The following is a 57,671-nucleotide window of genomic DNA, read 5'->3' on the forward strand; positions in this document are numbered from 1 at the left end:
GTGATGCGGGCTTGTTCTTCCGGCGTTGGGGTGCGACCATCCAATGCCCCCATTTCCTCTTTTACAATTTTTTGCATCCACAGTTTAAACTGGAGCATGGCAGCGGCTTCCCCCACTGCGCCCCCAATCGCACCAGCTGTACAATCACCACTCGCTGTCGCACCAACAATACAGCCAAGCCCTGCATGAGCGACGATCTGCATCACCGTGTCTATTTTACCCTCTGCTTTAGCGGTACCAATTTCTTCCGCTAATGTTTTGCCAAGGGTTCCTGACAAGGCAGTGCGTAGATTGTTAAAAAAGTTTTTGTCAAGTGAACCGCCTTCAAGAGCCGTTTGAACGCCCGTGCCAATGGCGGCTTTGATCAGGTTCTTTTCTGCTTCACGCGTAATGCGATCAACCAAAGGGGCGGTTTTGGATAAGGATTGTCCAACACCAGCCATCTCTGTGAATTGGCTGGTTAAACCTGCTGTCAACATTGAGGAGACAATGCCCAAAACATTCTTCGATGAGCCTAGCTCATGAAGTGCATCGGCAATGTTGCCGCGATTATTGACAAGAGCCACAGCACTTTTATTGATCAGCGCCTGTACACCTGCTTGTATCGCTGCATTCATGGCTGTGCTGGAACCAACACCCAATGTGCCAGCAATGGCACTGGCTGCACTGGAAGCTGTTCCGGCGGTAACAGCTGTCACAATCAAGGTGACTAAAGCTGCCCCTACTTCTGTGAGACCCTGCTTTTTATAATCCCAGTCTTTAAATTCAGCCTTAACAGCTTGCCAATCAACTTGCTTGGCTAATTCTGGATCATCACGCAATTGCTTGATCCATGACAATTCTGGTGAACGGGCTAACTGCTCAAGGGATTGGTCAAAATCACCGGTTTGTTCATATTCAACAACAAAGCCATCGCCCGCATCAAGCTTCATGCCCCCACCAGCTTCCATGGTCACATGCTCGATGGTCTCCTGCAGATAGCCTTTATCGCTCTCACTCCACCACACAAGGTTTTCATTACGCTGATAGGTGTCTTTAAAATCCTGATCCTTGTTGGTCAGAAACTTGATCTTCCCCTTATCTGATGCAAGATGTATCTTATCACCACTTTTTGCCCCTATGGCTTTAAGTATGAGATCCCCATCCTTGGCATGCATGGAAAGGTTGCCACCCGCTTCTATTGTGGTTTTGGTTGTGGTAACTTCGGTTGATTGTTGACGAAACTTATTCTTTTGCTTCGATTTGTCGCCTTCTTTCCCCCTAAGGTCTAAGTCAAAACTGCTAAAGTCTTGTTCTGAAACCACAGTGAGAGCACCACCACTGGTGAAATCCCCATCGCCCTTGGTTTTAAGCTTTCCTGCAAGATTAAGCTCACCGCCTGTAACAATGGTCAGATTTTCATCGCTGGTGACTTCTGCCAAATGGTGAAGAGAACTTTGAGCATTATAATGCCCTTTTTCCAAGCCTTGCTTATGATCACTCTCTAGTACCAATGAACCAATGGTCGCAGAACCATCGACAATCACTGTCGTCGAGCCACCACTGCTCCATTGCCCACCATTCATGCTTAAATCGCCAAGGGAGTGAATATTCAAATCCTGAACAGAAATGATTTGAGCCTGCTGTCCGCTCCGATCAACAAAACCATATGGATTCGTGTCACGGATTTTGGCCGTTCCATCGGCTATAGTTTCTGCATTAATGGTAATGGCATTCCCCAAAATAATCCCTGACGAATTGATAAAAAGCCCTTGACTGCTCAGATCAACAGCACCGCTGCCCAGTAAAAATCCACCATCATTCAACAAAGTTTGTGTTGTTGAAACGTTGAGTGCATCCTCACTCAAAATGGTGCCGCTATTGGCAAAACGGTCTGCCTCCAAGGTAATACCCTTGCCTTTTAAGTGTGCACTAGAAAGGTTTGCTTGCTGCGTTTTTGCCCCATAAACATCTTGTACGAGGGAAGAATTTGGAGCCAAATAAACATGGGGCACTAAAACTTCTTGCCCGTTTACAACATGTGTCTCAAGCCAGATCATATCTTTTTTGATCTCGGCAATTTGCTTTTGTGTTAATGGTTTTCCTAGCTCTAACCCTAAGGGATCTTGCTGTACGATGGCATTGTCATAAAGCCTTTGCATTTGTGCGTTGGGATCATCCACGTCTATAAGACTGCGATCCCCTGTGAGTTCAAAGATTTGCTCACTTATCAGACGATATTCATAATAGGAATCTCCTAATCTTTTAAACACTTGCTCAGGTTTATAATTGCCAACCCTTTTGAGGAAATAATCTGAGCCCAAAAATTTGCTGGGATTGATAAAATCTGGACGCGTTTCAACTAAAAACGGTACATCAGGTGTTTGGGTCTGAGCAAGCTCTGTCTGAACAGCGCTAAGCCCATCTTGCTTTGGTACTTGTATGGATTCTGGTTCTGGTGTTTGAATACTCGGTGCAAAAAGCGCTTTGTGCCCCGTCAAACCATTGATAATACTGTCTAGTCTATCATCACTGATCAGTGGTTTGGAACCGTCAAAATCAGGGTTTTTAACACCAGTCAAGCCTTTATCGCCAGAGCTTAAGCCAACTTGTTCTACCCCCTCACGCACCGCATGATTATCAATATAGCCCGTCAGCTTGGCATCAAGCGTTCCCCCCGCTTCAATCGTGCCATAAACTGCATCATAGGTGCGTGTGGGGGTTTTAACAAAAGTAGGACCATCCCATTCGTCTGCACCGTGTGCTATACACCCTGGATTGGACCAAAAATTACAGTCTTTATGTCTATAGCGTGTTTTAGTCACAATCTTGGTTGTTTCGATTAAATCGCGCCCCTCATTGAGCAGTGTATCGCCCCGCATTTCAATGTTGCCATTGGCAGAAATCAAGCTATAACTATTGCGGATATCGCCGGCATGAACTGTTAGATGACGCCCAGCTAAAATCTGTCCAGCATTATTCTTAAAATGTGCCTGCTGAAGGATGATCGTAGTATCAACATCTTCCTTTATCTGTTGGTGCTTAACATTGGTGCCTTCCCATTGTCCTGGAATGAACCGGTGAGAAACCACTTTATCGCTCACTTCAATCCCACCTTCACGCATGTTGGTGAGAGCTGAAACATCAAAACGCATATCGCCTGAGACAGCTTCTAAAAGACCCGAGCTATTGATCACATGACCAGCCCGCTCTCCACTTAAACCGTGGATGATGAGATTCTCTTCAGCAATGACATCGCCAAACTGATTGATAAAATCCCCATCTAAGGAGAGTGTTGTGGATTTCTTGGCATAAATCAGCCCGCTATTGCTCATATCCCCGCTCACATTGAGGGCAACCGCATCACCACCAGAACCAAGAATGCCTGCATTGTTCAACGTATCTGTCGTCAAAACAAAAGCGCCACTACTTTTGAGAACTCCATCTTCAGCATTTAAAACCAGAGCCGCTTGCCCCAACCTTGGATCATGATTTTCTGCGACAAGTGTAAAAAAACCTTGAGATAAAAATTGACCTGAATTTACTAATGAACCAAGCTTTGCATCAACAACACCGCCCACCATGATGCCTTGATTGCTTAAAAGACCATGACTGTTGAGAGTAAGCGCTCCACATTGTGCTTCCACAAACCCTGCATGGGTGAGTATGCCTGCACTCAATGCCACATCATAGGCGCCAACCTCACTTGTCTCGCCCATTGTCAATGTGCCATCGCTAGAAAGCTCTATTCGCTTTTTGGAAACAATGCGCCCTGTTTGATTAAGATTTTTTTGCGTGTGCAAACCAATGGCACCATTGCTTTCTATCGTGCCACTATTGCTTAAATCACCACGACTTGTCAGTTGAAGAGCACCACGCTCAACTTCCACGCGTCCTGCTTGGAGCACACTGTCTGCAACAACGGTAACTGCCCCTTGCGTAGAGATGAGACCATCAACATTCTCAAAACGCCCCACATCAATGCGCAAACCATCCCGCGCTAAAAGGTGCGCTATGCCATCACTGTGTGTTGCATCCTGTTGCTGCTGAACTGTCGTTGCAGCGCCTTTATTGACAAAAGATGTTGCAACAATCTTCATCTCACCGGCAAAAGCACTGAGAAGACCAGCCACATTGTTTATATGACCAGCACGTGTCTCTTTCAGCCCATGAATGGTGAGGGCCTCTTCAGCAATAACTCTGCCTTTTGTATTGGTCAAATCACCATCACTGGATACAGCCATGGATTTTTTTGCGTAAATCAGCCCACTATTGCTCAGATCTCCGCTCACATTGAGAGCAACCATATCACCACTAGAGCCAAGCGTACCGGCATTGTGCACTTGCCCTGCGGACAAAACAAAGCTGCCTTCACTTTGGATAAGTGCACCAGAAGCATTTTCAAGAAAAGCTTGTTGACTATCGCTCCCCTCTTGTGTGTTGATCGCCAGATGTAAATCATTGTTGGCAATCAACATCCCTTGATTTATCAAAGCACCAGCATCGGTTTTGATGCTGTCACCACGCATCATGCCATGATTGAGGATCTGATTACGTACCTGAAGGGTTAGTCCGCCACCTTGAGCTTCCACAGTCCCCGCTTGACTTAAACGATCAGCGCTCAAGAGCACATCATGCCCAAACACTGTGCTTTTCTCACCCGTTGTAAGCATGCCACCGACTATCAACGCAGCCTTCTGCAAACTAACAATATCACCCTTGTGGGTAAGTACTCCATACGCTTGAAGTGTTACATCTCCATTGGAGGAGACACTACCTTCTTGGATCAAATCACCTCTCTGGGCAGAAAGATCAACTTTTTGCCCAGCCACTAAGTGCGCACGTGATGTGAGCGCTGCTGCTTCCGCCAAAAGAAAACCGCCTGCACTATAATGACCAGCTCCTATGTTGAGCACATCAGTGGATTTCAGAACAATATTCCCCTTGGCACCAATATGGTTATTTAAAGCCGTGATTTGATTGGTTTTTATGGTCAAATCGCCAAGGGAAGAGATCCCAACTTGATCATTATCTTGCAAGCGATCCAGCTCAATAGTCGCGGCATTTATTTGTAAAAGCGCACCAGACGCAATTCGCCCACTGCCTGCCTCAAGCTTGCTCGCCTTTAAATGCAAAGAACCTGATGCTGACTGTTGGCCATCATTGCCAATGCCATTTGCCAATAGAGCATCAGAGCCAAGCTTAATCACATCGGCGTTCACATCAACATCACCGCTCGCTGCAACCCGTGCATGTTCTGCTAATTCAACCGTGTGACGCGCTTTAAGTTCAACAGAATCTTCTGAAAACAATAAGTCTTTTACATGCACGCTCTCGTGATGAGAATGCGCATGCACTGCACCTTTAGCACGGGCTTTAGCAAGCACCAACTTGCCATCACTCGTCAGTCTCATGGCGCCTGCATTGGCAACCATATCCCCCCGCATCTTAACGCCAGCCCCTTTATCGTTGGCAAGCACGCGGATCTGACCCGCATACATCCCACCAAATTCGCTGGAATCTATTGCCAATTCCGGCTCTTTGCCATCAGAACCCAGCGAAGTTGTTTCGCGTTTATCATAGTCAAAATGATTATGCCCCGCGATAACTGCTAAATCCCCTTTGACCTGTATGGGACCAGCAACACTGATCTTACGCGAAACAAGATCAAAAATATCCACTGTGCGCCCATCAATCCCTTTAGCACCAATGGTGATATCCCCACCCTCAACGTGTAAACCGCTCAAAGCCCCATTGGCACCAATAATCGGCTGTCCCGTCGATAAAGTCACCCGGGGTGTATTGATAAAGCCACAACCGTTACAGGTAATTCCATTGGGATTAGCGATAATAATATCGGCCGCATGCCCATGTACTTCGCTCACACCTTCAAGACGCGAACGATTGGCACTTACCACTTCGTTGAGAATAACCTTTGCCGCACCACTCCCCCGTAAATTGCCATTGCCAAGCACCAAACCGCCAAGCTGTGAACGCGAAACCTCCTCTGTCGAATTGTTTAAAATAACGCCATGGGCATCAACATTAAAACTGTCATATTTATTATGAGAAAGACCCTGCCCATTGGGGCGCGCTATATCAACAAGTGGTATGCCATTGCTAGCTGCTCCTATCGTAGGGCGGAAAGTAGAGCCAACCCCAGCTGCCGCTTTAATCCCTTGTGTCTCTTGAACTGGTGATCTTTGTCCACCAATTGCTTGGGCTTGCACTAACAAAGGTTGAAAAGCTAAACTAAAGCTTAAAACGAGAGAAAGCCCCTTATGGGCTCCTTGCTTTAAAATTCCAAGAATTCTCCACCCTATCTCACGTACAAATCCCACTTTATGCTTCTGCCCCTTCAATCCCCGCATCTTAACCTCCTCAAAAAAAACTCTATCTCTTTGTAAAAACACCCCAATGGGTATAAAAAGCGAGACAATCCTTTTCTGCCTCTTTGTTTTTAAAATCTCAATAACGCCCGCACTTGAAATAACCCTGTCGCATTGCCCTTTTCTATCGGCGTTGATTGGGTCAAAATATTCGAATAAGACGCATCAATATCCAAAATCTCTCCGTTTGCATGGAAACCCAATGTTGCCCCAACGAGGCTACCGCCAAAATTGTTTCTAAGGGGAGCATTGGCGACCATCCCTAGATCAAGCGCCATATAAGGTGCAATCTGCCCCATAAATTTACGCCCCATTTTCGAAGAAAAACCTGGCAACAATAGCGATAATTCATTGCGCCAAAACACCCCATTATTGCCGTAATAAACCGCCTCTCGCACACCGCGCACGGAAGAATTCCCGCCAAGCGATAGTTGTTCTGAACTAAACAATGTATCAGGGGACAATTGCCCCGAAAGCAACGTGTTATAGCGAAAATTAGACTGGTTTAGCGAAAAGGCACGCCCATACCCTAAAGAAAAAGACAACTTTGAAAATTGCCCTTTGGGGGCATTTTTTATCGAAGTTTCTTGCTTTTTATCATCATAAGCGCCCAAAATCGCTAATCCCTTATGAAACCCTATATGAGCGCTTAACTCTCCTCCCATCCATTTGCGTGAATGATCAAGCTCTAATGTCGCAATAGCTAGTTGACGGCTGGAAACATCAACCTTGCTGCCCATAATAAAATTATCAGAATATTTCTATGTCAATCGTCCTGTAATCCATGTCTTTCCCTCTTGATCGCGATCAATAACCCGTGAAATCCATGGCGTAAGCGATAAAGACTTACCGGCAGTATTAATATCAGAAAATATTCCCTTAATACTCGAATGATATTGACTCCAACTGCCATCAAGACCTACCGTCCAATAGCCATAGGGAATGGAAAATGACCCTGTTATCGTATCACTATTGGGACGCTTGCCTGAAAAATGATACGGACCTCCATTCATGGAGCGCTGATAACTAAACGACCATTGATCATTGATCCCTAATAAATCATCAACAGAAAGGCTAACGCGCGTTTGATAAAGCCCTGTTGCTTGAGCACCAAGATTATCACTGGAAAGTGTAAGGAGCCACGACTTCTGCTTATCAATATGAATATCAAGAATAGAACCACCTGCAACCTCCCCAGCACCAAGGTTGATCGTCGCATGACGAGAGAAAAGCCGATTAATTTGATCAAGTCCTTGTTCTATCGAGCGGAGACTAGCAGGGTGCCCCACTAAATTTGGAAAAGCCGTAATGATTTCCCCTTGATATTTCCTTGCAACTTTATGCCCCTCCAGAGTGATATTCTCTATTTGTCCTTCAACAACAACAATTTTAAGACGACCACCCCTTAAATCCTGTTCAGGTAAATAAGCCCGCACCGCAATATAGCCGCGCTTCATATAAAGCTTGGTTACCGCTTTGAACACATTGTTAATCTCGGAAATACCAAGACACCGCCCCTCCCAAGAGGAAATGGTGTTATGAAGGTCGGCATAAGAAATCAACTGAACACCAACAAATTCAATGCTTTTAATCAACAAACAGTTTTTTTGTGTTGAAGCACTTTGAAATAATGGAGATTCATTATCATCCTGTAATGAAATCTCATGCCTTTCGTTCCTGCGATGTAATTGTTGAAAACGCTGGTCTTGCGTTTGTTGACGTTGAATCCTCTCGGATTGATCAATCGCTTGATCACGAATGCTTTCTGCAAAACTCCCCCATGAAAAAAAGCACAAAAATGCTGCAAAAATAAAAGGAGGAAAAAACCTACGCATTCATTGTGCCCTCAAAGTGAGAAACAAAATGAACCACATCATCAGCGTCACAGAAAAAAACGCCAACCGCGTAATATTTTTTTAACTTTTTGATGAGAGTAATACTTATAACATCTAAAAGAAAAGCGTAGACTACCCTGTATAAACCCGCTTTATTGGTTGTGCAAACCATATCACTCTCCCCCGCCTCTGAAAAGCGTATAATTGCACGGTTAAATGACAATCATACATTCTATACGTTCTTAATTTTAAGGAGTTGCGTATAGTATAATTTTGAGGTGCAGGTAAAGACTGTTATTCACAAAATACATCTAATTTATTGCAACTGTTACATATGAGAGACAACAAGAGCCACTCCATTATTATCGCCTGAGAAGAAGCCAAAAAGCCCCCCCTCTAAAACTATAACAACAAACGATATCTTTTATTACCTTCATGGTTTATTATATTCAAAAGATTACCGGCTCGCTCATGCTCATAATTTATGCAAAGAACTCCCTCGTATCCCTTGTGTAAAAACTGCTGAGGATTTTTGGAAATTTGTGACGGCAGGGCGTGAATTGGGTCATTTGCATGTAAATTATGAAAATGTAGAGCCTTATCCAATAACCTTTAAAAAAGGCAATCCAAAATTAACTGATATCTCTAATCCAGAAGAATTTTACTACGTTACAGAAATGAAATTCGCAAAAATTAAAAATAGTAAGGAAAAGGATAAAACAACGGTTATTTATAACAGCAATATCACGATGACAGATATCCCTCTTGAAGCTTATGAGTATATCGTCAACGGCAAACCCGCTCTTGAATGGGTTATGGGGCGTCAATGTGTTAAGCCTGATAAAAAAAGTGGTATTGTGAATGATGCCAATCGCTATGCTGTTGAGACCATTGGCAACCCTGCCTACCCTCTAGAATTGTTTCAAAGGGTTATTACCGTAAGTTTAGAGACAATGAAAATTGTTAAGAGCCTACCAAAATTAGAAATTAGAGAAACTGAATAAGCTTATTAAGCATGCTCACATAATGGGTATGCTAATCTTATAGGGGTATAGAATATAGCTATACCTCTTTTGTAAGTTTATTAGATATAATCTTAAAAGGAATGTTTATATGCGTTCTTCTAAAAAAAGAACATTTGCACTTTTAAACACTCTATTTGGATTGCCTTTAAAAGATCATACCGTAATCTCAAATGATAGCTTTATCCTTTTCAAAAGCTCTGTTTAAAAAGAGTTACATATATTCATTTTGCTTATAGATTTTGAAGGTTTCTCAAACTCTCAAAATACCTTCAAAATATATTATTAGTTGTATCTATATCTTTATAATATCACTATAGGTTGTTATTTTAAAACCTGATAAAAATTAACCACTTGAAATATAATAACTTTTATTTTTTTGATTTAAAAAAATATATAAGGGGGCATAAAAAGAACCTTCAAAATCTTCAAAACCTTCAAAACTCATAACCAGTACTATCTTGATAGCATTTTTTATGATTATAAACTGTCTTTTAAAAAGCTTTAAAAGATCACATGCTTTCATAGGACATGTTTTAATCACTCACTAAAATAATCATTTTGTCAGTTCAATTTACTGACAGATAACTGACACATATATATTATGAGTTGAATTTATGGTTGTATTATCGATATAGGTTGTATCATTAGAATGCTAACATATTGAAATATATTGTTTTTAATTTTCTCTCATTTAAAAAAAATAATATAGGGTCTAGAGTTAACTGACAAAACTGACAACGCTGACAAAAGTCTATTAAAAGGGATTTTGCTCATCTCTATAGTTATCAGTTTCTCTTTAGATGTTTTCATAACAAGCTATAAATCACAATTATCATTTCTCTTATAAAAATGAAAAATGATGCGGTGGCTATAAAGCGGATAGCAGCTATAAAGCACGCGTGAAAAAAGCAGGGTTTCATAATCATAATGCATTTTCATAATTACGTTGCAAATGAATGCATTGGTTATAAAGACAGTTCCTATAAAAGGCTGTTAAGTTGCAAATGTGTTATAAAAGAAATTAACAGAAATCTTTAAAACCATTTAGTAAAAAATATGATAGGTTATAAAGTTAAAAATACGCATGATGAGAGCGCTTCTAAATATTATAAATGTATAGATTCAAAAAAGAACGCAATCGTTTAAGAATGCCCATAATATAGCTTTAAAAGCATATAATACAAAAGAATTATTTTATAAGCATATGATAAATATTTATACACAATGCATTTAAAAAAATCATAAAAAATATCAAAAAATATAAAATATTATTTGACAATAAATACGTATTTTGTTATATAAATAATCAAGTGATTAAAAACACTAAATCGTAAGCGGTTAAACCACGTAAGGTTTTTCCCATTCTTAAAAATACTGGCTGTCTTTTATGTTATAATTAGCATATAATGACTCTGTCGGGTGTGCTTATACCATACAATACCCTTCGCGAGGGAAAAGTATAAGCAACGGACTTACGACCGTGTTTTTAGCGCCCGATGCCCTTATAGGGTGTCAATTAAAAACTCTAATTTCGTAAGGTTTTAAATATGACAAATGTCTCAAAAAACACCTCTGTTATTTCTTCCATTTCAAATGAAACCGCTTCTGTTAATAAACAAGAGCCTGCAAAAAAATACGAATTTATTGATGATTGTGAATATATAGATGGTCATTTCTTAAAGCGAATTAGAGCTTTAAGAGATTTTGATGATGTCAAAAAAGGCGACCTCGGGGGGTATATTGAAAGTGAAGATAATCTCTCTCATGATGGCAATTGCTGGGTTTATGATAAAGCACGCGTCTTTCAAAATGCTAGGGTTTTTGAGAATGCTAAAGTAAAAAGCTTTTTTGTCGATGTTTATGGCAATGCTAAAATTTATGGCAATGCTATTTTTGAAGGCATGGCAATAAATGATTATTGTGAGGTTTATGGCAATGCTCATATTGAAAATGCCGTTATAATTGAAGGCAATGTTAAGATTTATGATAACGCCCGTGTAAGTGGGCATGCGCATATTTCTGATATGTCTGTTGTTTGTGATGATGCTCATGTCGGTGGCAATGCAAAAATAAGTGATGGTGCTTATATATGTGATCATTCTTATGTTATGGATGATGCCGTGGTTTGTGGTTCTTATGTATCAGGTTCTTCTTGTGTTCATAGCGCTGCCTCTTTAACTTCTGATGATCAAATTCATGATGAGGCAATTCCAAGATTTGGTAGTAAAGATGATTATTATCGTCATGAATATTATGATGATTATAGCTATGATGATGACAGCGCATATGAAAGTGACGCTGCTTAAATAAAGCACGGGCGCGGCGGGGGCGCCTGCTTTCTAACCAAATTCTTTCATTTTAAAAATTGAATCTTCTTTATAAAGGAATTGTGCTATGCAAAAAAAGTTTGCACTCACAAATGAGACACGTGTATTAAATAATCAAACTCTTTATCGCATTAAAGCATTAAGAGACTTTGCTGATGTTAAGGCTGGGGATTTAGGTGGCTTTATTGCAAATGAAAGTAACCTTTCTCATGATGGCAATTGCTGGGTATATGATAAAGCTCTTGTTTTAAATACTGCCTATATTTATGAAAATGCAAAAGTTTCTAATAACGCTATTATCATGGGCTTTGTTTATGGCAATGCGCATGTTTGTGACCGCGCCCGCGTTTATGCAAATGCTCATGTTTATGACAATGCGCATCTTTCTTATAACGCTTGGGTTTATCAATATGCAAGGGTTTATGGGAATGCAAAATTGTCAGGAAGTGCTCGTATTCATAACAATGCCGTGGTTTATGATCATGCTGTTGTGAGTGGCGCTGCAAAAATATATGGCAAGGTTTATGGTAATGCTAGCGTGGGGTCTCATACTGATGTTTATGGCTCTGTTTATGGGAATGCGAAAATCTCTGATTATATCGTGATTAGAGGCAAGGTCTATGGCAATGCAAGGATAAAAAGACATAGCGGTTTATGTTGGGTTCCCATAAATTGTGAGGTTTATGAAAGCGATCACGTTGTCAAGATTATTGAAAACAAAGCAGCATAAATAAAAGCAGCGGCGCGGCGGGGGCGCCCCCTCTTTAAAACATTTCATTTAAAAATTTAAATCTCTTTATAAAGGAATTGTGCTATGCAAAAAAAGTTTGCACTCACAAATGAGACACGTGTATTAAATAATCAAACTCTTTATCGTATTAAAGCATTAAGAGACTTTGCTGATGTTAAAGCCGGCTCTTTAGGTGGCTTTATTGAAAAGGAAGATAACCTCTCTCATGATGGTAATTGCTGGGTTTATGATGAGGCTCTTGTGTTTAAAAATGGTCACGTTTATGAAAATGCAAGAGTTTTTGGCAATGCTATCACTTGTGGTCGTGTGTATGGTCATGCGCGGGTTTATGATAATGCTATCGTTGCTGGTCATGTCTATGATAGTGCTCATGTCTATGGCAATGCTGTTATTTCTGATAATTCCCATGTCTATGGCAATGCTCATGTTTATGGCAAGGCTATTATTTATGATAAAGCCTCTGTTTATGATAATGCTAGGGTTTATGACAATGCTCGTATAGCAAATAACGTGCATGTTTGTGAAAATGCTCATATCCATGGCATTGCTGTTATTCGTAAAAATGTCGGGGGGTCTACTGAGATTAAAACCTATATTGAACGGCTTTCCCCTTATGGAGAATTAGAGATTGTCTATGTCTCTCCAAAAATAAAGCAGCATAATTGAATGCTCGGGCGTTGCGGGGGCGCCCTTCTTTTAAATTTTCCATTCCAAATTTTAGCAAACGTTTATCACATTAGATTGTGAGGGTATCCTTATGTCTAAAAAATATGAATTAACCAATCAAACAAAACAAATTAAAGATAGATTAACAAAACAAATTACAAACCTTTATCGCATTCGGGCTTTAAAAGATTTTGATGATGTCAAGGCTGGTGATCTAGGTGGCTATATCGAAAATGAAAGCAATTTATCACACTATGGCAATTGCTGGGTTTATGATGAGGCTCTTGTTTATGGCTATGCTCATGTGAGTGGTTGCGCCCGTGTTTATAGCAATTCCCATATTTATAATCATGCGCGCGTTTCTCATGATGCTTTTGTTTATGATCATGCAAGGATCTATGGTCATTCAAAGGTTTCTGGGTCTGCTTGTATTTACAGCAGTGCAAAAATTTATGGACAAGCTGCTATCAAAGGCTTTGCAAAGATTTATGGCAAGGTCTATGGCAATGCTATAGTGAGTGGTCGTGCCGCGGTTTATGGCTCTGTTTATGGCAATGCGAAAATCTCTGGTTATGTCAAGGTTTGGGGTCGTGCCTATGGAAGAGCAAAAATAGATACACAAAGTAAAATAAGATTGGTTCCCGATAATTATGAGGTCTATAAAAGCGATGAGGTTGTAAAGATTGAGAAATAAAACAAATAATAGTGTGTGAGTGCCTTCTTTATGGCTATAAATGCATTATAAGCATTGTTTAAAACGTATCATAAAAGAGAGAATTCAAAAAGAAAGCCGTGCCATTAATATGACGCGGCTTTTCAATAGAGGTATGTGCAAATAATTCATACAAACGAAATTAACAATGAATGCCTATATACAAAACGTATTATATTGCAAGCGCTTTATTGTCTTTATGAAAACTTATCAAAAGAACCTTAAATGATGGCTATAATTTTGATAGCATGCATTTAAATGAGAGAGTGAATTTAGAAACTATAAACATTTGTTATAGCTATCAAACGTATAATCATAACGTCCATTTCTTAAAGAGATTCATTTGAAACAAAGCACATTATCAAAACGCTTCTTAAAACGTTTTAATATACTACTAAGCTCAAAATTGAGTTGAGTGAATTCAAATAACGCATTGTCTAAAATCAAAACATATTAAATAAATCAAAACGCTTTTATCAAATCTAAGGCTTTTAAGATTTGCTCTGCTGTGAAATCTAGATCTTTGTTTTTTCGTAAATGAAACGTTCTTAAAAACAAATGATAACTGTTATAAAACATCAGTTTCAAACGTTTAAACATTCACTTAAAGAGGTCCTTATAAGCGTCTTTTTACTTTTCTTTAAAACCTAATCTTTTTAAAAATTAGCCGGCTCAATTTTGAGTTGGCAAAATCAACCAATCCAATTTTGGAGGCGTTAAATTTAGAATAGAGCATTCTTTAAACATTATCGCTTTTTTCTAAAATTTTAGAAAAATCCTATGTCTTTATGATGCTACAATGGTTTTGAATTTTGCTTGCTTATCTTTGTCTAATAGGTGCCCCCATTTAACTTTGTATTTTTAAACGATAACTTTTAAAACGTCTTTTGATAGCTTGCTTGCATATGTCAAAAAAAGCTTTTGACATAAGATATAACATTTTGAATTTTATATCTGTTATGATGATAGTGTCTGTATAATTGCCTGCCTATCGTTTTCTAAATTTTTAGAAAGCGTTTTAAAAACGATTTTGTCTTTAAATCTTTTTATGCGCCCTTAATAAATGAAAATCTATAAGCTTATAAAAGTTTCAAACGATTATTTTCCTTTTAAGGTTTCGCTCAAAAAAGAGCAAAATACATACCATTCTTTAAACCCATGAAATTATGTTATCGATAATTTAAAACGACTAAATTTTAAAACAATGCGATTTGTGAGTGATAAAAACGTATCATAAAATTTATAAACTGTTATGAATGATAGCTGCTTTTCATTTCATTTGAATACACACATGCATTATAATATTTGCATCATGATTTGCTTTTTATGCTCTATTCATACGTGGCAATTGTTTATAAAAAATGGTCAAATGAATCACGTATAAAAGGGTGGATTCTTAAGTGGATTCATATAAAATAATTGAGCTCAACATATTGACTTTATTGTGCTTTTTATGATAAATTCTTGTTAAGATTATAAAAATACTCAGTAACCCCTAATCCCCATGGTGCATATCCAACCGCTGTTGCAATAAATTTCTTTTGCTGTCTTGATTTACGATTTCTTAAGAACATCTAATTTAATATCCCCTTATCTAAATCCATAACTTTACCTATGGGTTTATTTGCCTCAAATTGGACCGTACAGTAGCGTTTTTATTTTCAATGTGGTTTTCATCATAAAAATCTAAAATCGTTCTGTACGGTACTTTTTTAGCTATTTAAACCCATATCTAATCTCAAAACCATCAGCACTTTTCACTATTTTGCTGTTTATCATTCAATACCCTTTAAAACCTCTTCCATGCCATTTAAGAGCTCTTCAAGGCTCTTTTCGGTTCTTTCTGTACGGTCTGATGATATCGTCGCCTCTTGATTTTTGCTCTTGATTTCTGGCTTTTGAAGATTCTTAAGAATGCGATTTGCTTGGTAACGAATATCGCTTTCAAGCTTTTCGCAGTAACGATAAAAATCTGCTGTTGATGGCATAAAAGTTGTGTTTAAGCCCTCTGCTTTGCCTTTCAAAACGTTCTTTGTTGCTGTTTGCAATATCCAGCTGCTTATGCCTTCAAGAGCATAAAAATACGCAAGCGCCGTTGCTTTCTCATCTGATCCCATGGGGCTTTTGAGACCATTTGAAAGGACAAGAAACGCTGTTTGGATTTCTTCTTCAGTTGCTTTTTTTTCAAGCTTTTGCAAAGCATCAGTAACCAATGCTGTAACTCTCTCCGCTTCTGCACTCAATGGCTTTTGCCCCGTTTTCCAAAGGAATGGTGGTTCTGTCATCATCCTCGAATAAAAATTTGTACACACTATCTGAATTTTTGATATGGGACATGTGCTGTGCAACTCGATAACTCCAGCCACGCTGTTGTTCTGTTTGAGAATTGGTTTGTTTTCCATAATTTTCTCCTTGTTTGTAATTTTTTGAATTTCTCACCCAGTTACGCCATGTTGCTTGCCAATCACGTTTGCTAGCGTCCTTACCCGTCTTGGCATTCCAATAATCTCGAAATTTTGCGATTTCGACTTTCACACGCTCTGGAGGCAAGCCCTCTTCGATTGCAAAATCGTAATCGGGTTCAAAATCCGCAGGCAATCGACAACCTCGATTAGCTTTCGCACGTTTTGCTTTTTTCGGAACGCTTTTTTGCTCGTGAATGATTGGTTGGTTTTCTGATGATGTTGCGTTTTGATCTGATTGAACATCATCACACTCGATTGGCTCGTCAACCAAATCGCTTGTTTCTAAATCTTCAAACTCAGTTTCTTTTTTTGATAAAACGATAGTTTTATTTTTTTTATTATATATGTGGTTGTGGTTGTGATTGGCATCATTAAGCATTGCATTAGCATTGCTACAAGCATTGCTAATAGCATCCTTAGCATCATCATCACTGTTATCTTTATTTTTATCCCATCTTGCCTTTGCTGCCTTTTGTGCTCTTTCTGAAAACTTATTTAAATTTTCGTTTGAGTTATTGAGTTCCTCTTCAACTTGTAAACTCCATAAACGACCATCTTCTAAACATATGATCTTCTTATCACGTAATAAAAACTCTAACGCTTTATTAAAGATCTTTTTTGAACATCCCGCACTATGTGCTAATTTATCTTGATCACAAAAAATGGGTTCTCCACTTTTACGCATGTGCCATTTCAATGTAACGTATGTCGCTATTTGAAAGGCTTTCATGCCATTTGTTTCTGCAAGACAATCTGAAGGGAAGCTGCGAACCCAAGCTAATTTAGTTGACATGCATTGCCTCGTCTCTTTTCTTACTCCACCTCATACTCGCTGCTTTTGAAGCTCTTTCTGAAAATTTACTGATGCCATAATCAAAAGCGAGTGACTTATGCCATAAGCCACCATTCTCTAAACGCGTAATATGACCCGTGCTTATTAAGGTCTCTAATGTCTTTTGAAACGTTCTTACTGAACACCCACACCAACTTGATAAATAAGACGCATTATTCATAAGAGGCGCTTTCTTATCATTCATAAGCAACACAAGGGTTGTATAAACTGCCTTCTCTGTTGCTTTTAAACCCATAAGCTCTTTTAAAAACTTATCTGTACTAAACTTTACACACGCTACTTTATTAATAGATATCATTCGTGCTCTCCCTTTCTTTAACTAAATGTAAAATTGCTAAAGCATCCGCTTCGTTATCATCACAAGGCGCGTGTCCTTTTGCACGCATTGCCTTTATCATCTCTTCTTTCGACGCATTCCCCTTGCCTGTTGTCGCTTTCTTAATCGTACAAACCGGTATCCCCTCATACGGTATCTGATGATGTTCACACCACGCCGTTAACGTTGCTAACAAACCACCGTAAACATGCGCTGCATCGGTTCCAACATGACGCCTCACCTCTTCAAAATACACCGCGTCAATTTGACCTGCTGTCTGCTTTATTTCATTAAGCCATTGTTTAAAGCGTAAATAACGCATCCCACCGCCTTCAAAACGGCGTGATTTAAAATCAACGGTGCCACTAAATATGTCACCACTCCATCCACACATCGCCCACCCCGTCTTCGTCCCTAGATCAAAACAAAGAATTGTATAAGACATCGCGCAATTCCATCAATGCCTTCAATCCACAATAGTTTTCCCAGGTATTAAATAACGCTGTTGTTCCTCAGGACTTTTTTTAGCCAGTTCTTCAAATGTAATTGGCTTTAACTCCAATAAATGCCCCAGTAATTCTTGAGATCTTGACCAATAGTCTAATTGTGAAAATGTAACGGTATTTCGCGGTATAAACCATTCTTTAAAGGCTCTAATAACTTTAATTGCTTCATTCTTTGTCTGTTCATCCCTCATGAATTGTTGCAATAATTCCTGCGATCTACCTTCTTGTTCATCTGTAGAGGGATTTAGTTCTAAAAACTCTCTTACAAGCGCACAAACATCTTCAGAGACTTGAACATTGTCATAAATATTTTCATATGATGTTACACATTCTCGCCCTTGTGGATTCTTCGGTAAACGTTTTTTCTTTTCTTCTTGCAATTCTTGTAAATGTTTAATTTTTTTCTCATTCTCTGCTAATTGTCCATCAATCAACGCCCGCTGTGACGCAATTAACTCATCTCGTTTATCTACCGCTTGTCTAAGCATTTTTATGATTTTAGAATCAGAATAAAACACATAACATGAACACAAATTAGCAATACAAGATATAATCAGTGCAACTGAAACCATCTCCCACCTCACTTACTTTTCTTCTTATTCTTCTGAGACTTTTCTTTTACAGATTCATCACGCTGTTTAAGCTCGTCTTTAAGCCTCTCAATTTCTGCATCACGGGATTGAACTTCTTTAAATCGCCTGTGTAGAGCTATGTCTTTCTGTTGAAGTGCTTCTTTATGCGCTTGTTTTAGCTTCTTAATTTTTTCATCACGCTGTTTAAGCTCGTTTTTAAGTTTCTCAATTTCCTCATTACGCGATTGAACTTCTTTTTCATCCTCTGGATTCAGTTTATTCTGTTGGTTCAATTTCTCAATTTCTGCATTTAGCCTGCATATAATATCATTTTTCCGTTTGAACGCTTTTTCATACTCATCTATCTTTTGATTCAGTTCTTTAATTTCCTCTTCATACTTTTCTATATTCTCATCATATCCACTAATGATCTCCCTAATTCCTTCGCGTTCTTCTTTTAAAGCCCTAGCTGCAAATTCTTCATCTTCAATATGCTCTTTAAGCGCCTTAACTTGGTTGCGATAATACAAAACAAAACCCAACATCACGACGTCGATAAGTAACATTGCAATAATTGTTATTGATAAAATCTCTGATAAAATTTCATTTAAAATCATTCTGATCTCCTTAAGGCTGCAAAGTATCGCCGGTGTTCTCAACACCGCAGCTCTTGCAAATTTTCGTAATTGGGGGGCGCTGCTCTTGCATTAATGTCTGCAAGCGCTCGGGATAAAAAAAATCATCAGGACGTAAATCTATCCCATGTTCACGCGCGTAATTTAAAAGCATAACTTGGTATTTAGCAGGTATAATTCCGCCTTTACCCTCTCGCTTTTCAAAAGGATAAGCCCATTTTCTAACCACAATAACATTGCGATTAACAATATTGGCAACTTTTTTATGTCCACCTAAATACTCAATTATGAGTTTTGCGGTTTTCGTATATGTTTTTATCATAGCGATAAAAATACGATATCCAAAATATTTAGTCAATACGAAAAACGTATCATTATATTTTTTATATTGTAAGAACTTTAAAAATAAGGAATAAACTTAATTATGATTAGGCAAAAAGAGCTAAAAATTTGGATAAGAAAAGAGCTTGATAAAATGGGACGAGGGAGCCAAGCTAAGCTCGCCGCCCATCTTGGTATAAGAAGACCAGCTATATCTAATATGATTAATCTTAATACAAATAGGGAAATGAGAGATATTAAGGCTGATGAATTAGTGAAGATTATGGAGTTTTTTAAGGATTCTTCACCTATTTCTGGACCTTATTCTGATGATTTTCTTTATTTATATTCACAAGCGAATGATTCTGAAAAGAAGATTGTCGAGGATCTTTTAAAATCTCTGCTCGCAGCAAGAAGTTCATAAAAGCTTTTTTTTCACATTCAGTTAATTTATTTAGCATGATGCATAGCTGCTTTTCTCTTATATTTTCTATCATAAGCACCTCATTAACATTAATGATAATAAACAAATTTGAATAGGTTTATAAAAATAAAAATACGTTTTTCGTATTTTATCTATTGACACATCATTACGAAAAACGTATTAATTTCTCCATATCGTAAAAATTAACGGTTGCCAATAGGCTCTATGGAGGTAGTTGTGAACAAACCAGTGCTTATAAATTCTAATGAAATTTTATTACTTGCCTGCGATGATGATCAAAACATTGCAGAGTCTGGACCGCTTGATGCAAGCCAAATTCTAAGCATTGTTGATGGGGTAGATGATGTTATACAAATCTTTCGTATAAATCCTTCTGAAAAGAGTTGTGAAGACATTTCTGAACAGATTGCAGAAGCATATGTAAAAAAAAATATCGACCATCTCTATGAGGAGAGAGAAGTTCATTACTTTATACGCGAAAGTGATATCTACAATGAAATTTTAGAAGAGATTGCAGAAGAAAAATATGAAGATGAAATGTACGGTACCTATGAAGAACAGCACCGTTTAACTCCTTGGGATGTCCTTCCAAACTACCCAAGCTATACAGTACGCTTCTAAAAGCACCCCTTTTCTCAAAAATTTACAACACAAACCAATGCCGTTCTTTTCAAGAACGACAAAGGAATACTCTAACTTAAAGGAAATAAATCATGGAAAAAAAATACGAACTTACTGATGAAACAACCGAAGTTGGCTTTAAAACACTTTATAGAATTAAAGCATTACGAGACTTTGGAGATGTGAAAAAAGGTGATCTAGGGGGCTTTATAGAAAAAGAAGATAACTTAAGTCATGAAGGCAATTGCTGGATTGGTGATAATGCCAAGGTTTGTGGTCATGCACAGATTTTTGGTGATGCCAAGGTTTATGGTGATGCCAAGGTTTGTGATAAGGCAAAGGTTCTTGGTGATGCCAAGGTTTATGAATACGCCCAAGTTTCTGATGATGCCGCGGTTTCTGGCAATACTGAAGTTTTTGGCAATGCCGTGGTTAATGGCAATGCCGAAATTTTTGGCAATGCCAAGGTTTATGACAATGCGCAGGTTTTCGGTAAAGCGAAGATTTCTGGTAATATGAAGATTTACGGCAAAGCCCATGTGTTTGGTAGTGCATGGGTTTTTGGCAATCACTGTATTTATGGCAATGCACAAGTAACCGAAAATACAGAAGAATCCGGTAACGACACTGTTTAAGGTCGGGGGTAATCATGGAAAAGAAATACGAATTTACTGATGAGATAATCGAAGTTGGCTTTAAAACACTTTATAGAATTAAAGCATTGCGAGACTTTGGAGATGTAAAAAAAGGTGATCTAGGGGGCTTTATAGAAAAAGAGAGCAACTTAAGCCATGAAGGCAACTGTTGGGTTGGTGATAATGCCTATGTTTGTGCTCAAGCACAGATTTTTGGTGATGCCAAGGTTTATGGTGATGCCAATGTTTGTCGTCATGCCCGTATTTATGACAATGCCCGTGTTTACGGGAACGCATGGATTTATGATGCTGCTCATGTTTTTGAGTGTGCCGAAGTCTTTGGGAATGCGAAGATTTTTGGTAATGCACGAATTTTTGGTGACGCCGAAATAACTGGAAATACAAAAATATCCAGAATGGACCCTCTTTTTACGTAGGGCGATAACCGCGAACCTTCAACAGAGGATTACAATCCTTTCTAACAACCAAACCAAACAACTTTTAACACATGCGTGATTCACGCCACGGGGGAATTGCGCGTAAAATAAGGAAACAATAATGACAGATTCACCATTAGCTATTATGGCAAACAAATATGGGTTTTCTCATGAGGAATTTAGAAAAACTCTTATCAAAACATGTATTAATTATAACTCTTCTGATGAAGAATTTGCTGCTTTTATCTCCGTTGCCAACACTTATGGTCTTAATCCCCTAACCAAAGAAATCTATGCTCTCCCTAAAAGAGGTGGCGGCATTATACCCGTGGTCTCTATTGATGGATGGATTAAGATCATAAAATCTAATCCTAACTTTGATGGTATGACCTTTCAAGATCAACTCGATAAAGATGGGAAGATCATTGCTATAAAATGTGCTATTCGTCTCAAAGGCATTAAAGACCCTATCGAGGTCACCGAATATTTAAACGAATGCCTACAAGAAAAAAGTGACCCTTGGAAAAAATATCCAGCACGCATGCTCCGTCATAAAGCAACTATACAATGTGCACGCTACGCTTTCGGATTTTCTGGTATTTATGAAGAAGACGAAGCAGCACGTATTAATAACATCACACAAGGACAACTTGTTTCTTATGACATACTTGAACAAATCAAAGAGTTAATTAAAGAGACTGAAACCAATGAAGATAATCTTCTCACTTACGCAAATGTAGAAAAACTAACAGATCTGTCTTGTGAAAAAGCACAAGAAGTTTTGGGACTGTTGGAAAAAAAGCAAAACATTCAAAGAGAAAGAGCTCTACAATCTCTCCCACAACAAGAGCAAACAGACGCCTCTATACAAGATGCCGAATATATTCATATCCAAGATATTGAATATACACCCACAACCTCTCACGAACAACAAAGGGCGGTGTGAAATGGAACAAAGAACAGCAGAATGGTTTCAAGCCCGTTTAGGTAAAGTCACCGCTTCAAATATTTACAACGTTATTAGTAAAACAGCAAAGGGAACTCCTACAAGCAAATATGAAGACTACAAAATCAAACTCATTACAGAGCGTCTGACTGGTCAAACAAGCCCCTATTATGAAACAGAAGATATGAGATGGGGAATTGAACATGAAGAAGATGCCTTGAGAGAATATGCATTCATTTATGATACTGAAGTCACAAGGTGCGGCTTTATTCAACACCCCACAATAAAAATGGCGGGGGCTAGCCCTGATGGTCTGATTGATGAAGATGGGTTAATCGAAATCAAATGCCCTAGATCAACTAATCATATGCGTTTCATTATCGATAACGAAATCAAACCTGAATATCTCGCACAAATGCAGTTTCAAATGGCTTGTACGGGGCGCAAATGGTGTGATTTTATCAGTTATGACCCACGTTTTACGGGCGATTCATCTCTCTTTCGTATGAAAATCAAACGCATCCACCGTGATGAAAAGAAAATTGAAGAGATTAATCAAGCGGTTGAAAGCTTTTTAGCAGAAATAGAACGAGAGATACAAAGAATCTCAACAAAAGCCGCATGAACTTTTGGGGGCTTTGTTTTAGCATATCTCCTAGCCCCCCCGCCCTTTCCTAACAATTTTCAATCAATTCGTGATTCACGATACGAGTGAATTGCATCTTAAATGTAAGGAGAAAAGAATGGCGCCTCGTCCTGCTACCATAACGCAACCAGCTATTGCACGCGCTTTAAGAGAAGCAAAAAAGCAAGGGTGTGAACTCATAGAAATAAAGCCAACCGGTGAACTGCTTATCTATCTTAAATCCGATATCCCAATACCAAACTCAACAACACACCCAGACAAACTTTTAGATTTCTCCACCAATGAATATTACGAAACCGCGCTCTCTAAGATGTAAAATACCATGCCTAAACCACGCCCTCCTCATCTTGTCAAAGAAGTCACACGTCATGGTAGAATTATATGGTATGTACGCATTGGTCATGGAAAACGCATTAGAATCCGCGGAACCTATGGAACACAAGAGTTTGTTGATAAATACAAAAGCGCACTTGCCGAATTGCAAGGGCTTATACTTCCTAAATCCAAAACCGGTAAACTTACTGAAGGTTCGTTTGCATGGCTGCTTAAGCAGTATTTAAACAGCTCTAATTGGCATAGTTACTCTAATACGACAAAGAAACAAAAAGAATACATTCTTATGAAGGTGTGCGATACAATAGGCAACGTTCCATACCAAGCAATTGAAAAGAAACATATCATAGCCGGTGTTGAACGACGTAAAGAAACGCCAGCAATGGCTATAAGCTTTCTGAAAGCCCTTAATGGACTTTTTAATTGGGCGATTGACCAAGATCTTTTAGAAAATAATCCAGCTTTAGGCATTAAAAGACCAGTCCTTAACAACAAAGATGGGTTTGCTGTTTGGACAGAAGAAGATGTCGAAAAGTATTATCAAAAATGGCATCATGGTACCCATGAACGTGTCTGGATTGATGTTCTTTTATATACGGGTTTGCGTCGTGGTGATGCCGTTCGCATTGGTTGGAAAGATGTAAAAGATAATATTATTCATCTCAAAACAGAAAAAAGCAAATTTCAAACAGATGTTTTTCTTCCGATTTTGCCTGAATTAGCCGAAACCCTTAAAATTGGTCCTATTGGTGATGAAACATTCATCTGTAGTAAAACTAATAAAAAACTCGTCAAAGAAAGTTTTGGCGATGCATTTAGAGAGGCTTGTTATACAGCAGGCATTAAAAAATCAGCCCATGGTTTAAGAAAATTAGCAGCAACACGCGCAGCTAATTCTGGGGCAACAGTATCACAACTGAAAGCACTCTTTGGCTGGACAAATGATGCTATGGCATCTCTTTACACAAAGAGCGCAGATCGTAAAAGATTAGCTCTTGAAGCTATAAAAAAGCTCCAAAAAAGTTAGGGATAGAGGAAAAAAAACGTAATAGAATCAAGATTCACCTATTCCCTTATTTATATAATAATTCATTGATTTTTATGTTTTTTATTAAGCAAAGACTAGAATTCAATCAGAATGTGAGATTTCTACCAGAGCTATTTCTTATAATGCAGCAAGTCATTCAAAACGTATGCTTAATTACACAAAATATTTTATGGATATGCTTCAATGAAACGTACAAAGTTTTCTAATGGTTCTCGTTCTGTCTCAAAGTTATTTTCTGGAGCATTCATATCGCGATAACCAAGTGCCATACCACAGATAATATGGCGATCAGAAGGAATCGATAAAAGTGTACGAATCTGTTTGTGATAGTCAGCAAAAGCCGCTTGAGGGCAAGTATCCAATCCAAATCCACGTGCTGCTAACATAATAGTCTGCATAAACATACCCAAATCAAGCCAACTCCCCATTTCCATGTCGTGATCCATTGTAAACAAAAATCCTACAGGCGCATCGAAAAATAAAAAATTACGCGCCTTTTGATGAAGCATTTTTTCTTCATCACCTTTTTGAATTCCAAGACTCTGATAAAGATCCAAACCAACTTTTCGACGCCTTGAAAGATAAGGCTCACGCCATTGACGTGGATAATAATGATATTCACGTTCTCCTTTTACACCTGAAAGCACAAGTTGTGAAAGCTCTTGCCCTACTTTATGTAATACACTTTCCGTAAGCACAATCACTTGCCATGGCTGAATATTTGTTCCAGATGGTGCACGTGCTGCAAGTTTTAAAATTTCTTTGATTGTTTCCAAACTAACGGGCTGGTCAGTAAAAGCGCGAATTGACTTTCGCGATAAAATAGATTGAAAAATACTCATGGGAGAAACTGCCATTGTCTTTACTTTCTTTAATTGAAAAATATTTTTTGCTTATTAAGGACAATATATTGCGAAAATAACTTTGCTGCTTTTTGCGCACGCTCTATTTTTTCAAATGACTTACACATTTCACGCAGTGTTAAAGACCATCTACCTATTAGGATAACACAACCTATCTCTTTTAATAGAAAGAAAATTTTCCAAAAATAGATGAAATAAATTTCATAATTAACGATTAACCCCCAACTCTGCTAAGTTCTCAAAAAAATTCTCCTCAATTCGTTCTAAATCCTGTAGAAGATCATCAATATCATGCTGCATCTTCTTTAAATCAGCTCGCTTTTTATGAATTCCTGCAATTAACTTCTTAAGCTTTTTCTCATCATCAGGTGGATCTCCAACCATAGATAACATCTCAGATATTTCAGACAATGAAAATTTAACTCTTTTAGCACGTAGTATTTGTTTTAACTTATGACGGTCCGTTTGTGTATAAAGCCGCGTACTTCCACGCCGTAAAGGGATAAGAAGCCCTTCTTCTTCATAATAACGCAAAGTCCGAGCTGTTATTGAAAACTCACGTGTCAATTCTCTAATTGAATAATATTCGTACATTTTATCATTCTGTCTTCATAGACCACATTGTTATAAGAAATATGCCTGTTTTTTTATAAAACTTTAGTAAGCACTCTATCCTCTACTTTCCCATATTCTAAAATATAAAGACATGCATTCTCATCATAAGACTTTTTAAATCTTTGCAGAAAATATCAATCAAAAAATTTTCTTAAAATTCAAAATTAATCGTTATTTCACTTATAGATAATCCTCTCTTTTTCTTGAAATATGGCTTTTAGGCTTTACATATCCTGAAAAGAATTTTCTATACTGCCTTCAGAAATAAGAAAACTTTAAAATGAAGCAACAAAAAAAGATAAGCATCATTACAAAATAATAAATGACTATCGGCTTATAATTCTTTATGATTATTCTGGGAAATATGCAGCTTCTACATTTCGAGATAAAAAAACGTCTGAATTTTCTATTCAGACGTTTTTTTATTATGTGACGTTGTCTTTAAATTATTCAGAAACGGTTTCGGCTGTCATATTTGTCAACATAGCCTTAGCCACTTCGTTATTACTAGACTTACGCTGCTCATCTACAATCAAATCATCACGAACTGCAGCAATACGACGGATTTGAGAAATCGTGCCACCTGTACCAGCAGGAATAAGACGACCGACAATAACGTTCTCTTTAAGTCCTTGCAACGTATCAATTTTGCCAGAAACCGCCGCTTCGGTCAGAACACGTGTTGTTTCCTGAAACGATGCCGCCGAAATGAAAGAAGGCGTTTGAAGAGAAGCTTTTGTAATTCCAAGAAGAATGGGATTACCAGATGCAGGCTTCTTTCCTTCTGCAATCAAATTGTCATTGATTTCATCAAGTTCAATACGATCAACATTATCACCTGGAATATAACCAGAATCTCCAGATTCAGTAATTTCAACCTTTTGCAACATTTGACGAACAATCACTTCAATATGCTTGTCATTGATAAGAACCCCCTGCAAACGATAAACTTCCTGAATCTCATTAACAAGGTAAGATGCCAAAGCTTCAACACCCTTAATCGCTAAGATATCATGAGGGGCTGGATTACCATCAAGGATATAATCACCCTTCTCAATTTGATCGCCTTCTTGGAAGTGAAATAACTTACCTTTTGGAATCAAATATTCTACTGGCTCAAGAGTTTCATCATTTGGCTCAATAATAATACGGCGTTTATTCTTATAACCACGACCAAAGCGAATTGTACCACTGATTTCAGCAATAATTGCATGATCCTTTGGACGACGCGCTTCAAAAAGTTCTGCCACCCTTGGTAGCCCCCCTGTAATATCTTTCGTCTTAGCACTTTCCATTGGCAAACGAGCAATAACATCACCAGCTTTAACATGAGCACCAAGCTCAACAGAAAGAATAGTTTCCACTGACATCATATAACGGGCTTCACCTCCCTTATACAATTTAGCAATGGACTTACCTTCTTTATCTGCGTGGATAATAATGGCTGGTTTGAGCTCCGCACCACGTGGATTAGCACGCCAATCAATCACCAAACGTTTTGTAATCCCTGTAGATTCATCAGCTGTTTCAGTGACTGATAAACCATCAACCATATCCTCAAAACCCACATAACCCTCAACTTCCGTTAAAACTGGACGTGTATAAGGATCCCATTCTGCTATACGCTGGCCACGTTTAACCACATCACCATCATCAACAAAAATATGCGCACCATAGCTAACACGATGCACAACGCGTTCTTTTCCTAACTCATCCTTGATAAGGATAGCCATATTACGCCCCATAACAACCAAATGACCTTCAGAGTTACGAACCACATTACGATTACGAATCTCCACCGTACCTTCATAAGATGCCTCTAAATACGATGAATCAACAACTTGTGCAGTTCCTCCTAAGTGGAAAGTACGCATAGTAAGCTGCGTTCCCGGCTCACCAATGGATTGAGCAGCAATAACACCAACGGCTTCTCCCTGATTAACCGGTGTTCCACGTGCCAAATCACGACCATAGCATTTTGCACAAACACCAAGACGTGTTTCACATGTTAAAGCAGAACGAATTTGAACAGATTGAATTCCGGCTTCTTCAATCTTCGCAACATCAGCCTCCTCAATCATCGCTCCACCTTCAAGAATAACCTCTCCAGAGACAGGATGTAAAATATCAACAAGGGCTGTACGACCAAGAATTCGTTGCCCAAGAGAGGCAACAATTTGTCCTGCATCAACAATTGGCTGCATCGTAAGCCCTTTTGCAGTACCACAATCAACAGCTGAAATAATAGCATCCTGTGCCACATCAACAAGACGCCGTGTGAGATAACCAGAGTTTGCCGTTTTTAACGCAGTATCCGCAAGACCTTTACGCGCACCATGGGTAGAGTTAAAGTATTCGTTAACAGTTAGACCTTCCTTAAAATTTGAAATAATGGGGGTTTCAATAATTTCACCCGATGGTTTTGCCATTAATCCACGCATACCAGCCAATTGTCTCATCTGGTTAGCTGAACCACGAGCACCAGAGTGCGACATCATATAGATTGAATTCATGGGCCGTTGACGACCTGTTTTAGGATCAAAATCGACGGCTTGAATTCGTTTCATCATTTCATCCGCAACACGGTCTGTACACTTACCCCAAGCATCGACAACCTTATTGTATTTTTCACCCTGTGTAATCAAACCATCATTATATTGCTGTTCGTATTCCTTCGCCAAAGCTTCTGTTTCTGCGACCAAACGTGACTTGCTATCAGGAATAACCATATCATCCTTCCCAAATGAAATTCCTGCACGACAAGCATAAGAAAAACCAAGCTGCATAATACGGTCACAAAAAATAACCGTCTCTTTTTGTCCACAGTGGCGATAAACGTGATCAATCATTTTAGAAATATTCTTTTTTGTCATTTCTTGATTGACAATATCAAATGAGATACTCGAATTTTTGGGCAAAAGCTCACCGATAATCAAACGACCAGGTGTCGTATCATAAAGTTTAGCAACCTCTTTTCCATCCTTGCCAATATTCTTAACACGGCCTTTAATCTTCGTATGAAGCGTTACGACCTTATTTTCCAAGGCATAATGAAGCTCACCAATATCAGAAAAAGCCATTCCTTCACCGGGTTCTTTTTCAGAAATAATCGAGAGATAATAAAGACCAAGAACCATATCCTGTGATGGAACAATAATAGGGGCACCATTCGCTGGATGAAGAATATTATTGGTCGACATCATCAAAACACGAGCTTCAAGCTGTGCTTCGAGAGAAAGTGGAACGTGAACCGCCATCTGATCTCCATCAAAATCCGCATTAAAAGCGGTACATACCAATGGATGAAGTTGGATAGCCTTCCCTTCAATTAAGATAGGTTCAAAAGCCTGAATCCCCAAACGGTGCAATGTTGGCGCACGATTGAGCAAAACAGGATGTTCACGAATAACCTCATCTAAAATATCCCAAACTTCTGGATGCTCTTTCTCAACAAGCTTTTTTGCTTGTTTTACAGTCGAAGAATATCCTTTCGCATCAAGGCGCGCATAAATAAAGGGCTTAAATAATTCAAGGGCCATTTTTTTAGGAAGACCACATTGATGTAACTTTAATTCAGGACCTGTCACGATAACAGAACGACCCGAGTAATCAACACGCTTTCCAAGTAGATTTTGACGGAAACGGCCTTGCTTACCCTTTAACATATCTGAAAGAGATTTTAATGGACGTTTATTGGCTCCTGTAATCACACGCCCACGCCGTCCGTTATCAAACAATGCGTCAACAGCTTCTTGCACCATACGCTTTTCATTACGCACAATAATTCCAGGAGCACGCAATTCAATCAGCCGTTTCAAACGGTTATTACGATTGATAACACGACGATAAAGATCATTGAGATCTGATGTCGCAAAACGTCCACCATCAAGCGGAACCAATGGACGTAAATCCGGTGGAATAACCGGAATTGTTTTCATAATCATCCATTCTGGCTTATTTCCAGATTCAAGAAAATTTTCAACGATTTTAAGTCGTTTAATCAATTTTTTCTGTTTTAACTCTGAAGTTGTTTCAGCTAATTCGAGACGCAAATCATTGGCGATTTTGTCAAGTTCCATACTCGCTAAAAGCTCGTAAATAGCTTCAGCGCCAATCATCGCTGTAAACTGATCTTCTCCAAACTCATCAATCGCCAGCATATATTCTTCTTCAGAAAGAAGCTGGTGGAGCTTAAGAGAGGTCAACCCTGGTTCGGTTACAATATAATTCTCGAAATAAAGAACACGCTCAATATCTTTTAAAGTCAAATCTAAAAGTGTAGAAATACGGCCTGGTAATGATTTAAGGAACCATATATGCGCAACAGGCGCTGCCAGCTCAATGTGCCCCATACGTTCACGACGTACGCGCGAAAGAGTAACTTCCACACCACATTTTTCACAAAGAATCCCCTTATATTTCATGCGTTTATATTTACCGCATAGACATTCATAGTCTTTAATCGGGCCAAATATACGTGCACAAAAAAGACCATCACGCTCTGGTTTAAAAGTCCGATAATTAATAGTCTCAGGCTTCTTAATCTCACCATACGACCAAGACAAAATTTTCTCAGGACTCGCAATCGAAATACGAATAGAGTCAAATGTTTGCGCTGGCGCTTGAGGATTGAAAAGATTCATGACCTCGTGGTTCATGCTGTTCTCCTTCAAAGATTCTTAGAACCTGTTGTAATATCTCATTCATTTTGTAACAGATCTTCTTTAAAACACATTTACTTTCAAAAATGATCTGTAGACCTTAAATAAGGTTATTGAGCCTCTTAAAGTAATCAGAGCGCAACCTTTTTCTCGTGCGCTCCTTGGATTATTGTTCTGCCGTATCAGATAACACACGCTGTGCAATAAGTTCACGCGCATCATCAAGTTCTACATTGAGAGCAAGTGAACGCATTTCTTTCACCAACACATTAAAGCTCTCAGGGATACCGGCTTCAAATGTATCATCACCACGCACAATCGCTTCATAGACTTTCGTCCGACCAGCGACGTCATCCGATTTCACTGTCAACATCTCCTGCAAAGTATATGCAGCACCATAAGCTTCAAGAGCCCAAACCTCCATTTCACCAAAACGTTGACCACCAAACTGTGCCTTACCTCCTAATGGTTGCTGCGTAACAAGTGAGTAGGGACCAATAGAACGTGCATGAATCTTATCATCAACAAGGTGATGTAATTTCAACATGTAAATATACCCCACCGTTACTGGACGATCAAAAGGCTCTCCCGTACGACCATCATAAAGCGTAACCTGCCCTGAACTATCCAATCCTGCATCTTCCAGCATCGTGTTGATATCAGACTCATGAGCTCCATCAAAAACAGGCGTTGCAATTGAAACCCCTTTCTTCATCTGAAGTGCCAATTTGTAAAGACTTTCGTTATCATACTGACGCACAGGTTCATTATGATTATCATCAGGCATAAGATTTTCAATACGTTGACGTAAAGGAAGTATATCCCCTGTCTCTTGATATAATTCTAATAAATCACCAATCTTTTTGCCCATCCCCGCACATGCCCAACCAAGGTGTGTCTCAAGAATTTGCCCAACATTCATACGACTAGGCACACCAAGAGGATTTAAGACGATATCAGCATGCGTTCCATCTTCAAGAAATGGCATATCCTCTACAGGAAGAATACGTGAAACAACCCCCTTATTCCCGTGACGTCCCGCCATCTTATCGCCTGGTTGGATTTTGCGCTTCACAGCCACAAAAACCTTTACCATTTTCATGACACCAGGAGGCATTTCATCACCTCTTTGGACCTTTTCAACTTTATCCATAAAGCGACGTTGTAATGCTTCTTTTGATTCATCATATTGCTTACGCAAAGCTTCAATTTCATTTTGAAGCTTTTCATCCTCAACTGCAAATTGCCACCACTGCGAGCGTGGATAACGCCCCATTACCGTACTATCAAGCTTTTTGCTCTCCGAAAAGCCTTTCGGACCTTCTACAGCGACTTTACCTGTCAACATATCGGTAAGGCGCGCATAAACATTACGATCAAGAATCGATTGTTCATCATCACGGTCTTTTGCTAAACGCTCAATTTCTTCACGTTCAATGGCCATAGCACGCTCATCTTTTTCCACTCCATGGCGATTAAAAACGCGAACCTCAACAACAGTACCAAACGTCCCAGGAGGCATACGCATAGAAGTGTCGCGAACATCTGAAGCCTTTTCACCAAAAATTGCACGCAGAAGCTTTTCTTCTGGCGTCATGGGACTTTCACCCTTTGGTGTAATCTTTCCAACCAAAATATCACCCGGTTGAACTTCAGCACCAATATAAATAATGCCAGCTTCGTCAAGATTTCTTAAGGCTTCTTCCGCAACGTTGGGAATATCGCGGGTAATTTCCTCAGGCCCAAGTTTTGTATCACGTGCTGCAACTTCAAATTCTTCAATATGAATTGAAGTAAACACATCATCCGCAACAATGCGCTCAGATAACAAAATGGAATCTTCATAGTTGTATCCATTCCAAGGCATAAAGGCGACAAGAACATTCCGCCCAAGAGCCAAATCACCCAGATCCGTGGATGGACCATCTGCAATGATATCACCCTTTTCTACCCGATCACCGACATGCACAAGAGGGCGCTGATTAATACAAGTGGACTGATTAGAACGCTGAAACTTTTGTAAGCGATAAATATCAACGCCTGATTTTGAAGGATCTAAATCTTCTGTTGCACGAATAACAATACGGGTCGCATCGACTTGATCAACAATACCACTCCGTTTTGCGCTCACCGCAGCTCCTGAATCGCGCGCAACAATGGATTCCATTCCCGTACCAACAAATGGCGCTTCAGCGCGCACAAGAGGAACGGCTTGACGCTGCATGTTCGACCCCATTAATGCACGATTCGCATCATCATTTTCCAAAAACGGAATAAGTGCGGCAGCAACTGAAACCAACTGTTTTGGTGAAACATCCATTAAATCAACATGATCGCGCGGCGCCATTAAAACTTCACCCGCATGACGGCAAACAACAAACTCTTCTATAAAACGACCTTCACTATCTAATGAAGAATTCGCTTGAGCAACATAATGCTTTGCTTCTTCCATCGCTGAAAGATAAATAACTTCTTTGGTGACTTTACCGTCAATAATTTTACGATATGGACTTTCAATAAAGCCATATTTGTTAACCCGAGCAAATGTTGCTAAGGAATTAATCAGACCAATATTGGGGCCTTCTGGTGTTTCAATCGGACAAATACGACCATAATGCGTAGGATGGACGTCACGAACTTCAAAACCCGCACGCTCACGAGTCAATCCCCCTGGACCAAGAGCAGAAAGACGGCGCTTATGGGTGATTTCCGACAATGGATTGGTTTGATCCATAAATTGCGACAATTGTGAAGATCCAAAAAATTCACGAACGGCTGCTGCTGCAGGTTTTGCATTGATTAAATCCTGCGGCATCACTGTATCAATTTCAACCGATGACATACGTTCTTTTATCGCGCGCTCCATACGAAGGAGACCAATGCGATATTGATTTTCCATCAACTCCCCAACGGAACGAACACGACGATTGCCAAGATTATCAATATCATCAATTTCACCACGACCATCACGTAATTCAACCAACATCTTAACAACAGCAAGAATATCTTCTTGACGCAAAACGCGAACGGTATCTGGACAATCAAGATCCATACGCAAATTCATCTTAACACGTCCAACAGCTGAAAGATCATAACGCTCTGGATCAAAAAACAATGAATGAAACATTGCTTCTGCTGTATCGATTGTGGGAGGCTCACCTGGACGCATTACTCGGTAAATATCAAACAATGCATCCTGTCGACTTTCATTCTTATCCACTTTTAAAGTATTGCGGATATAAGCGCCAATATTCATGTGATCAATATCAAGAATATTGATTTGATCAGCACTAACATCAAGCAAAATTTTCAATACTTTTTCGTCAATTTCGTCGCCCGCTTCAAGGTAAATCTCACCTGTTTCGTAATTGACGATATCTTCAGCAAGATAACACCCTAATAAATCATCTTCACTAACTTTAACCGCTTTGAGGCCCTTTTCTGCCAAAGACTTCGCAGTACGAACTGTCAGTTTTTTACCAGCTTCCGCAACAACTTCACCACTCTCTGCATCTATAAGGTCAGAAATGAGCTTCATTCCTTTAAAGCGATCAACAGAATAAGGAACACGCCACCCCTCTCCATCACGCTCATAAGTTACTTTATCATAAAACGTCGACAAAATATCTGAGCCATCCATACCTAATGCCATTAACAGACTGGTAACAGGAATCTTGCGCCGCCGATCAATACGCGCATAAATAATGTCCTTAGCATCAAACTCAATATCCAGCCAAGAGCCACGGTAGGGAATAACACGAGCAGCAAAAAGAAGCTTTCCTGATGAATGAGACTTGCCCTTATCATGGTCAAAAAAGACACCAGGAGAACGATGCATCTGAGAAACAATAACACGCTCCGTACCATTAACAATAAAGGTACCGTTGGTTGTCATTAAAGGCATATCGCCCATATAAACGCCCTGCTCTTTAATGTCTTTGATATCTTTGGAGCCAGTATCCTCATCAACATCAAAAACAATCAAACGCAATATCACCTTCAATGGGGCTGCATAAGTTAAATCACGTTGACGACATTCTTCAACATCAAATTTCGGTAAATCAAATTCATAACCAACAAACTCAAGCATAGCTGTACCGGAAAAATCGGAAATAGGAAATACCGATTTAAAAACAGCTTGCAAACCTTCATCTGGTCGTCCACCTTTCGGTTCCTCAACCATGAGAAACTGATCATATGACGCTTTTTGAACCTCAATAAGATTCGGCATCTCTGCTACTTCAGGAATCTTACCAAAAAATTTGCGTACCCGCTTACGACCATTGAATTGAGACATCATTGAGTGAGTCTGAGCCATCGTCGCTCCTTGATCCTTACTCTTCAAGGTAGACCAACCTTGAAAGTTTTATATCATTAACCTGCATATGCAGACCAGTTCACCTGACACCCAATAACGAGCATCATTAACTTTCCTCACCAACACAAGCCTTTCTTTAACTTGTCTCTATGATGAGAGATGAGTAGCTCAACCCTATACCCACACTATTGCGATTAAACCGTTGGTAAAAGGTTTTTTTACTCATTACTTTTCCTCTTTTTAGAGAAAGAAAATCGGCGAACATAAATGTCCGCCGATAAAATTAAATTTATTTAAGTTCAACTTTAGCACCAGCAGCTTCAAGTTGAGATTTAATTTTCTCTGCTTCTTCTTTAGAAGCCCCTTCTTTAATAGGCTTAGGGGCTCCTTCAACCAGATCTTTCGCTTCTTTAAGACCAAGTCCAGTAAGAGCACGAACTTCTTTAATAACATTAATTTTTTGCGCGCCACCTTCAACAAGAATAACATCAAATTCTGTTTTTTCTTCAGCAGCTGGAGCAGCACCACCAGCAACAGCAGCGACAGCTACAGGAGCAGCAGCCGAAACACCCCACTTTTCTTCAAGTAACTTAGAAAGCTCAGCAGCTTCCAAAAGAGTTAGATTAGAAAGGTCTTCTACGATCTTCGCTAGATCAGCCATTTTTAAATTCCTTTAATTAAAAGATTTGAACCATTATTAAAACTTATTCAAAAAAACAGAAAAGCATGAAAGCTCTTCCATCAACGTGAATAAACAGCCTTAAGCCGCCTTATCCTCCTGAGCATATGCGCCAATGACACGTGCAACCTGACCACCAGGTGCATTAACAACCTGTGCAATACGGGTTGCAGGAGTAGAAATCATACCTACAAGTTTTGCCCGCAACTCGTTTAATGAAGGCAACGAAGCCAATGACTTCACAGCATCTACAGTTAAACTTGTTGCCCCCATTGAACCGCCAAGGATGACAAATTTGTCATTGCTTTTTGCAAAATCAACAGCAACCTTCGGTGCTGTGATTGGATCTTCTGAATAAGCAATAAGTGTTTGTCCTGTAAACAAACCCATTATCGATTCAGATTCCGTGCCCTGAAGAGCGATTTTAGCAAGACGGTTTTTGGCGACTTTAACGGCACCGCCAGCTTCACCCATTTTCGAACGCAAATCGTTCATCTGTGAAACTGTCAGACCGGAATAATGTGCAACAACAACAGAACCAGACTTTTGAAAAGCCTCGTTAAGCCATGTAACAAATTCGCGTTTTTCCGCTCTATTCACTGTCTCTCTCCATTTAACAGATTTATTTTTAAACAAACCTGTTGGTTACCTTTGATAACATAAAACACTTCATGTCACCGATGAGGATCCTGTCCCCTTTTTCACGCACAGCGTTCAAAGGCAACCCTGGCTCAAACCCTTTAAGTCTTTAACTCTCAGTTTTTTACCCCAGTCTCATGCAGGTTTTTTTGATTAAGATGCTTAAAACATCACCTACAATCTCGGACAGGATATTCCGGAATTTCTCCCGGCATAACCTAAGCCCTATAAAGCTTAGATGGCTAAATGCCGGGCAAAACCGGCATTTAAAATATAATTTTAATCGTCACTTACCTCAAAAAATTATCAATCAGCTTATACTGACTCTGAACGAACCGTTGCTGGATCAACTTTAACACCAACCCCCATCGTTGAAGAAACAGCAACGCGCTTAATATACTCACCTTTTGCACTTTGCGGTTTTGCTTTAATAACTGCACTCGCAAAGGCTTTAATATTTTCTATGATTTTTTCAACACCAAAAGAAGCCTTCCCAATACCAGCATGCACAATCCCTGCTTTTTCAACACGAAACTCGACAGCACCACCTTTAGAAGCCTTGACAGCACCAGCAACATCAAGTGTTACAGTCCCAACTTTTGGATTTGGCATCAAACTGCGTGGACCAAGAATCTTACCAAGACGACCAACAAGAGGCATCATGTCTGGTGTTGCAATGCAACGATCAAAGTCAATCACCCCCCTATTAATGCTTTCAAACAAATCTTCAGCCCCCACAACATCCGCTCCTGCTGCCTTAGCTTCCTCAGCCTTATCTCCACGAGCAAAAACGGCAACACGAATATTTCTTCCCGTGCCATTCGGTAAATGAGCAACACCTCGAACCATCTGATCAGCATGACGAGGATCAACACCCAAGTTCATTGAAATTTCAATTGTTTCATCAAACTTAGCTACGGCACGCTCCTTAACCATTAAAACGGCATCTTTTAAAGCGTAAAGTTCATTAAAATCAATATCTTTTCGGATATTTTTTATTCTCTTTGCTACTTTTGCCATAATATTAGCCCACCACTTCTAAGCCCATCGAACGCGCAGAGCCTTCAATCATACGCATCGCTGCCTCAATGTCATTTGCATTAAGATCCTTCATCTTTGATTCCGCAATCAAACGAATTTTATCGCGAGAGATACTTCCTACAGACACCTTACCAGGCTCCTTTGAACCAGATTTCAGCTGCGCTTCTTTCTTTAAAAAGAACGACACAGGAGGTGTCTTGAGAGAAAACGTAAAAGACTTATCTTGGTAATACGTAATAACAACTGGAATCGGTGCCCCTTTTTCCATTTCTTGTGTGGCTGCATTAAACGCCTTACAAAATTCCATGATATTAATACCACGTTGCCCAAGAGCCGGACCAATTGGTGGAGATGGAGTAGCAGCCCCTGCAGAAACCTGCAACTTGAGCTGACCTATACTTTTTTTTGCCATAATAACCTGCCTTCAATTTCACTGGTATACGAACAATTTATCTTGCTTTCTACCCGCTGCAGTGATGTGGTGCGGATCATTAAGCCGACAAAAGCCATAAATCACCTCCCACTCCTTCCTTAAAGTAATTAAAACTACTCTAAGTCTCATCAGAGTTTTTCAACCTGACCAAATTCCAAATCAACAGGCGTAGGACGCCCAAAAATGAGGACCTCAACCTTAAGACGAGAGCGCTCTTCTTCAACCTCTTGAACAATTCCATTAAACGAAACAAAAGGACCATCAGCAACGCGAACTTGCTCTCCAACCTCAAACAACACAGAAGACTTTGGAGATTCAACCCCTTCCTGAACTTGTTTGAGAATTTGCTCAACCTCTCGATCAGAAATCGGAACAGGACGCGCATCCGATCCTAAAAAACCTGTCACTTTAGGTGTATTCTTAATAAGATGATAAACTTCATCGGTTAATTCAGCACGAACAAGAACATAACCAGGAAAAAATTTTCGTTCAGTATCGACTTTACGTCCGCGGCGAACTTCTACAACACGCTCCGTTGGAACAAAAATCTTTTCAAACAGATGATCAAGTCCTTTTTGCTTTGCCTCCTTATCAATAGCTTCCGCTACTTTCTTTTCAAAATTTGAATATGCCTGAACAATATACCAACGAGCCGCCACAGTCACACTTCCTTACATTCTCAACCAAAAAGATATTTCAGAAGATCAATAACCCGCCAAACACCAAAATGCATAACCTGATCCACAATAAAAAAGAAAGCTGAAGCCAATGCGGTTACCAACAAAACCATAACAGTAGAGATAACCGTCTCGCGACGCGTAGGCCACTTTACTTTAACTGTTTCTGCATAAACTTGCTTCAAAAAGGCAATTGGATTGGTTTTAGATGCCATCGTCACACTATACTCTCTCGCCCTATTACACTCTCTTTTAGTGCTATTGTGTTTTATCCAACAAAATAAATACAAAAAAATGCAAAAGCCACCTTTTAGACTGATGCAATTCTTTACTTTCTATTCAATAGCGTTTCACACACAAAAAAACAAGCCCTAGATAAAAAAAAGCGAAAAAGACAGTAAGATCCGCTCCCCCATATCTAAAATCCTATTCCCCTTTGGCAGGGGCAGCAGGACTTGAACCCGCGACCTGCGGTTTTGGAGACCGCCGCTCTACCAACTGAGCTATACCCCTAACTTTGAAAATTAAAACACCTTTAGTAACCTTTCAACAAGCATTATTTATTCAATGATCTTAGAGACGATACCGGCACCAACAGTACGACCACCTTCACGAATAGCAAAACGAAGCTTCTCTTCCATCGCTATCGGCACAATCAGTGACACATCCATCGCAACATTATCACCGGGCATAACCATTTCCGTTCCCTCTGGAAGCGTAACAATACCCGTAACATCCGTCGTACGGAAGTAAAACTGTGGACGATAATTCGTGAAAAACGGCGTATGACGCCCCCCTTCATCTTTCGTCAAAATGTAAGCCTCGGCTTTAAAACGTGTATGAGGGGTAACAGACCCAGGCTTCGCCAATACCTGACCACGCTCAATCCCTTCACGATCAACACCACGAAGTAGCGCGCCAATATTATCACCAGCTTGACCTTGGTCTAAAAGCTTGCGGAACATTTCAACACCTGTCACCGTCGTCTTAGATGTTGGACGAATACCGATAATCTCAATTTCCTCGCCAACTTTAATAACACCACGCTCAACACGACCCGTAACAACCGTTCCACGTCCCGATATCGAAAATACATCTTCTATCGGCATCAAGAATGGTTGATCAACAGGACGTTCAGGGGTTGGAATATAATTATCAACCTCACTCATCAAAAGACGAACCGCATCTTCACCAATGCTTTTATCCTTGTCCTCAAGGGCAGCTAACGCAGAACCTTTTACAATTGGGATTTCATCTCCTGGAAAATCATATTTGGATAAAAGTTCCCGAACCTCAAGCTCTACAAGTTCCAAAAGTTCCGCATCATCAACTTGATCAACTTTATTGAGGAAAACAACAATCGCTGGAACTCCAACCTGACGAGCAAGCAAAATATGCTCACGGGTCTGTGGCATCGGACCATCAGCTGCAGAAACAACCAAAATGGCACCATCCATCTGCGCTGCCCCTGTGATCATATTTTTCACATAATCTGCGTGTCCAGGACAGTCAACGTGGGCATAGTGACGGCTTTCCGTTTCATACTCAACGTGTGCTGTAGAAATGGTAATACCACGGGCACGTTCTTCTGGTGCTGCATCAATTTGGTCGTATGCTTTAAACTCACCAAAAAATTTCGTAATCGCCGCTGTCAATGAAGTCTTCCCATGATCAACGTGACCAATCGTACCAATATTAACATGCGGTTTCGTTCGTTCAAATTTGCTCTTCGCCATCGCTATTAATCTCTTGTTTTATTCTCTATCTTTGTTAGCACCTAGAAACAGGCCTGCAGAACTGAATTCAACTGGACCCTACACAAGCCCAATCACCACAACTCTTAGACGGAAAATCCCGCCCACTTTAAATAATGGAATATTTTCCATTATACCTACTTGCCTAATCATCAACAACCATTTGGAGCGGGTAGCGGGAATCGAACCCGCGTATTCAGCTTGGAAGGCTGCTGCTCTACCATTGAGCTATACCCGCATGACCACGTACTAACTCTCCTTCGATGAATGGTGGAGGGGGTTGGATTCGAACCAACGTAGCATACGCAACGGATTTACAGTCCGCCCCCTTTAACCACTCGGGCACCCCTCCATTACACCGGCAAAGTCGCGCGATGAGGCATCACGACAACCATCTTGAACACCCATTCAATTCAATCTGATTGCGAAGTGGTTATGACGATTACGATTGTATCTGTCAACAGAATAAATACAATTCTGTACAAATTTCCTGCTCATAACGTTAAATTATAGATTTTTTCTAGCTATTTTTCTTATTAAAACGCTATAAAGGAGTTATGAAAGAAAAAACATCACAAAATTCTCATTATGCTCGTTTACGTCGCCGATATCGCGATGCAAAAGGCTTTCCTTCTCAATCTTCTACACATCTTAAGAAGGAAGCCGCTTCTTTACAGCAAGGAATTATCCATCTTTATGGCATTCATTCTGTCCAGGCTGCTTTAAAAAACCCAAAAAGAATTTTTAAATGTCTTTACGTTACACAAAATGCATTAAAACGATTAAATATATCCGAATCAGATTATCCTTGTCCTGTTACATTATGTACCCCCAAATATCTTGATTCGCTCGTTGGAAGTGAAGCCGTTCATCAAGGGATTGTTTTGGAAACTTCTCCTCTCAAACCATGCAAACTATCGGAACTCACCAATACTGATCTGGTCATTGTCATGGATCAAATTACTGATCCACATAATGTTGGCGCTATTATGCGCTCTGCCGTTGCATTTAAAGCTAAGGCACTTATTACCACTTGCCGCCACTCTCCCCAAGAAAGCGGTGTTCTTGCGAAAGCGGCATCAGGAGCTCTGGAAATGATTCATTATATCACCGTCCGAAATCTCGCTGAAACTCTTCAAGAACTCCATCAAACAGGTTTTACGAGCTTTGGTCTCGATTCAGAAGGGGATCAACCTTTAGAAACAACATTAACAGGGAATAAAATTGCTCTTGTTTTAGGAGCAGAAGGGAAAGGCTTACGAAAAAAAACACGCGAAACCGTTTGCGCTTTAGCGCGCCTTGATATGCCTGGAAATATTAAATCATTAAATGTTTCAAACGCAGCAACAATAGCACTTTATGTGACACATAAATATCTTAGATTCTAGCTTTTAATTTTTTGTGCAATATCAAAAAAACCACCCAACAAAAAACCTGTAAGAAACCCGCCAATATGTGCTTCCCATGCTATTGAGATACCATTTTCTTTAAACAGAACGAAAGAAATACCTATGATAACATCAGCCGCCAACCATACACCTATATAAATAAGTACGCCCTTGGAACAAAGGGCTTTTTTGATGGATAATAAAGTCCCCAAAGGTTTTTCGTTTTGCGCATTGACACCTAAACAACCGCTGGGAAAACCATAACGTGCAATAGCCCCCATCATTCCAGATACAGCACCTGATGCTCCAACAAGTGATATGATACTTTCTTGATGAAATGTAAAATAAGTCAAAACAGAAATAACTGCCGTTAGCACCCAAAAAATTAAAAAACGTAAAACACCAAAATGTTTTACTAAAGGAGAACCAAAAACCAAAAGCCAAACCATATTAAGAGCAACATGTTTAAAACTACCATGCATAAATGAATAACTCACCATGGTATAAAAAAATGCGATAGGATTCGTCTTAAACAACGCTGGTGTAAATGAAAAAAACTCAAAACTTTCAATATAACGCTGATGGGAAAAAAAATACTGAGGAATACAATAAAGACAAAAACAAAATACGATCAAGACAACAATAATAAAGGGAACATTCAATAAGGGTTCTTTGGGTTGTCTCGGCAATTGGGAAACATTCTTATCTTGATGACGAGAAACTTTCATTGGATAAAATCTCTTATTCTTTAAAAGAAATGGTCATTCTTTACACAAAGTAAAGACACCACTCCTGGTGATACGGAATTTTTTAACGCCTCTTCAAGCCCCCTTTTTTCATTTTCAACAGCTCACCGGAAAAAACACCTGTCTGTTATATAAAAGATTTTCAAAAGTATGGATATTAAAAATATAATTTACAAAATGAGTGATATCCTTCTTATTAAAATGTGTAGTTTATCATGCCATGTATAAAAACTTATGAATAAACAAACTGACTTATGAGGCACTCTATCATAAAAATATCAAATACATACATGTTGCTTTTTGCCAGAAATATCCAGTTTTTGCATTTTTTAAATCCGGCTATACTTCAATTCTAAATAATCTTAAACCTCTCTTGTTCCAATAACAGAGCTTGAATTACTTCTACTCTTTGAATGAAAAAAATCTCCATGTGCATAAAGGCTACCAACACATTTGTTTTGTCTCAATATCATCATTGGTGTTTCATAAATTACGCATTTGAAAGTCTGTTTCCCCATAAAGGCAATGTTTTGATCTATAATGATAATTTAGTTTTATTTATATTGAGTTAGATCTCTCAATACCGTAAGATTCTTCCAATCCAAACTTAGTTTATACTGGATCAAGGAAAACCATTCGCTTGCACATTACAAGGAAGAAAAGTTGTGATGATAAAAACTGTCGGGCAACATTGGAAGCGGACCCAAGTGTGTGATAGTGCCTGCTTTCTCCTTTACAAATGTAAAGATGGGAAATACTCAATGAATTTATCATTATACCACTAACAAATGCCATCGCGAAATGGATTTCACGCGCCTTAAGAAAAAGATCTCTTTAAATAGTCTTATCCACATACCCGCTGCTTATAACGAATAAGGCAATCCTTTTGATCGTTTCAATATAAGAAAGTTTGCAATGAGAAAATCATAGAAATTCAAATCTCATTCAAATTGTAAAATAATAACGCACTATTATTGAAGAGGTAAGTTTTGAGAACTCTGCTTACAATCTTTTAACCACACATCATAAATAGGATGCTCAACAGCGTTCAAACCAGGACTATCTGCAAACATCCAGCCTGTGAAAATACGCCGTATTTTTTTATCTAATGTTACTTCATTGACTTCAACAAAACCTGTTGTACGCGTTGGTTCATCTTTAGAGCTCGTATAACAAGCACGGGGTGTTACCTGTAATGCACCATACTGATAAACTTCACCAAGAGAAACTTCAAAACGCGTCGTTCGCCCCGTTATTTTATCAAGGCCTGCAAATACAACAATTCCATTGCTAATACGTTCAGCCCGTCCCCCACTATTTAAGGATAAAAACACTAAAATTTCCATTAAAAAAATATATATAAAATTTCTCACCCTCAACAATAAAAAAAAACTCATCATATCAAAACCAATCGCACCTTAAAAATAAATCTTGTTATAACGTAGAGGCAAATAAGACAAAAATACACGCGCCCATTAAAACATTTTATTTTTTAGGTGACCACGCATCATAATCTTCACGTACACAAGGACGCTCATCATTATAAGAAATAGCCCCCTTTGGTCGATAGGCCTCACTTGTTCCTGTCATATTTGCAACGTGCGGCTTCTCCCATTCATAGGGATGATAATCCTCCTGTGTTGGAGGACACTCACAGCGATGATGAATCCAGCCGTGCCAGCCTGGTGGAATAGTAGAAGGCTCAGAATAGTCTTTATAAATAACCCAACGATGCGGATAACCATCCTTATGAAATCCCCCTTCATAATATATATTGCCAAATTGATCTTCCCCTATCCGCTTACCTTTGCGCCATGTAAAAAAACGCGTACCAATGGTATTACCATTCCACCAGGTAAAGATTTGCTTAAAAAAATGAGCCATTTTCTATTCCATTTCTTCAGTATGCTCATGAAATCAATCACTGGAATAAACTTGTTAATGCTTTAAATTACCGGTCAATTCAGCACAACTCCAAGTAATAGGATAACTTTTTATCCCTTAATTTCGAGAAGATATCATATTTATAAATTCTTCTCCACCCCATAAAATTTAATCTATGCCAAGTTTTATTTTAACTAATTCATTAACAGTTTGAGGATTTGCCTTGCCGCCTGTTGCTTTCATGACCTGTCCAACAAACCAACCTGCTAAAGCAGGCTTTTGTTTTGCTTGCACAACTTTATCAGAATTATTGGCAACGATCTCATCAACAGCTCTTTCAATAGCCTTTGTATCTGTTACCTGCTTCATATTGCGCTCTTCTACAACTTGGCGTGGTTCTCCCCCCTCATTCCAAATAATCTCAAAAAGATCTTTAGCTATTTTTCCAGAAATAATACCTTCTTTTATAAGATCAATAATGCTTCCCAACTGATTTGGCGATACTGGTGACTCTTCAATTTCACGATTATCTTTATTTAAAGCCCCTAAAAGATCATTAATCACCCAATTGGCCACTATTTTTCCATCACGCCCATACGCTACTTCTTCAAAATAATCAGCAATAGCCTTTTCTGTCACAAGAATGGAAGCATCATACACTGTCAATCCCATTTCCTTAACAAAACGTGCTTTTATAGCGTCAGGCAATTCTGGTAAATCCGCTGCCAAAGCATCCACAAATGCTTGATCAAATTCTAATGGTAAAAGATCAGGATCAGGAAAATAACGATAATCATGCGCTTCTTCCTTTGAGCGCATAGAGCGAGTTTCACCTTTAGTGGCATCAAAAAGCCGGGTTTCTTGCTCTATGATGCCTCCATCTTCTAAAATTGCGATCTGACGACGGGCTTCATACTCAATCGCTTGACCAATGAAGCGAATAGAATTAACATTTTTGATTTCACAACGCGTTCCAAAAGCTTCACCAGGACGACGAACGGATACATTAACATCCGCGCGCATAGACCCTTCATCCATATTGCCATCACAAGTCCCTAAATAACGAACAATCGTACGCAATTTTGTCATATAGGCTTTGGCTTCATCTGATGAGCGCATATCAGGTTTGGAAACAATTTCCATAAGCGCAACACCAGAGCGATTGAGATCTACGAAAGACATCGTCGGATGTTGATCATGCATCGATTTTCCAGCATCCTGTTCAAGATGTAATCTTTCAATTCCTACTTCGATATCCTCAAATTGGCCTTTCGAATCTGGACCAACAGATACGGTAATTTTTCCCTCTCCTACAATGGGATAGCGAAACTGAGAAATCTGATACCCCTGCGGTAAATCTGGATAAAAATAATTTTTACGATCAAAAACAGATTTTAAATTAATATGCGCTTTTAATCCCAAACCTGTCCGAACTGCTTGACGAACACATTCTTGATTAAGAACAGGCAACATCCCTGGCATAGCCGCATCAATAAGAGATACATGACTGTTCGGCTCTGCACCAAATTTGGTTGATGCACCTGAAAAAAGTTTCGAATTTGATATGATTTGCGCATGAACCTCCATGCCAATGATGACTTCCCAATCACCTGTAACGCCAGAAATAAAACGCTTAGAATCAGGAGTACGCGTATCCATGATGCTCATTGCCAATCCACTACCAATATTTTAAAACATATGTCACGGTTTATTTCAAACCACTCACAGTACAAGCTTAGAATATAACATCACAACAAACCTGATTCCATCAGGCTTGTTTTGTTTTCGGAAATATTAAGCTTTTTTAGGAGCCTTTTTCTTAGCCGATGTTTTCTCTGCAGACTTCTCTTTCACTGCAGATTTTTTCTTTGCCGGCTTTTCCTCAGGGACATCTAACTCGTCATATTCTTTCATTAATTCTTCAATCGTCACTTCTTTATCTGTGACTTTTATCTGTGCCAACAAATGATCAATGACTTTTTCTTCAAAAATCGGAGCACGTAGATTTTCAACAGCTTCCGGAGTCTTACGGAAAAAGTCCATAATCTCTTTTTCTTGGCCAGGATATTGACGAACTTGCTCAAAAACAGCTGCTTTTAGCTCATCCTCACTAACTTTAACACCAACCTTCATTCCAATTTCAGAAAGCACCAAACCAAGACGGACGCGACGTTGCGCAAGGACACGATATTCCTCCCGCGCCTTTTCTTCTGTAACACCCTCGTCCTCAAAACTACGCCCAGCCTTTTTCAAATCATCATTAACCTGAGCCCATATATTATTGAATTCAATTTCTAAAAGTCCTTCAGGAATCTCAAAATTATAATCAGCATCTAAAGCATCAAGAATTTGACGCTTAACTTTCTGACGTGTCATTGAACCATATTGACTTTCAATCTGTCCACGAACAACCTCGCGCAAGCGGTCTAGAGATTCTAAGCCGACCTTTTTCGCCGCCTCATCATCAATTTTTAATTCATCTGGTCTAAAGACAGCTTTGACAGAAATGTCAAACTCTGCTTCCCGTCCTGCTAAATGTGTTGCACCGTAATTATCTGGGAATTTAACAGAAATCGTTTTTGCATCTCCAGCTTTTACACCAACCAACTGCTCTTCAAAACCAGGAATAAATTGTTTTGATCCAAGAATCAGTTGTGCATCATTATCTGTCCCACCTTCAAATGGAACCCCCTCAAGCTTACCTAGATAATCTATGGTAATACGATCACCTTCTTCGGAAGATCCCTCTTTTAGGGAATAATTACGCGTAGAAGAAAGGACGCGATTGACTTGCTCATCAATATCCTTTTCAGGAATAGCTGCAATTTCACGAATAACTTCAATATGTTCAAAGGCTTTAATTTCAATTTTTGGCAAAACTTCATACTTTAAACTAAAAGTAAAATCGGCTTTTCCATCTAGAATTTTCTCATCTTCATCTATATCAATTTTTGGTTGCATCGCTGGGCGTTCATTGCGGTCCGCTAAAACAGAACGTGGCGCATCAGCGAGTATCTCATTGAGAATCTCTGCCATGAAAGATTTACCATACATTTTTCGCAAATGCCCACCGGGCACTTTACCAGGACGAAAACCATTAAGCTTGATTTTACCCTTGGTATCATCCAATCGCTCATTCAACTTTTCTTCTAAATCTTTCGCTGGAACCACGATCTTAATTTCGCGCTTCAGTCCTTCATTAAGCGTCTCGGTAACCTGCATTAAACACCTTCATTTTTCTAAGGAGAGGGATAAACCCACTCTAATCATCATTACATTCTAACACTTCAAGTGTTACATTACCATGAAGCGGAATTCCAGATACGTAGAAATCCGTAGCACTTAAGGGATTGCTTTGGTGCGGATGGAGGGACTCGAACCCCCACGGTCTCCCGCCAGAACCTAAATCTGGTGCGTCTACCAATTTCGCCACATCCGCTCAAACTTAGAAAGCTAATAACCTTATACAAGCGGCGTTTCTATACCATTAATTATAGAAAAAAAGCAAACAAATATATTAAAAAAACTCAATACACCTCTTTCTTACAAAGAACAAAAACAAAATCTATGCTTTTCATACACAGCGACTTACGTTAATAAGTCAACTATGTTAAAGACATTTGATACTCCAATTCATATTATCGGTGGCGGTCTTGCGGGGTGTGAAGCAAGCTGGCAAATCGCTCAATCAGGAATTCCTGTTATTTTGCATGAAATGCGTCCCGAAAAAAAATCAAATGCCCATAAAACCGATAAATTGGCAGAACTGGTTTGTTCAAATTCCTTTCGTTCTGATGATTCATCAACAAATGCCGTAGGACTTTTACATGCTGAAATGCGATTAGCGAAATCGTTAATTATGAAAGCGGCTGATACCAACAAAGTCCCCGCGGGGAGTGCTCTTGCTGTTGATCGCGACGGATTTTCAAAAACTGTGACATCAGCCCTTGAAAACCATTCGCTTATAACGATCAAACGTGAAGAAGTTCAAGAGATTCCTAAGGATTGGCAACATGTTGTCATTGCAACGGGCCCCCTGACCTCACCTGCACTTTCTCAAGAATTACAAGCAATAACTGGTGCAAAAGCTCTTTCTTTTTTTGATGCTATTGCACCTATTATCCATACCGATAGTATTAATATGAACATTTGTTGGTATCAATCGCGCTATGATAAAATTGGTCCTGAGGGAACAGGGAAAGATTATCTTAATTGTCCCCTTAATAAGGAACAATATGAAGCATTCGTTGAAGCATTAAAAAATGCTGAAAAAACAGAGTTTCGTGATTTTGAAAAAACACCCTATTTTGATGGATGCCTCCCTATTGAAATTATGGCTGAGAGCGGACTAGAAACTTTAAGACATGGACCTATGAAACCTATGGGCTTAACCAATGCCTATAATCCAACCGTTAAACCCTATGCTGTCGTTCAATTACGTCAAGATAATAAACTCGGAACGCTTTACAATATGGTTGGTTTTCAAACAAAATTGAAATATGGTGAACAAGTTCGCATTTTTAGAATGATTCCCGGTCTTGAAAAAGCAGAATTTGCACGTCTTGGTGGTCTTCACCGCAATACCTATCTCAACTCTCCAATCATTCTTGATCAAACCCTTCGTTTAAAACAAAAAAAACAACTACGCTTTGCAGGGCAAATTACCGGATGTGAAGGTTATGTAGAATCAGCAGCTATAGGGCTTCTTGCTGGGCGTTTTGCTGCTGCCGAATATCATCACAACTGTCCTTGCCTCCCCCCACTAACCACAGCATTCGGAGCTCTTTTGAATCATATTACGGGGGGCCATATTATAGATGAAGAAGCAGAAAGACAGTCTTTTCAACCAATGAATATCAATTTTGGACTCTTTCCCCCTATTGTGTCTCTTAAAAACTCAGGAAAACGCTTGTCAAGTAAAGAAAAAAAATTAGCAAAAAAACAAGTTATAACAGCGAGAGCCCTCAATGATTGTATTCAGTGGTTAACAAATTAAAGAATCCAAGAACTCCTATTTATAAAAAGCACACGATTCGTCATTCATCCCATCTACTGAAGAAATTTCTATCATTCTTATTAAAAAATACATTATAAAACCTTGTTAAAATACTCTCTCAATCAATAGAAACGGCTTTACACTTCATCGTTTATTTAACAATGTAGGAGTAAAATATTTTGTTTCTATAGAAAAAATTTACTTTTATACACAATTTAATATATTTCAACGATAAAAATGAAATAATAAATAAATATATTATAAGAAAGAATTAGATAATACTTTAATTTTTATTACTATTAATATTTTTATACTATATATATTATTTAATCATAAGATTTTTTAATTCATTAATATTTATGATTGTCTCTTATTTTTAATTTTTGTATTATGAATAAAAATATTCTCTTGCATATCAGAAGTAAAATAAAGATATGAACCTAAAATATTTAAAACAGAGCTGAATATATCTCTTCCATCTCAAATGCCACGAAAAATCGCAATATTGAAATGACGAAGCTGCTTTATAATGTTACAATGCATTCATTCATCATAACAATTTATGTCTTTCTATAGTGAATGAGAAATTTAAGTATCGTAAAATTTTTTTATTTCAGACTCTCTTATAGTCAATCAATAAAGGTGATTTGCTTAGTCAGTTAAGCACTGGCTCACACAAGCGAAGTTAGTGTTGTAAGTTAAGAGAATTATTAAAAAAGGAATAAAACTGTCCTTTATGCGCCCGCCTCAAATGTCGCGAGCTGATTGAACCATTATAAAAACTAAGAAAATAATATGATGGCGTTAATATGCACTTCTATCAAGCAAAAAAGGTGGTTTAGTAGATTTTATACGTTTTACAGCATTTTTTGTTTTATATTTATAAGTACTGTTTCTGAATAAAAACTTTAGCCCTTCCACATAACAAAAGTTAACGTCATATTTTATAAGCTATGTAATGACTTATTATTAAAGTGGAATATTTATTGAAACGGCTAAAAATATATATTTCACGCCTATGGCATTTTATACAATTTATGAAATGAGACAAATGGTACGAAGACTCAAAATTTTTATATGAAAAACGTGTATAATATCCCTGTCTAAAAAATATCTGTAAAAAAAACCCGCTTATAAATAAATCGGGTTTTTTTAATGTTGTTTAAATTATTTTTTATTAACTGCTTCTTTAAGGCTTTTTCCTGCAGAAAATTTGGGTACAGAACGTGCTGGAATATCAATTTCAGCGCCAGTTGAAGGATTACGCCCCTTTGTCGCAGCACGATGAGAAACTTCAAAAGTGCCAAAACCTGGAAGACGCACATCCCCCCCTGAAGCTAAAGCTTCTGTTACAGAAGCCATAAAAGCATCAACAACAGCACCAGCTTGCACTTTCGAAACACCTGCCTTTTCAGCAACGGAACTAACCAATTCACTTTTATTCATGAGATATTTCCTTTCCCTATATTAGCTGACAACATGACTTAATCATGTTATTGGTCAGTTTATTGAAAAGTACAGCAAACAGAAGTCTTATTTTTATCCAATACATTGTTTTTTAGCAATAATCACAGTTATTCACGGAATTTTTCACTTTTTTTTAATAAAAAACAAAATAATAACCGTAACATCACCTTCTGTGCTTCAAAAAATGTCGTTATAAGTGAAATGAGTGAATCAGTGCGCAATCTGTATTCCTTCACTATCGCTGTTCTCTGACCGGATAGGGACAGCCACTGTAGAAGGTTCTTGCCATTCAATAGTGTCAGGAAAACGAACCAAAGCGTGTTTCAAAACTTCACTCACATGATTTACCGGAATAATTTCCATGTTATTTTTGACATCGTCAGGAATATCAACCAGATCTTTTGCATTTTCTTCAGGAATAAGTACTTTTTTTATCCCTCCTCGAAGTGCAGCTAAGAGTTTCTCTTTTAATCCACCAATTGGTAAAACACGTCCACGTAAAGTAATTTCACCAGTCATGGCTATATCTTTATGTACAGCGATCCCTGTAAGGACCGAAACAATTGCTGTCACCATTGCAATCCCAGCAGATGGACCATCTTTTGGTGTCGCTCCCTCTGGAACATGAACATGGATATCGCGTTTTTCAAAAAGTGGAGGTTCGATCCCAAAATCAACAGCACGAGAACGTACATAAGATGCTGCCGCGGAAATAGACTCTTTCATAATATCACGCAAATTTCCAGTTACGGTCATCTTGCCTTTGCCGGGCATCATTACACCTTCAATGGTCAATAACTCTCCACCCACTTCTGTCCACGCAAGTCCTGTCACAACACCAATGTGATTTTCTCCTTCAATCTGATTATAGTGATAGCGTTTAACACCTAGGAAATCATCGAGATTACTTTCTGTAACTTTTACAAATTTTTGATGCGTTTTGAGAATTTTTGTAACAGATTTACGGGCAATTTTCATGAGTTCACGCTCAAGATTACGAACACCTGCTTCACGTGTGTAAAACTGAATAATCGATCTTAGTGCTCCATCAGAAATGCTGAGTTCTTTTTTAGACAAACAGTGGTCTTTGAGTGCTTTTGGTAAAAGATGCTGCTTAACAATTTCCATTTTTTCGCATTCAGTATAACCAGCAATACGAATAATTTCCATTCGATCCATTAACGGACCTGGAATATTAAGCGTATTGGCAGTTGTGATAAACATGACATCAGAAAGATCATATTCAACTTCCAAATAGTGGTCGATGAATGTACCATTTTGTTCAGGATCAAGAACCTCTAATAAAGCAGAGGAAGGATCTCCACGAAAATCTTGTCCCATTTTATCAATTTCATCAAGCAAGAAAAGCGGATTAGATTTTTTTGCTTTTTTCATAGACTGAATAATTTTTCCAGGCATCGAACCAATATATGTTCGGCGATGTCCGCGAATTTCTGCTTCATCCCGCACACCTCCCAACGAGATACGAACATATTCACGCCCTGTTGCCTTTGCAATAGAGCGCGCTAATGATGTTTTTCCAACACCAGGAGGACCTAACAAACAAATAATGGGACCTTTTATCTTTGACGCACGACTTTGTACAGCCAAATACTCAATAATTCGTTCCTTAACTTTTTCAAGACCGAAATGTTCATTATTCATGATCTTTTCAGCAAAATCTAAATTGTTTTTAATCTTAGATTTTTTACCCCAAGGCATTGCTAATAACCAATCAAGATAGTTACGGACAACTGTTGCTTCCGCGGACATAGGAGACATATTCCGTAATTTTCTCAATTCTGCTCCAGCTTTTTCCTGTGCTTCCTTGGAAAGTTTTGTACTCTTAATACGGTCTTCTAGTTCAGAGAGCTCATCGCGGTTATCATCTCCTGCTCCTAACTCTTTTTGAATAGCCTTCATTTGCTCATTGAGATAATATTCCCGTTGGTTTTTTTCCATTTGCCGTTTAACGTGCGAACGAATACGTTTTTCAACCTGCAAAACAGAAATTTCTCCTTCCATGAAAGACAGAACACGTTCAAGACGGGCTCGTACAGGTAAGAGCTCTAATATTTCCTGCTTTTCTGCAAGTTTAATCATCAAATGAGAGGCAATCGTATCCGCAAGCTTAGATGGATTATCAATCAGCCCTATCGCATTGACCACTTCAGGAGAGATTTTTTTGTTAAGCTTTACATAGTTTTCAAAATAAGCAACCACCGACCTTGAAAGAGCTTCAATCTCAACATCACCTTCTCTAGGCTCTTCTGTAACAACTGCAAAAGCCTGATGATAACCATCACTTAAAGCAAATTGACTAATTTTTGCACGCGCAGTCCCTTCAACCAAAACCTTTACAGTGCCATCAGGAAGCTTTAAAAGTTGGAGAATATTTGCAAATGTACCAATATGATAAATATCCTCTGATTTTGGATCATCATCAGAAGCGTTTTTTTGTGTCACCAAGAGTATTTGCTTATCAACCGCCATCGTTTCTTCAAGAGCACGAATTGATTTTTCGCGGCCCACAAAAAGTGGAACAATCATATGGGGGAAGACAACAATATCACGAAGAGGTAAAACAGCATAAGCCCCATCTCTCACTTCATCTGTCTTTTCATCAATATATTGCATAACTCTCCTTTCTGGAGCCTATGAGTTATCTATAACACCAAGCCCACCCTTAGAAAACCTCAGCTCTCCACAATACACGAAATGGTAATTGCTAACACATAAATCAAGCATTATAATGATATTATTAGAAATGCCTATTAAATACCGTTCGTTACCCACTTTTATATTGTATATCGCACAATGTCATGCTGATACATTTTCTTTATCTTCTGTACGTTCTGAGTAAATATAAAGAGGACGCGCTTTCCCATCGACAACATCGCTCGAAATAACCACTTCTTGAACCCCTTCAAGAGCCGGTAATTCAAACATCGTCTCAAGAAGGATCTTCTCCATAATAGAACGTAAACCACGTGCACCCGTTTTACGTTCAATAGCCTTCTTCGCAATAGCGCGTAAAGCATCTTCGTGAAATGCTAACTCAACATTTTCCATTTCAAAAAGACGCTGATATTGCTTTACCAATGCATTTTTAGGTTGTGATAAAATTTGTACGAGAGCGTTAATGTCTAAATCCTCTAAGGTAGCGACTATAGGAAGACGCCCAATAAATTCTGGTATTAAACCAAACTTTATAAGATCTTCAGGCTCTAAATCACGAAAAATCTCACCAACACAACGTTCATCAGGAGCCTTAACAGTCGCAGAAAAACCAATAGAAGTTTTTTCACCACGCCCTGAAATAATCCGCTCTAAACCTGCAAAAGCTCCTCCACAAATGAATAAAATGTTTGTGGTATCAACCTGAAGAAACTCTTGTTGCGGATGTTTACGTCCACCTTGTGGAGGAACAGAAGCAATCGTTCCTTCCATAATTTTTAGCAATGCTTGCTGAACCCCTTCTCCAGAAACATCTCTTGTAATAGAAGGATTGTCAGCCTTACGAGAAATCTTATCGACCTCATCAATATAAACAATACCACGCTGTGCACGCTCAACATTATAATCCGCCGCTTGAAGAAGTTTTAAAATAATATTTTCAACATCTTCACCCACATAACCTGCTTCAGTCAAAGTGGTCGCATCCGCCATCGTAAAAGGGACATCAATAATACGTGCTAATGTTTGTGCGAGATAAGTTTTACCGCAGCCCGTTGGACCAACAAGAAGAATATTTGATTTAGCCAACTCAATATCACTGCTTTTAGACTGATGCGCCAACCGTTTATAATGATTATGAACTGCGACAGAAAGAACACGCTTTGCATGCTGCTGACCAATAACATAATCATCAAGAACGGATATAATTTCCTGTGGAGTAGGGACACCATCACGCACCTTAACGCCAGAAGACTTATTTTCTTCCCGAATAATATCCATGCAAAGCTCTACACATTCATCACAGATAAATACAGTAGGCCCCGCAATGAGCTTACGCACCTCATGCTGACTCTTGCCGCAGAACGAGCAATAGAGAGTATTTTTTGATTCGTTCCCGCTATTGCTAATTTTGCTCATTTTTCTTTCCTTTCACCACGATAGATGAATACTTCGCCTTTTCAAAGGAAGCTTTTCATCATGAAAACTAAAAGACATATAGAAAACCATGGATGTCTCAATATTTTTAGGTGTTTCTCTTAACTTTTTGCGATACTCTTTACAAAAATCTTCAATTAAAGTAGCTGTTTTTTCTATAAAAATTCTTAATCTTTTTCTTCTTTTTCAGTTTCTGCACGATACTGTATAACATCATCAACTAAACCAAACGCTTTTGCTTCTTCTGCTGTCATAAAATGATCGCGATCAAGCGTTCTCTCAATAACCTCATAATCCTGACCTGTATGTTGAACATAAATTTCATTTAAACGCCGTTTCATCTTTATAATATCTTGTGCATGTCGCTCAATATCTGAAGCTTGACCTTGAAAACCACCAGATGGCTGATGCACCATAATACGCGCATTTGGCAATGTAAAACGATGACCTTTTGCTCCAGCTGTGAGCAATAATGATCCCATAGATGCCGCCTGCCCCATGCAAAGCGTAGAAACAGGAGGGCGAATAAATTGCATAGTATCATAAATAGCCATACCAGATGTCACGACACCCCCTGGCGAATTAATATAAAGACTAATTTCTTTTTTAGGATTTTCCGCTTCCAAGAAAAGTAATTGTGCACAAACAAGCATTGCCATACCATCTTCAACAGGACCATTAATAAAAATAATCCGCTCCTTTAAAAGACGGGAAAAAATATCATAAGCCCGTTCACCACGATTGGTTTGCTCAATCACCATAGGAACAAGGCTTAATGCTGTTTTCATTGGATCACTCATATTTTTACTTTCCTTGTCATATAACAATCGCTTTTTACACATTCAATATTTTTATCCATAGGCTAATATTACTCTCTTGTGCAAGCGACAATCAAGAGCCCTTTAGGATAGATTAAAATCCCAATGGTTAAAATAGCGATAATAACTCTACCTAAACAAATTATGAGCCTCAGGAATGCGAGAAACTGCCCAATGATAAAAACTTCTTTCCTGAGGTCTTTGGTCTTTCTGTGAATATGAAATCCTATCAAGCGTGAATCTGTAAGCGGTCTTACGCCAAAAGCTGGTTCAAAGATGTGCTCAGTTTTTCGCCCAGTCCAATAATAAAAAGTTTCCTTTTCCTTTGCCTCGTGAAAAAAAACATATTGTTTTGCTAACCGTGAAATACCGTCATTCCCAATATCGTAACGCCAAGATTTCCCGGTAAAATTAGATTTTTTTTCTCTTTAACCAGAATGGTCTCCAAACACGACGCTTAAACCCAAGCCAATGAGGAATCATTTCTGTGCCTGCCCAATAATCTTCAAACACTTTTATAATAGGGTTATCTGGAGGAAAATAAAGGGCAGAAACACCTACTCTTCTTTTATTTTCTCTTGCCAACCAAACCTTATTCGCATCTGGATGAAACTGTCTAACGAGATAAACATCTGTATCCTAACCACACACCTTGTTGATATTTCATCAGCATAACACGAAAAAAATCCGAAAACTGAACAATTTACATCCTGGTTTATCATCAGAAAAATGGGGATCAAGGCGATAAATTGCTAAACGTGATAAAATTGATTCGGCTTTATGCTACTCAACACCAGCAGGGAGATTGTCTATTTCTTTATCATAACTAAAAAGCTTAACGCGCTGTCCAGTTTTAACCATTGAGGACAAACAAAGCCTATCCACCAATCTTAACTGTCCGCTATACCAAAAAGTACAAATATCTATCAATAATATATCAAAAATATTCCAAACTTACGCGAAAAAGTTGTTCAACATCACGAACTCTATCAGCAAGAGCAAAAATCACTATTCTATCACCAGACAAAATACGCGTCTCTGCTGAGAGTTGTATAATTGTCTTATTACGATAAATTGCTCCAATTCTCAAACCATTTGATAAATTAAGCTCTGATAATGATTTACCAACCAATGAAGATGTTTGCATCACTTCAGCTTCAATAATTTCTGCTCGGCCATTAAAAACTGAATGAACAGAACGAATACGCCCACGGCGCATTTGTTGCAAAATTTTCGATATTGTAACGCTATGGGGATTAAGATAGGCATCCACACCAACAGCGCGGCTAAACTCTTGATAAGCAACATTATTAATCAACACCATATTAGCTTTACAGCCCAATCTTTTCGCAATGATAGCACTTAAGAGATTAACCTGATCCTGATTGGTCAATGTAATCATTAAATCGGCCTGATCAATTCCCGCATCTTGAAGAATGACTGGATCTAACACGTTACCATATAAAACAGTTGTTTTTTCAAGCTGATCAGCAATTGTGAGGGCTCTTTCTCTCTGCGATTCTATAATCTTTAATTTTAATTTATGGAGACGCTTTTCAATCGCCTGAGCAACATAAAGGCCAATATGCCCGCCTCCTGCAATAATCATGCGGTGGGCATCTTGTTCTTTATGACCAAAAAGCCCAACAGCACGACGCATCTGCTCACGAGCAACAACAAGATAGGTTATATCACCAACGCGTAATTGCGTTTCTGAATGTGCAATCAATAATTCCGAACCACGTTTAATAGCGGTAACCGTCGTGTGAAGATCTGGGAAAAGCTCTGTTAATTGACGCAAAGGTGTATTAATAACGGGACAATCTTCCATACACTCCAAAGCGAGCGCAACAATATCATCATTACAAAAATAAAGAACATCTATTGCACCAGGCAGAGCAATACGACGTAAAACCATTTCCCCGACTTCAACTTCTGGCGAAATAACCACATCAATGGGAATATTCTCTCTGGAAAAAAGCGTCTTATAGCGGGGTTCTAAATAGGATTGTGAGCGAATACGAGCAATTTTTGTGGGAACATCAAATAATGAATGAGCGACCTGACAAGCGACCATATTCACTTCATCAAACAAAGTGACAGCAATCAACATATC

Annotated in this window: 44 protein-coding genes, 4 tRNA genes and 3 pseudogenes (1 of these 51 running past the window's edge); 15 read left to right on the forward strand and 36 right to left on the reverse strand. The window is 38.9% G+C overall.

Annotated elements, in window-relative coordinates:
- Positions 1 to 6,350: DUF637 domain-containing protein (locus NNJ85_RS00035; protein WP_254472602.1), on the reverse strand; the 6,350-nt coding region annotated here is incomplete at its 3' end.
- 89 nt (positions 6,351 to 6,439) lie between these two features.
- Positions 6,440 to 8,203 (reverse strand): annotated as a pseudogene (locus NNJ85_RS00040) (ShlB/FhaC/HecB family hemolysin secretion/activation protein).
- Between the two features lie 404 nt (positions 8,204 to 8,607).
- On the opposite strand from NNJ85_RS00040, the pseudogene NNJ85_RS00045 reads away from it, so the two are divergent.
- From NNJ85_RS00045 to NNJ85_RS00065, 5 genes and pseudogenes are all read left to right on the forward strand, one after another.
- Positions 8,608 to 9,207: pseudogene (locus tag NNJ85_RS00045) on the forward strand (type ISP restriction/modification enzyme); the annotation flags it as partial.
- 1,568 nt (positions 9,208 to 10,775) lie between these two features.
- On the forward strand, positions 10,776 to 11,534 hold the full coding sequence (locus NNJ85_RS00050) for a hypothetical protein (RefSeq protein WP_254472604.1): 759 nt from the start codon (positions 10,776 to 10,778) through the stop codon (positions 11,532 to 11,534).
- A gap of 88 nt (positions 11,535 to 11,622) precedes the next feature.
- Positions 11,623 to 12,285 carry a hypothetical protein gene (locus NNJ85_RS00055; protein WP_254472606.1) on the forward strand — a complete coding sequence of 221 codons (663 nt, stop codon included), beginning with the start codon at positions 11,623 to 11,625 and terminating at the stop codon, positions 12,283 to 12,285.
- A gap of 84 nt (positions 12,286 to 12,369) precedes the next feature.
- Positions 12,370 to 12,972, forward strand: a complete 603-nt coding sequence (locus NNJ85_RS00060; protein WP_254472608.1) for a hypothetical protein — start codon at positions 12,370 to 12,372, stop codon at positions 12,970 to 12,972.
- Between the two features lie 91 nt (positions 12,973 to 13,063).
- Positions 13,064 to 13,666 (forward strand): hypothetical protein, encoded by a 603-nt coding sequence (locus NNJ85_RS00065; protein ID WP_254472610.1) that lies wholly within the window; start codon positions 13,064 to 13,066, stop codon positions 13,664 to 13,666.
- Positions 13,667 to 15,135: 1,469 nt separating this feature from the next.
- On the opposite strand, the gene NNJ85_RS09635 is transcribed toward NNJ85_RS00065, so the two are convergent.
- The 8 genes from NNJ85_RS09635 to NNJ85_RS00100 form a co-directional block, all read right to left on the reverse strand.
- The gene (locus tag NNJ85_RS09635; protein WP_256480984.1) at positions 15,136 to 15,258 is read right to left on the reverse strand and encodes a hypothetical protein; all 123 of its coding nucleotides are present in this window, start codon (positions 15,256 to 15,258) and stop codon (positions 15,136 to 15,138) included.
- A 201-nt stretch (positions 15,259 to 15,459) separates the two neighbouring features.
- Positions 15,460 to 15,927 carry a hypothetical protein gene (locus tag NNJ85_RS00070; protein ID WP_254472611.1) on the reverse strand — a complete coding sequence of 156 codons (468 nt, stop codon included), beginning with the start codon at positions 15,925 to 15,927 and terminating at the stop codon, positions 15,460 to 15,462.
- The gene (locus NNJ85_RS00075) at positions 15,887 to 16,942 is read right to left on the reverse strand and encodes a hypothetical protein (RefSeq protein WP_254472612.1); all 1,056 of its coding nucleotides are present in this window, start codon (positions 16,940 to 16,942) and stop codon (positions 15,887 to 15,889) included. The genes NNJ85_RS00070 and NNJ85_RS00075 overlap by 41 nt, the downstream gene beginning before the upstream one ends.
- Positions 16,932 to 17,297 (reverse strand): DUF1376 domain-containing protein, encoded by a 366-nt coding sequence (locus NNJ85_RS00080; protein ID WP_371923319.1) that lies wholly within the window; start codon positions 17,295 to 17,297, stop codon positions 16,932 to 16,934. Before NNJ85_RS00080 ends, NNJ85_RS00075 begins: the two co-directional genes overlap by 11 nt.
- Positions 17,287 to 17,763 (reverse strand): crossover junction endodeoxyribonuclease RuvC, encoded by a 477-nt coding sequence (locus tag NNJ85_RS00085; protein WP_254472614.1) that lies wholly within the window; start codon positions 17,761 to 17,763, stop codon positions 17,287 to 17,289. The genes NNJ85_RS00080 and NNJ85_RS00085 overlap by 11 nt, the downstream gene beginning before the upstream one ends.
- A gap of 21 nt (positions 17,764 to 17,784) precedes the next feature.
- Positions 17,785 to 18,396 carry a hypothetical protein gene (locus NNJ85_RS00090; RefSeq protein ID WP_254472615.1) on the reverse strand — a complete coding sequence of 204 codons (612 nt, stop codon included), beginning with the start codon at positions 18,394 to 18,396 and terminating at the stop codon, positions 17,785 to 17,787.
- Between the two features lie 8 nt (positions 18,397 to 18,404).
- Positions 18,405 to 19,013, reverse strand: a complete 609-nt coding sequence (locus NNJ85_RS00095; protein WP_254472616.1) for a hypothetical protein — start codon at positions 19,011 to 19,013, stop codon at positions 18,405 to 18,407.
- Between the two features lie 10 nt (positions 19,014 to 19,023).
- On the reverse strand, positions 19,024 to 19,353 hold the full coding sequence (locus NNJ85_RS00100; protein ID WP_254473848.1) for a hypothetical protein: 330 nt from the start codon (positions 19,351 to 19,353) through the stop codon (positions 19,024 to 19,026).
- A gap of 102 nt (positions 19,354 to 19,455) precedes the next feature.
- On the opposite strand from NNJ85_RS00100, the gene NNJ85_RS00105 reads away from it, so the two are divergent.
- The 8 genes from NNJ85_RS00105 to NNJ85_RS00140 all read left to right on the forward strand — a co-directional run bounded on the left by NNJ85_RS00105 (position 19,456) and on the right by NNJ85_RS00140 (position 24,442).
- Positions 19,456 to 19,776 (forward strand): helix-turn-helix domain-containing protein, encoded by a 321-nt coding sequence (locus NNJ85_RS00105; protein WP_254472617.1) that lies wholly within the window; start codon positions 19,456 to 19,458, stop codon positions 19,774 to 19,776.
- A 237-nt stretch (positions 19,777 to 20,013) separates the two neighbouring features.
- Positions 20,014 to 20,418: a hypothetical protein gene (locus tag NNJ85_RS00110; RefSeq protein ID WP_254472619.1), complete on the forward strand. Its 405-nt coding sequence runs from the start codon at positions 20,014 to 20,016 to the stop codon at positions 20,416 to 20,418.
- A gap of 92 nt (positions 20,419 to 20,510) precedes the next feature.
- Entirely contained in the window at positions 20,511 to 21,053 is a 543-nt protein-coding gene (locus NNJ85_RS00115; RefSeq protein WP_254472621.1) for a hypothetical protein, read from the forward strand.
- A 14-nt stretch (positions 21,054 to 21,067) separates the two neighbouring features.
- Positions 21,068 to 21,490 (forward strand): hypothetical protein, encoded by a 423-nt coding sequence (locus tag NNJ85_RS00120; protein WP_254472623.1) that lies wholly within the window; start codon positions 21,068 to 21,070, stop codon positions 21,488 to 21,490.
- A gap of 121 nt (positions 21,491 to 21,611) precedes the next feature.
- Positions 21,612 to 22,436, forward strand: a complete 825-nt coding sequence (locus NNJ85_RS00125; RefSeq protein WP_254472625.1) for a RecT family recombinase — start codon at positions 21,612 to 21,614, stop codon at positions 22,434 to 22,436.
- A 1-nt stretch (position 22,437) separates the two neighbouring features.
- The gene (locus NNJ85_RS00130) at positions 22,438 to 23,061 is read left to right on the forward strand and encodes a lambda exonuclease family protein (protein ID WP_254472627.1); all 624 of its coding nucleotides are present in this window, start codon (positions 22,438 to 22,440) and stop codon (positions 23,059 to 23,061) included.
- Between the two features lie 118 nt (positions 23,062 to 23,179).
- Positions 23,180 to 23,398 carry a hypothetical protein gene (locus NNJ85_RS00135; protein ID WP_254472629.1) on the forward strand — a complete coding sequence of 73 codons (219 nt, stop codon included), beginning with the start codon at positions 23,180 to 23,182 and terminating at the stop codon, positions 23,396 to 23,398.
- 6 nt (positions 23,399 to 23,404) lie between these two features.
- Entirely contained in the window at positions 23,405 to 24,442 is a 1,038-nt protein-coding gene (locus NNJ85_RS00140) for a tyrosine-type recombinase/integrase (protein ID WP_254472631.1), read from the forward strand.
- Positions 24,443 to 24,630: 188 nt separating this feature from the next.
- Here the strand turns inward: NNJ85_RS00140 and NNJ85_RS00145 are convergent, their stop codons facing one another.
- From NNJ85_RS00145 to NNJ85_RS00210, 14 genes are all read right to left on the reverse strand, one after another.
- A complete protein-coding gene (locus NNJ85_RS00145; protein WP_254472633.1) occupies positions 24,631 to 25,320 on the reverse strand; it encodes a nitroreductase in 690 nt (229 codons plus the stop codon).
- Between the two features lie 213 nt (positions 25,321 to 25,533).
- Entirely contained in the window at positions 25,534 to 25,920 is a 387-nt protein-coding gene (locus NNJ85_RS00150; protein WP_254472635.1) for a MerR family DNA-binding transcriptional regulator, read from the reverse strand.
- Positions 25,921 to 26,387: 467 nt separating this feature from the next.
- On the reverse strand, positions 26,388 to 30,599 hold the full coding sequence (rpoC, locus tag NNJ85_RS00155; protein ID WP_254472637.1) for a DNA-directed RNA polymerase subunit beta': 4,212 nt from the start codon (positions 30,597 to 30,599) through the stop codon (positions 26,388 to 26,390).
- A gap of 169 nt (positions 30,600 to 30,768) precedes the next feature.
- The gene (gene rpoB, locus NNJ85_RS00160) at positions 30,769 to 34,920 is read right to left on the reverse strand and encodes a DNA-directed RNA polymerase subunit beta (RefSeq protein WP_254472639.1); all 4,152 of its coding nucleotides are present in this window, start codon (positions 34,918 to 34,920) and stop codon (positions 30,769 to 30,771) included.
- A gap of 289 nt (positions 34,921 to 35,209) precedes the next feature.
- On the reverse strand, positions 35,210 to 35,581 hold the full coding sequence (gene rplL, locus NNJ85_RS00165; protein ID WP_005773658.1) for a 50S ribosomal protein L7/L12: 372 nt from the start codon (positions 35,579 to 35,581) through the stop codon (positions 35,210 to 35,212).
- Between the two features lie 99 nt (positions 35,582 to 35,680).
- Positions 35,681 to 36,199, reverse strand: a complete 519-nt coding sequence (rplJ, locus tag NNJ85_RS00170; protein WP_005773659.1) for a 50S ribosomal protein L10 — start codon at positions 36,197 to 36,199, stop codon at positions 35,681 to 35,683.
- Between the two features lie 354 nt (positions 36,200 to 36,553).
- The gene (rplA, locus tag NNJ85_RS00175) at positions 36,554 to 37,258 is read right to left on the reverse strand and encodes a 50S ribosomal protein L1 (RefSeq protein WP_254472640.1); all 705 of its coding nucleotides are present in this window, start codon (positions 37,256 to 37,258) and stop codon (positions 36,554 to 36,556) included.
- A 4-nt stretch (positions 37,259 to 37,262) separates the two neighbouring features.
- On the reverse strand, positions 37,263 to 37,691 hold the full coding sequence (gene rplK / locus NNJ85_RS00180; protein ID WP_254472641.1) for a 50S ribosomal protein L11: 429 nt from the start codon (positions 37,689 to 37,691) through the stop codon (positions 37,263 to 37,265).
- 149 nt (positions 37,692 to 37,840) lie between these two features.
- Positions 37,841 to 38,371, reverse strand: coding sequence for a transcription termination/antitermination protein NusG (nusG, locus tag NNJ85_RS00185; protein ID WP_005773664.1), 531 nt, complete (start codon positions 38,369 to 38,371; stop codon positions 37,841 to 37,843).
- Positions 38,372 to 38,391: 20 nt separating this feature from the next.
- Complete coding sequence (gene secE, locus NNJ85_RS00190; RefSeq protein WP_005773665.1) at positions 38,392 to 38,604, reverse strand: preprotein translocase subunit SecE; 213 nt, start codon at positions 38,602 to 38,604, stop codon at positions 38,392 to 38,394.
- 222 nt (positions 38,605 to 38,826) lie between these two features.
- A tRNA-Trp gene (locus NNJ85_RS00195) sits at positions 38,827 to 38,902 on the reverse strand.
- Between the two features lie 47 nt (positions 38,903 to 38,949).
- Positions 38,950 to 40,125 carry an elongation factor Tu gene (gene tuf / locus NNJ85_RS00200; protein WP_005773266.1) on the reverse strand — a complete coding sequence of 392 codons (1,176 nt, stop codon included), beginning with the start codon at positions 40,123 to 40,125 and terminating at the stop codon, positions 38,950 to 38,952.
- Between the two features lie 182 nt (positions 40,126 to 40,307).
- Positions 40,308 to 40,381: transfer RNA gene (locus NNJ85_RS00205), tRNA-Gly, on the reverse strand.
- A gap of 30 nt (positions 40,382 to 40,411) precedes the next feature.
- Positions 40,412 to 40,495, reverse strand: a tRNA-Tyr gene (locus NNJ85_RS00210).
- 205 nt (positions 40,496 to 40,700) lie between these two features.
- On the opposite strand from NNJ85_RS00210, the gene NNJ85_RS00215 reads away from it, so the two are divergent.
- Complete coding sequence (locus NNJ85_RS00215) at positions 40,701 to 41,531, forward strand: RNA methyltransferase (RefSeq protein ID WP_254472643.1); 831 nt, start codon at positions 40,701 to 40,703, stop codon at positions 41,529 to 41,531.
- Here NNJ85_RS00215 and NNJ85_RS00220 read toward each other — a convergent pair.
- The 6 genes from NNJ85_RS00220 to NNJ85_RS00245 form a co-directional block, all read right to left on the reverse strand.
- The gene (locus tag NNJ85_RS00220; protein ID WP_254472645.1) at positions 41,528 to 42,259 is read right to left on the reverse strand and encodes a rhomboid family intramembrane serine protease; all 732 of its coding nucleotides are present in this window, start codon (positions 42,257 to 42,259) and stop codon (positions 41,528 to 41,530) included. The genes NNJ85_RS00215 and NNJ85_RS00220 overlap by 4 nt on opposite strands.
- Positions 42,260 to 43,248: 989 nt before the next feature.
- The gene (locus tag NNJ85_RS00225) at positions 43,249 to 43,674 is read right to left on the reverse strand and encodes a DUF2155 domain-containing protein (RefSeq protein WP_254473850.1); all 426 of its coding nucleotides are present in this window, start codon (positions 43,672 to 43,674) and stop codon (positions 43,249 to 43,251) included.
- 88 nt (positions 43,675 to 43,762) lie between these two features.
- Positions 43,763 to 44,161, reverse strand: a complete 399-nt coding sequence (locus tag NNJ85_RS00230; RefSeq protein WP_254472647.1) for an NADH:ubiquinone oxidoreductase subunit NDUFA12 — start codon at positions 44,159 to 44,161, stop codon at positions 43,763 to 43,765.
- Between the two features lie 168 nt (positions 44,162 to 44,329).
- A complete protein-coding gene (gene gatB / locus NNJ85_RS00235; protein WP_254472648.1) occupies positions 44,330 to 45,829 on the reverse strand; it encodes an Asp-tRNA(Asn)/Glu-tRNA(Gln) amidotransferase subunit GatB in 1,500 nt (499 codons plus the stop codon).
- A 126-nt stretch (positions 45,830 to 45,955) separates the two neighbouring features.
- Entirely contained in the window at positions 45,956 to 47,383 is a 1,428-nt protein-coding gene (gene tig, locus NNJ85_RS00240; protein ID WP_254472649.1) for a trigger factor, read from the reverse strand.
- Positions 47,384 to 47,517: 134 nt separating this feature from the next.
- Positions 47,518 to 47,600: transfer RNA gene (locus NNJ85_RS00245), tRNA-Leu, on the reverse strand.
- Positions 47,601 to 47,768: 168 nt separating this feature from the next.
- Here NNJ85_RS00245 and trmFO point away from each other — a divergent pair.
- Positions 47,769 to 49,157 carry a methylenetetrahydrofolate--tRNA-(uracil(54)-C(5))-methyltransferase (FADH(2)-oxidizing) TrmFO gene (gene trmFO / locus NNJ85_RS00250; protein WP_254472650.1) on the forward strand — a complete coding sequence of 463 codons (1,389 nt, stop codon included), beginning with the start codon at positions 47,769 to 47,771 and terminating at the stop codon, positions 49,155 to 49,157.
- A gap of 1,167 nt (positions 49,158 to 50,324) precedes the next feature.
- On the opposite strand, the gene NNJ85_RS00255 is transcribed toward trmFO, so the two are convergent.
- From NNJ85_RS00255 to trkA, 6 genes and pseudogenes are all read right to left on the reverse strand, one after another.
- Positions 50,325 to 50,603, reverse strand: coding sequence for an HU family DNA-binding protein (locus NNJ85_RS00255; protein WP_005773674.1), 279 nt, complete (start codon positions 50,601 to 50,603; stop codon positions 50,325 to 50,327).
- Positions 50,604 to 50,834: 231 nt separating this feature from the next.
- Positions 50,835 to 53,261, reverse strand: a complete 2,427-nt coding sequence (lon, locus tag NNJ85_RS00260) for an endopeptidase La (protein WP_254472651.1) — start codon at positions 53,259 to 53,261, stop codon at positions 50,835 to 50,837.
- Between the two features lie 183 nt (positions 53,262 to 53,444).
- Entirely contained in the window at positions 53,445 to 54,719 is a 1,275-nt protein-coding gene (gene clpX, locus NNJ85_RS00265; RefSeq protein ID WP_005773676.1) for an ATP-dependent Clp protease ATP-binding subunit ClpX, read from the reverse strand.
- 185 nt (positions 54,720 to 54,904) lie between these two features.
- Positions 54,905 to 55,537: an ATP-dependent Clp endopeptidase proteolytic subunit ClpP gene (gene clpP, locus NNJ85_RS00270; protein WP_005773677.1), complete on the reverse strand. Its 633-nt coding sequence runs from the start codon at positions 55,535 to 55,537 to the stop codon at positions 54,905 to 54,907.
- Positions 55,538 to 55,684: 147 nt separating this feature from the next.
- Positions 55,685 to 56,482 (reverse strand): annotated as a pseudogene (locus NNJ85_RS00275) (hypothetical protein).
- 10 nt (positions 56,483 to 56,492) lie between these two features.
- Positions 56,493 to 57,671 carry the 3' portion of a Trk system potassium transporter TrkA gene (trkA, locus tag NNJ85_RS00280; RefSeq protein ID WP_254472652.1) on the reverse strand. 198 nt of this gene lie beyond the right edge of the window, so the window shows 1,179 of its 1,377 coding nt (coding positions 199-1,377); its start codon lies off the right edge, out of view; the stop codon is at positions 56,493 to 56,495.

Origin of the sequence: Bartonella sp. B1098, from assembly GCF_944896145.1 — a bacterium.
In the GTDB taxonomy this organism is placed as follows: Bacteria; Pseudomonadota; Alphaproteobacteria; order Rhizobiales; family Rhizobiaceae; genus Bartonella.

What these genes read in the sequence shown, in the direction of transcription:
- NNJ85_RS00050 (WP_254472604.1), top strand. Translation starts at nt 10,776, where the DNA reads ATGACAAATGTCTCAAAAAACACCTCTGTTATTTCTTCCATTTCAAAT.
- NNJ85_RS00055 (WP_254472606.1), top strand. Translation starts at nt 11,623, where the DNA reads ATGCAAAAAAAGTTTGCACTCACAAATGAGACACGTGTATTAAATAAT.
- NNJ85_RS00060 (WP_254472608.1), top strand. Translation starts at nt 12,370, where the DNA reads ATGCAAAAAAAGTTTGCACTCACAAATGAGACACGTGTATTAAATAAT.
- NNJ85_RS00065 (WP_254472610.1), top strand. Translation starts at nt 13,064, where the DNA reads ATGTCTAAAAAATATGAATTAACCAATCAAACAAAACAAATTAAAGAT.
- NNJ85_RS09635 (WP_256480984.1), bottom strand. Translation starts at nt 15,258, where the DNA reads ATGTTCTTAAGAAATCGTAAATCAAGACAGCAAAAGAAATTTATTGCA.
- NNJ85_RS00075 (WP_254472612.1), bottom strand. Translation starts at nt 16,942, where the DNA reads ATGTCAACTAAATTAGCTTGGGTTCGCAGCTTCCCTTCAGATTGTCTT.
- NNJ85_RS00085 (WP_254472614.1), bottom strand. Translation starts at nt 17,763, where the DNA reads ATGTCTTATACAATTCTTTGTTTTGATCTAGGGACGAAGACGGGGTGG.
- NNJ85_RS00090 (WP_254472615.1), bottom strand. Translation starts at nt 18,396, where the DNA reads ATGGTTTCAGTTGCACTGATTATATCTTGTATTGCTAATTTGTGTTCA.
- NNJ85_RS00095 (WP_254472616.1), bottom strand. Translation starts at nt 19,013, where the DNA reads ATGATTTTAAATGAAATTTTATCAGAGATTTTATCAATAACAATTATT.
- NNJ85_RS00100 (WP_254473848.1), bottom strand. Translation starts at nt 19,353, where the DNA reads ATGATAAAAACATATACGAAAACCGCAAAACTCATAATTGAGTATTTA.
- NNJ85_RS00105 (WP_254472617.1), top strand. Translation starts at nt 19,456, where the DNA reads ATGATTAGGCAAAAAGAGCTAAAAATTTGGATAAGAAAAGAGCTTGAT.
- NNJ85_RS00115 (WP_254472621.1), top strand. Translation starts at nt 20,511, where the DNA reads ATGGAAAAAAAATACGAACTTACTGATGAAACAACCGAAGTTGGCTTT.
- NNJ85_RS00120 (WP_254472623.1), top strand. Translation starts at nt 21,068, where the DNA reads ATGGAAAAGAAATACGAATTTACTGATGAGATAATCGAAGTTGGCTTT.
- NNJ85_RS00125 (WP_254472625.1), top strand. Translation starts at nt 21,612, where the DNA reads ATGACAGATTCACCATTAGCTATTATGGCAAACAAATATGGGTTTTCT.
- NNJ85_RS00130 (WP_254472627.1), top strand. Translation starts at nt 22,438, where the DNA reads ATGGAACAAAGAACAGCAGAATGGTTTCAAGCCCGTTTAGGTAAAGTC.
- NNJ85_RS00135 (WP_254472629.1), top strand. Translation starts at nt 23,180, where the DNA reads ATGGCGCCTCGTCCTGCTACCATAACGCAACCAGCTATTGCACGCGCT.
- NNJ85_RS00140 (WP_254472631.1), top strand. Translation starts at nt 23,405, where the DNA reads ATGCCTAAACCACGCCCTCCTCATCTTGTCAAAGAAGTCACACGTCAT.
- NNJ85_RS00145 (WP_254472633.1), bottom strand. Translation starts at nt 25,320, where the DNA reads ATGGCAGTTTCTCCCATGAGTATTTTTCAATCTATTTTATCGCGAAAG.
- NNJ85_RS00150 (WP_254472635.1), bottom strand. Translation starts at nt 25,920, where the DNA reads ATGTACGAATATTATTCAATTAGAGAATTGACACGTGAGTTTTCAATA.
- rpoC (WP_254472637.1), bottom strand. Translation starts at nt 30,599, where the DNA reads ATGAACCACGAGGTCATGAATCTTTTCAATCCTCAAGCGCCAGCGCAA.
- rpoB (WP_254472639.1), bottom strand. Translation starts at nt 34,920, where the DNA reads ATGGCTCAGACTCACTCAATGATGTCTCAATTCAATGGTCGTAAGCGG.
- rplL (WP_005773658.1), bottom strand. Translation starts at nt 35,581, where the DNA reads ATGGCTGATCTAGCGAAGATCGTAGAAGACCTTTCTAATCTAACTCTT.
- rplA (WP_254472640.1), bottom strand. Translation starts at nt 37,258, where the DNA reads ATGGCAAAAGTAGCAAAGAGAATAAAAAATATCCGAAAAGATATTGAT.
- rplK (WP_254472641.1), bottom strand. Translation starts at nt 37,691, where the DNA reads ATGGCAAAAAAAAGTATAGGTCAGCTCAAGTTGCAGGTTTCTGCAGGG.
- secE (WP_005773665.1), bottom strand. Translation starts at nt 38,604, where the DNA reads ATGGCATCTAAAACCAATCCAATTGCCTTTTTGAAGCAAGTTTATGCA.
- tuf (WP_005773266.1), bottom strand. Translation starts at nt 40,125, where the DNA reads ATGGCGAAGAGCAAATTTGAACGAACGAAACCGCATGTTAATATTGGT.
- NNJ85_RS00215 (WP_254472643.1), top strand. Translation starts at nt 40,701, where the DNA reads ATGAAAGAAAAAACATCACAAAATTCTCATTATGCTCGTTTACGTCGC.
- NNJ85_RS00220 (WP_254472645.1), bottom strand. Translation starts at nt 42,259, where the DNA reads ATGAAAGTTTCTCGTCATCAAGATAAGAATGTTTCCCAATTGCCGAGA.
- NNJ85_RS00225 (WP_254473850.1), bottom strand. Translation starts at nt 43,674, where the DNA reads ATGAGTTTTTTTTTATTGTTGAGGGTGAGAAATTTTATATATATTTTT.
- NNJ85_RS00230 (WP_254472647.1), bottom strand. Translation starts at nt 44,161, where the DNA reads ATGGCTCATTTTTTTAAGCAAATCTTTACCTGGTGGAATGGTAATACC.
- gatB (WP_254472648.1), bottom strand. Translation starts at nt 45,829, where the DNA reads ATGAGCATCATGGATACGCGTACTCCTGATTCTAAGCGTTTTATTTCT.
- tig (WP_254472649.1), bottom strand. Translation starts at nt 47,383, where the DNA reads ATGCAGGTTACCGAGACGCTTAATGAAGGACTGAAGCGCGAAATTAAG.
- trmFO (WP_254472650.1), top strand. Translation starts at nt 47,769, where the DNA reads ATGTTAAAGACATTTGATACTCCAATTCATATTATCGGTGGCGGTCTT.
- NNJ85_RS00255 (WP_005773674.1), bottom strand. Translation starts at nt 50,603, where the DNA reads ATGAATAAAAGTGAATTGGTTAGTTCCGTTGCTGAAAAGGCAGGTGTT.
- lon (WP_254472651.1), bottom strand. Translation starts at nt 53,261, where the DNA reads ATGCAATATATTGATGAAAAGACAGATGAAGTGAGAGATGGGGCTTAT.
- clpX (WP_005773676.1), bottom strand. Translation starts at nt 54,719, where the DNA reads ATGAGCAAAATTAGCAATAGCGGGAACGAATCAAAAAATACTCTCTAT.
- clpP (WP_005773677.1), bottom strand. Translation starts at nt 55,537, where the DNA reads ATGAGTGATCCAATGAAAACAGCATTAAGCCTTGTTCCTATGGTGATT.